Annotated in this window: 44 protein-coding genes and 1 pseudogene; 17 read left to right on the top strand and 28 right to left on the bottom strand. The window is 71.6% G+C overall.

What is annotated here, in order from left to right:
• The 3 genes and pseudogenes from ABD54_RS06975 to ABD54_RS06965 all read right to left on the bottom strand — a co-directional run.
• Positions 1 to 234: pseudogene (locus ABD54_RS06975) on the bottom strand (hypothetical protein); the annotation flags it as partial.
• A 181-nt stretch (positions 235 to 415) separates the two neighbouring features.
• Positions 416 to 1561, bottom strand: a complete 1146-nt coding sequence (locus tag ABD54_RS06970; RefSeq protein WP_047868587.1) for an RNA polymerase sigma factor — start codon at positions 1559 to 1561, stop codon at positions 416 to 418.
• A 6-nt stretch (positions 1562 to 1567) separates the two neighbouring features.
• Positions 1568 to 1975: a YciI family protein gene (locus tag ABD54_RS06965; protein WP_047868586.1), complete on the bottom strand. Its 408-nt coding sequence runs from the start codon at positions 1973 to 1975 to the stop codon at positions 1568 to 1570.
• A 1823-nt stretch (positions 1976 to 3798) separates the two neighbouring features.
• On the opposite strand from ABD54_RS06965, the gene ABD54_RS06960 reads away from it, so the two are divergent.
• Positions 3799 to 5841, top strand: coding sequence for a BCCT family transporter (locus ABD54_RS06960; protein WP_047868594.1), 2043 nt, complete (start codon positions 3799 to 3801; stop codon positions 5839 to 5841).
• Between the two features lie 58 nt (positions 5842 to 5899).
• Here the strand turns inward: ABD54_RS06960 and ABD54_RS06955 are convergent, their stop codons facing one another.
• Entirely contained in the window at positions 5900 to 6700 is an 801-nt protein-coding gene (locus ABD54_RS06955) for an SDR family NAD(P)-dependent oxidoreductase (protein ID WP_047868585.1), read from the bottom strand.
• 377 nt (positions 6701 to 7077) lie between these two features.
• On the opposite strand from ABD54_RS06955, the gene ABD54_RS06950 reads away from it, so the two are divergent.
• The 4 genes from ABD54_RS06950 to ABD54_RS06935 all read left to right on the top strand — a co-directional run bounded on the left by ABD54_RS06950 (position 7078) and on the right by ABD54_RS06935 (position 10299).
• Positions 7078 to 7272 (top strand): hypothetical protein, encoded by a 195-nt coding sequence (locus tag ABD54_RS06950; protein WP_047868584.1) that lies wholly within the window; start codon positions 7078 to 7080, stop codon positions 7270 to 7272.
• 98 nt (positions 7273 to 7370) lie between these two features.
• Positions 7371 to 8261: a dihydrodipicolinate synthase family protein gene (locus tag ABD54_RS06945; RefSeq protein ID WP_047868583.1), complete on the top strand. Its 891-nt coding sequence runs from the start codon at positions 7371 to 7373 to the stop codon at positions 8259 to 8261.
• A gap of 234 nt (positions 8262 to 8495) precedes the next feature.
• The gene (locus ABD54_RS06940) at positions 8496 to 9386 is read left to right on the top strand and encodes an alpha/beta fold hydrolase (protein ID WP_047868582.1); all 891 of its coding nucleotides are present in this window, start codon (positions 8496 to 8498) and stop codon (positions 9384 to 9386) included.
• Between the two features lie 13 nt (positions 9387 to 9399).
• A complete protein-coding gene (locus tag ABD54_RS06935) occupies positions 9400 to 10299 on the top strand; it encodes a virginiamycin B lyase (protein ID WP_047868581.1) in 900 nt (299 codons plus the stop codon).
• Positions 10300 to 10317: 18 nt separating this feature from the next.
• On the opposite strand, the gene ABD54_RS06930 is transcribed toward ABD54_RS06935, so the two are convergent.
• From ABD54_RS06930 to ABD54_RS06900, 7 genes are all read right to left on the bottom strand, one after another.
• Entirely contained in the window at positions 10318 to 11277 is a 960-nt protein-coding gene (locus tag ABD54_RS06930; protein WP_047868580.1) for an EamA family transporter, read from the bottom strand.
• A complete protein-coding gene (locus ABD54_RS06925; RefSeq protein WP_047868579.1) occupies positions 11274 to 11864 on the bottom strand; it encodes a TetR/AcrR family transcriptional regulator in 591 nt (196 codons plus the stop codon). Before ABD54_RS06925 ends, ABD54_RS06930 begins: the two co-directional genes overlap by 4 nt.
• Positions 11865 to 11992: 128 nt before the next feature.
• Complete coding sequence (locus tag ABD54_RS06920; protein ID WP_047868578.1) at positions 11993 to 13264, bottom strand: MFS transporter; 1272 nt, start codon at positions 13262 to 13264, stop codon at positions 11993 to 11995.
• 4 nt (positions 13265 to 13268) lie between these two features.
• Positions 13269 to 14216 (bottom strand): SagB/ThcOx family dehydrogenase, encoded by a 948-nt coding sequence (locus ABD54_RS06915; protein ID WP_235431999.1) that lies wholly within the window; start codon positions 14214 to 14216, stop codon positions 13269 to 13271.
• Between the two features lie 344 nt (positions 14217 to 14560).
• Positions 14561 to 15265, bottom strand: a complete 705-nt coding sequence (locus ABD54_RS26685; RefSeq protein ID WP_082166719.1) for a bifunctional 2-polyprenyl-6-hydroxyphenol methylase/3-demethylubiquinol 3-O-methyltransferase UbiG — start codon at positions 15263 to 15265, stop codon at positions 14561 to 14563.
• A gap of 455 nt (positions 15266 to 15720) precedes the next feature.
• The gene (locus ABD54_RS06905) at positions 15721 to 17439 is read right to left on the bottom strand and encodes a SpoIIE family protein phosphatase (RefSeq protein WP_047868576.1); all 1719 of its coding nucleotides are present in this window, start codon (positions 17437 to 17439) and stop codon (positions 15721 to 15723) included.
• A 297-nt stretch (positions 17440 to 17736) separates the two neighbouring features.
• Entirely contained in the window at positions 17737 to 18567 is an 831-nt protein-coding gene (locus ABD54_RS06900) for an oxidoreductase (protein ID WP_047868575.1), read from the bottom strand.
• A gap of 175 nt (positions 18568 to 18742) precedes the next feature.
• On the opposite strand from ABD54_RS06900, the gene ABD54_RS06895 reads away from it, so the two are divergent.
• Positions 18743 to 19600, top strand: coding sequence for a helix-turn-helix transcriptional regulator (locus ABD54_RS06895; RefSeq protein WP_047868574.1), 858 nt, complete (start codon positions 18743 to 18745; stop codon positions 19598 to 19600).
• 720 nt (positions 19601 to 20320) lie between these two features.
• Here the strand turns inward: ABD54_RS06895 and ABD54_RS06890 are convergent.
• Positions 20321 to 20602, bottom strand: coding sequence for a hypothetical protein (locus ABD54_RS06890; protein WP_235431998.1), 282 nt, complete (start codon positions 20600 to 20602; stop codon positions 20321 to 20323).
• A gap of 235 nt (positions 20603 to 20837) precedes the next feature.
• On the opposite strand from ABD54_RS06890, the gene ABD54_RS06885 reads away from it, so the two are divergent.
• Positions 20838 to 21866: a helix-turn-helix transcriptional regulator gene (locus ABD54_RS06885; protein ID WP_047868572.1), complete on the top strand. Its 1029-nt coding sequence runs from the start codon at positions 20838 to 20840 to the stop codon at positions 21864 to 21866.
• A gap of 25 nt (positions 21867 to 21891) precedes the next feature.
• On the opposite strand, the gene ABD54_RS06880 is transcribed toward ABD54_RS06885, so the two are convergent.
• Together ABD54_RS06880 and ABD54_RS28295 are read right to left on the bottom strand one after the other, a co-directional pair.
• Positions 21892 to 22716 (bottom strand): AfsR/SARP family transcriptional regulator, encoded by an 825-nt coding sequence (locus ABD54_RS06880; protein WP_047868571.1) that lies wholly within the window; start codon positions 22714 to 22716, stop codon positions 21892 to 21894.
• A 77-nt stretch (positions 22717 to 22793) separates the two neighbouring features.
• Entirely contained in the window at positions 22794 to 22943 is a 150-nt protein-coding gene (locus ABD54_RS28295; protein WP_160313077.1) for a hypothetical protein, read from the bottom strand.
• A gap of 797 nt (positions 22944 to 23740) precedes the next feature.
• Between ABD54_RS28295 and ABD54_RS06875 the strand changes: the two genes are divergently transcribed.
• The 9 genes from ABD54_RS06875 to ABD54_RS06835 are packed head-to-tail and all read left to right on the top strand — an operon-like array spanning position 23741 to position 31340.
• The gene (locus tag ABD54_RS06875; protein ID WP_082166718.1) at positions 23741 to 25000 is read left to right on the top strand and encodes an AMP-binding protein; all 1260 of its coding nucleotides are present in this window, start codon (positions 23741 to 23743) and stop codon (positions 24998 to 25000) included.
• Entirely contained in the window at positions 24997 to 25257 is a 261-nt protein-coding gene (locus ABD54_RS06870; RefSeq protein ID WP_047868569.1) for a phosphopantetheine-binding protein, read from the top strand. Before ABD54_RS06875 ends, ABD54_RS06870 begins: the two co-directional genes overlap by 4 nt.
• Positions 25258 to 25301: 44 nt before the next feature.
• A complete protein-coding gene (locus tag ABD54_RS06865; RefSeq protein WP_047868568.1) occupies positions 25302 to 25679 on the top strand; it encodes an ectoine synthase in 378 nt (125 codons plus the stop codon).
• Positions 25680 to 25694: 15 nt separating this feature from the next.
• Positions 25695 to 26858 carry an acyl-CoA dehydrogenase family protein gene (locus ABD54_RS06860; RefSeq protein WP_047868567.1) on the top strand — a complete coding sequence of 388 codons (1164 nt, stop codon included), beginning with the start codon at positions 25695 to 25697 and terminating at the stop codon, positions 26856 to 26858.
• 13 nt (positions 26859 to 26871) lie between these two features.
• A complete protein-coding gene (locus ABD54_RS06855; RefSeq protein WP_047868566.1) occupies positions 26872 to 27552 on the top strand; it encodes a transglutaminase family protein in 681 nt (226 codons plus the stop codon).
• Positions 27553 to 27563: 11 nt separating this feature from the next.
• Positions 27564 to 28520, top strand: coding sequence for a pseudouridine-5'-phosphate glycosidase (locus tag ABD54_RS06850; RefSeq protein WP_235431997.1), 957 nt, complete (start codon positions 27564 to 27566; stop codon positions 28518 to 28520).
• Positions 28517 to 29206 carry an HAD family hydrolase gene (locus tag ABD54_RS06845; protein ID WP_047868564.1) on the top strand — a complete coding sequence of 230 codons (690 nt, stop codon included), beginning with the start codon at positions 28517 to 28519 and terminating at the stop codon, positions 29204 to 29206. The genes ABD54_RS06850 and ABD54_RS06845 overlap by 4 nt, the downstream gene beginning before the upstream one ends.
• Positions 29203 to 30600 carry an MFS transporter gene (locus ABD54_RS06840; protein ID WP_047868563.1) on the top strand — a complete coding sequence of 466 codons (1398 nt, stop codon included), beginning with the start codon at positions 29203 to 29205 and terminating at the stop codon, positions 30598 to 30600. The genes ABD54_RS06845 and ABD54_RS06840 overlap by 4 nt, the downstream gene beginning before the upstream one ends.
• A complete protein-coding gene (locus ABD54_RS06835; protein ID WP_047868562.1) occupies positions 30597 to 31340 on the top strand; it encodes a hypothetical protein in 744 nt (247 codons plus the stop codon). Before ABD54_RS06840 ends, ABD54_RS06835 begins: the two co-directional genes overlap by 4 nt.
• A 233-nt stretch (positions 31341 to 31573) precedes the next feature.
• Here the strand turns inward: ABD54_RS06835 and hydA are convergent, their stop codons facing one another.
• The 14 genes from hydA to ABD54_RS06765 all read right to left on the bottom strand — a co-directional run bounded on the left by hydA (position 31574) and on the right by ABD54_RS06765 (position 47895).
• Entirely contained in the window at positions 31574 to 32968 is a 1395-nt protein-coding gene (hydA, locus tag ABD54_RS06830; RefSeq protein ID WP_082166717.1) for a dihydropyrimidinase, read from the bottom strand.
• Positions 32965 to 33357 carry a gamma-glutamylcyclotransferase gene (locus ABD54_RS06825; RefSeq protein WP_047868561.1) on the bottom strand — a complete coding sequence of 131 codons (393 nt, stop codon included), beginning with the start codon at positions 33355 to 33357 and terminating at the stop codon, positions 32965 to 32967. The genes hydA and ABD54_RS06825 overlap by 4 nt, the downstream gene beginning before the upstream one ends.
• Entirely contained in the window at positions 33354 to 34208 is an 855-nt protein-coding gene (locus ABD54_RS27785) for an ATP-binding cassette domain-containing protein (RefSeq protein ID WP_047868560.1), read from the bottom strand. The genes ABD54_RS06825 and ABD54_RS27785 overlap by 4 nt, the downstream gene beginning before the upstream one ends.
• Positions 34205 to 35086: an ABC transporter ATP-binding protein gene (locus ABD54_RS27780; RefSeq protein WP_047868559.1), complete on the bottom strand. Its 882-nt coding sequence runs from the start codon at positions 35084 to 35086 to the stop codon at positions 34205 to 34207. Before ABD54_RS27780 ends, ABD54_RS27785 begins: the two co-directional genes overlap by 4 nt.
• Complete coding sequence (locus ABD54_RS06810) at positions 35083 to 35982, bottom strand: ABC transporter permease (RefSeq protein ID WP_047868558.1); 900 nt, start codon at positions 35980 to 35982, stop codon at positions 35083 to 35085. Before ABD54_RS06810 ends, ABD54_RS27780 begins: the two co-directional genes overlap by 4 nt.
• Positions 35979 to 37052: an ABC transporter permease gene (locus tag ABD54_RS06805; protein ID WP_053063550.1), complete on the bottom strand. Its 1074-nt coding sequence runs from the start codon at positions 37050 to 37052 to the stop codon at positions 35979 to 35981. The genes ABD54_RS06810 and ABD54_RS06805 overlap by 4 nt, the downstream gene beginning before the upstream one ends.
• 76 nt (positions 37053 to 37128) lie before the next feature.
• The gene (locus tag ABD54_RS06800) at positions 37129 to 38742 is read right to left on the bottom strand and encodes an ABC transporter substrate-binding protein (protein ID WP_047868557.1); all 1614 of its coding nucleotides are present in this window, start codon (positions 38740 to 38742) and stop codon (positions 37129 to 37131) included.
• A gap of 222 nt (positions 38743 to 38964) precedes the next feature.
• Positions 38965 to 40704: a hydantoinase B/oxoprolinase family protein gene (locus ABD54_RS06795; RefSeq protein ID WP_047868556.1), complete on the bottom strand. Its 1740-nt coding sequence runs from the start codon at positions 40702 to 40704 to the stop codon at positions 38965 to 38967.
• Positions 40701 to 42785, bottom strand: a complete 2085-nt coding sequence (locus tag ABD54_RS06790) for a hydantoinase/oxoprolinase family protein (protein ID WP_047868555.1) — start codon at positions 42783 to 42785, stop codon at positions 40701 to 40703. Before ABD54_RS06790 ends, ABD54_RS06795 begins: the two co-directional genes overlap by 4 nt.
• Positions 42782 to 44077, bottom strand: coding sequence for an amidohydrolase family protein (locus tag ABD54_RS06785; RefSeq protein ID WP_160313076.1), 1296 nt, complete (start codon positions 44075 to 44077; stop codon positions 42782 to 42784). Before ABD54_RS06785 ends, ABD54_RS06790 begins: the two co-directional genes overlap by 4 nt.
• Positions 44071 to 45267, bottom strand: a complete 1197-nt coding sequence (locus tag ABD54_RS06780; RefSeq protein WP_082166715.1) for an FAD-binding oxidoreductase — start codon at positions 45265 to 45267, stop codon at positions 44071 to 44073. The genes ABD54_RS06785 and ABD54_RS06780 overlap by 7 nt, the downstream gene beginning before the upstream one ends.
• Positions 45264 to 46676, bottom strand: a complete 1413-nt coding sequence (locus tag ABD54_RS06775) for an NAD(P)/FAD-dependent oxidoreductase (RefSeq protein WP_047868554.1) — start codon at positions 46674 to 46676, stop codon at positions 45264 to 45266. The genes ABD54_RS06780 and ABD54_RS06775 overlap by 4 nt, the downstream gene beginning before the upstream one ends.
• Complete coding sequence (locus ABD54_RS06770) at positions 46673 to 46954, bottom strand: (2Fe-2S)-binding protein (protein WP_047868553.1); 282 nt, start codon at positions 46952 to 46954, stop codon at positions 46673 to 46675. The genes ABD54_RS06775 and ABD54_RS06770 overlap by 4 nt, the downstream gene beginning before the upstream one ends.
• Positions 46951 to 47895 (bottom strand): dihydrodipicolinate synthase family protein, encoded by a 945-nt coding sequence (locus tag ABD54_RS06765; protein WP_047868552.1) that lies wholly within the window; start codon positions 47893 to 47895, stop codon positions 46951 to 46953. Before ABD54_RS06765 ends, ABD54_RS06770 begins: the two co-directional genes overlap by 4 nt.
• 217 nt (positions 47896 to 48112) lie before the next feature.
• Here ABD54_RS06765 and ABD54_RS06760 point away from each other — a divergent pair.
• The coding region (locus ABD54_RS06760; protein ID WP_047868551.1) for a LacI family DNA-binding transcriptional regulator at positions 48113 to 49141 on the top strand (1029 nt) is incomplete at its 3' end.

Below are 49141 nucleotides of genomic sequence, written 5' to 3'. Positions count from 1 at the left end.
GCCTCCACCGCCGCCCCCTCCCCCGGACTCGCCACCGCCGCCCTTGGGCGAGTCCAGCCAGGCGTTGAGGACGATCACCGCCACGGCGGTTCCCGCCACGAACAGGACGAGGGGAGTGGCCGCGGAGTCGTCTCCGTCCATCACCCGCCTCAGGAGTCCCATTCCGACGAAGGCCACGAGGAACATGCCCGCCACGAGGCCCACAAGCAGTACGAGCACACCTTTGCCGTCCATCGGCGCCTCCAGGGGGCATGGGGGCCATCACGGTAGGCCACCGCGGGACCGCCGCGAAGGGGGATGGCCCCATCCGGCCACGGGTGCGGCCAAACCGAAGCCCACTGCGAGAGCGGACCGGTGACCCGTGGGCCGCTTCAACAACCGCGACCTCGGCGTCCTTCCGAAGCGGGAGGCAGACTCAACCGCGCAGCCGGGCGTTGAGCCGTGCGGCCTGCCGCGTGAGGTGGTCGCGTTCGGGCAGGTTGGGCGCCGACCGGGCGGCCTCGGCGTAGAGCCGCGCCGCGGTGGCCGGGTCGCCGTCGCGCTCACGCAGGTACGCGGCGGCGGCGCTGTGCCGGGGCACGGAGGGGTCCACCTCCGCCAGGGCGGCCAGCCCCGCCCGCGGGCCGTCGGCCTCACCGACCGCGACGGCCCGGTTGAGTCGGGCCACGGGGCTGTCGGTGAGGCGCACCAGTTCGTCGTACCACTCGACGATCTGCGCCCAGTCGGTCTCCTCGGCCGTGCGCGCGTCGGCGTGGAGGGCGGCGATCGCGGCCTGGGCCTGGTACTCGCCCAGGCGGTCGCGGGCCAGGGCCGACTGGAGCACGCCGACGCCCTCGTCGATCATGCGGGTGTCCCACAGGCCGCGGTCCTGCTCGGCGAGGGGCACCAGCCCGCCGTCGGGTCCGGTCCGCGCCGGGCGCCGGGCGTGGTGCAAGAGCATGAGCGCGAGCAGCCCCGCGACCTCCTCGTGGTCGGTTCCGGCCGCCAGTTGGCGGGTGAGCCGGATCGCCTCACCGGCGAGGTCGACGTCTCCGGAGTAGCCCTCGTTGAAGACCAGGTAGAGCACCCGCAGCACTGTGGCGACGTCGCCGGTCCGGTCGAACCGGACGCCCGAGACGGTCCGCTTGGCCCTGCTGATGCGCTGGGCCATGGTCGCCTCCGGCACGAGGTAGGCCCGCGCGATCTGGCGCGTGGTCAGGCCGCCGACCGCGCGCAGCGTGAGCGCCACGGCCGAGGCCGGTGTCAGGGACGGGTGCGCGCACAGGAAGTACAGCCGGAGCGTGTCGTCCACCGCCCCGCCCGGACCGGGCGCGGGTTCGGCCTCGACGCGTACCTCGCGGTGCCGCCGGGAGGTGTCGGCGCGGGCGGCGTCGAGGAACTTGCGCCAGGCCACCGTGACCAGCCAGCCCCGGGGATCGTGCGGCGGGTGGCCCGGCCACACGCGCACGGCCTCGACCAGGGCTTCCTGTACGGCGTCCTCGGCCGAGGCGAAGTCCGCTCCGCGGCGGCCGAGGACGGCGATCACGGTGGGGGTGAGGGTCCGCAGAAGGGCCTCATCCATGGTGTGTCACTCCGTGATGGTCGGGGGCGCGGTCAGGAACGGGCGCACCTCCAGCCACTCGTGGATCGGTTTCCCGCCCGCCCCGGGCGCGGCCGACAGCTCCCCGGCCAGTTCGACCGCCCGCTCGTAGTTCTCGACGTCGATCACCATCCAGCCGGCGATCAGGTCCTTGGTCTCGGCGAACGGGCCGTCGGTGACCGGCGGCCGTCCCTCTCCGTCGTAGCGGACGAACGCGCCCTGCGGTGAGAGCGCCTGGCCGTCGACGAACTCGCCGGTGCCCTCCAGCCGGTCGGCGAAGTCCCGCATGTAGCGCATGTGGGCAGAGACCTCCTCCGGCGTCCACTGGTCCATGGGCACGTCGTTGACGGGTGCCGGTGCGCCTCGGTAGTGCTTGAGCAGCAGGTACTTGGCCATGATCTCCTCCGTGGGTCGCTCTCGTGGCCCGCGCGGGCCGGGTGCGGTGCGGCCCGTCGCGGGCCGTGTTCACTCCGGGGACGGAGCCGCGCACGGGTTCTCGACATCCCGCGGCGACTTTCTCCGACGGATTTCTCGGTGTCCGCTTCCTCCACTGTGCCGCAGGACCGCGGACGGGTGCGGGAAGCCGCTTCGCGTCGTGTGCGTCCGACGGCGTGGGCCTCGCCTTCGGAGGAGCCGGCCGCGCCCGCCGCTCCCCCGCACAGACGGCAGAAGGGAGAGGACTGTGGGTCGGGGCGTCAGAACGAACACCCGAAATCGGCCCTGACCTGCCCTGTCAGCGCCACCTGCCCTGTTCGCACGCTTGGCCGGACACCCCGGCGAACACCCCGGACCGCGCTGACAGCCCTCCCCTCCCGGCTGACACGGGCCTTCCCGGACAACGCGCCGTGGCTGTCAGCACCGCGTCGACCGTGCCGCCAGCCGCGGTAGGAAGCGCTTCGGAAGTGCCGCCGCCTCGGGCGCCATCGTTCGGCCGGGCCGGTCGCGGACGGGGCACCGCCTAGTGACGGACCCTGTGGTGGTTCGTTGAACGCTTCGGCCGCACTCGTGCGGTCGGTGGAAGGCCTGGTGTGTGAGTGAACAGCCATAACCTGTTCTCAGGGACGGTTTGGGGACGCTCTACAACGGCTGCGACCGGGGATCGCCCTGTGCTCGGACGCTGTCGGCTGCTGGCCTGTGGAGTATATGAACAACCCGCCAGCGGCTCCTTTCGAGCCTGCAGTACTCGAAGTCGGAGGAGTCGTTCCGGCACGCTGCCGATCCGAACCCTGTCCGCTTGTGGACGTTACCGGCACAGGGGGGGCGGCGGCTATTACCGCGTCCTGTCGGCGCGGGCTTCAAACGGGTTTCCGGGTAACGGCGATCAGCGCCGGCGTCTCGCGAACCCGGTTTCGAAACGATCCGGCCCTGGACCGGGCCAGCAAACCGGCACCGGCACTCCGCATCGGAGCGCGACACGGTCGCCCAGACTCATGAGGCGCGCCAGGCGATGCGCACGGCCGCAGGAAACAGCCGGTCCGAAGCCCGCCCGGAAACGGCAGGGCCCCTCGTTCCAAGGACCGACCGCGGCCGTGGGGCAACGAGCGCCGTCATGCCGAAGCAATGGTGCGCCGGACAACGGACCTGCGGGAGCGGCTGACGGTGTTCCGGTTCCTGACTTGCGCTCGGGAGACGCATTCGGAGGAGGGCGCGGACCGCCTCATCGAGGCCCTGGAAATATAAAAGAAAGCGAGGGGAAACAATCCCCGGCCGCGGTTGCGCAATCCGAATTCCACACCAAATCTCCACCCTTCCGGTTGACAACTTCCCGCGCCACAGTTATTGTCGTCGCTCATGTCGAAATTCGCATCGTCGGCGCAAGGCCGATCCGGGCGCGGGCTCACAAGAGGACCTACGGCCCGAACCGCGCCCGGCGGCCCGGCCACCCCGCTGGTCCGACCGGCGCGGTGGGGCCCGGGAACGACCGGCGAGCGGGCACGCTGACCGGTCGGCGGAACGGTGAGCCGCGGCCGGGAGCCGTCCAGGACATCCGACCGGTACCGCGACGAACGGTGACCGGAGCTCCCCGACATCGGCGCGCGCCAGCAGGGACACACGTACTGTGCGGCGGCGCACCCGACGGCGGCGGCTGCTAGTTCCGCCGGGTCCGGGCGACGTGGCCGCCGGTCCTCCCGCCCTTTTCGTCAACCTTTCCGGCGTGCGTTCGTGCCCCCGGGCACGGTTCGCGCCCCTGCTCCATTACTCGTGAGGCTGTGTTCGCCATGCCCGAAGAACCGTACAAAGACAAAGAGCAGACGAGCCGCCACGGCAAGGATTCCGAGGATGGAAAAGGCGGTGAGCGGGTTCCGGGCTCGCGGGGCCGGACGGGCCACGCCGCGCTCGGAAGCCTGGACTACCAGCACCCCGCTTACCCCCACGACACACACCCGGTCCTCGTCCCGGGCATCTCGATCGACGACCAGCGCCGCAGCTACCGGGTCGACCGGCTCGTCTTCGCGATCGCCGGATCGCTGACGGTCGCCTTCGTCGTCTGGGGCATCTGGTCGCCGGGGAGCGTCGCCGCGGTCGCCGAGACGGCGTTCTACTGGTCGACCGACAACCTCGGCTGGATGTTCAACGTCGTGGCCATCGTCGTTCTCGTCGCCACCTTGGGCATAGCGTTCTCGCCCTACGGGAGGATCCCGCTGGGCAAGGACGGCGAGCGGCCCGAGTTCAGCACGTTCTCCTGGACGGCCATGCTGTTCGCCGCCGGACTGGGTGTGGCGGTCCTGTTCTGGGGGCCCTCGGAGCCGCTGGGCTACTTCATCTCACCGCCTCCGCTGACAGACGAGCCGGAGTCGGTCGAGGCCCTGCACACGGCCCTGGCCCAGATGTACTACCACTGGGGCTTCCACGCGTGGGCCGTCTACGCGCTGGTCGGCGGGTCCGTCGCCTACGCCGCGTACCGCCGCGGCCGCCCCCTGCTCATGTCCTCGATCTTCCGCGCCCTGTTCGGCCGACGGCTCACGGAGGGTTTCGCCGGAAAGCTCGTCGACATCTTCGCGATCATCGCCACGCTCTTCGGCACCGCCGCAGCCCTCGGTATCGCGGCGATGCAGATCGGCTCCGGCGTCAGCATCGTGTCGGGCGCCGGGGACCTCACCAACAACACCCTGGTCGTCATCATCGCGGTCCTGACCGTCGGCTTCGTCATCTCGGCGGTCTCGGGCGTCGCGAGGGGCATCCGGCTCCTGTCGAACGTGAACATCGTGCTCACGATCGGCATCGTCGCGGTCTTCCTCTTCCTCGGCCCCACACTGTTCCTGCTGAACCTGCTCCCCTCGGCGGTCATGGAGTACCTCGGCTCACTGTTCGACATGATGGGCCGGTCGCTCTCGTGGGGCCCCGAGACGCAGGAGTTCCAGTCGCTGTGGACCGTCTACTACTGGGCGTGGTGGATCTCCTGGTCGCCCTTCGTGGGCATCTTCCTCGCGCGCATCTCCCGCGGCCGCACCATCCGCCAGTTCACCCTCGGCACGATTATCATCCCGTCCTCGCTGCTCTTCGTCGCCTACGGGGTGATGGGCGGCACCTCCATCTGGATGTACCGGGAGGGAGCCCCCGGTCTCACGGAGGGCATGCCCGCGCCCGAGGTGCTCTTCGTCCTCATCGACAACCTGCCGTACGTCGAGTGGCTGCCCTTCGTCGTGATCGTGGTGCTCGCGATCTTCTTCATCACCGCCGCCGACTCGGCGTCGGTGGTGATGGGCATGCTCACCACGCAGGGGGACCAGAACCCGCGCCTGTGGGTGGTCGTCTTCTGGGGCCTGGTCATGTCGGGGATCGCGGTCGTGATGCTGCTTCTCGGCGACGCGACGGCGTTGACGGGCCTGCAGCAACTGGTGATCGTCACCGCGGTGCCCTTCGCGCTCGTACTGGTCCTCGCCGTCGTCGCGTGGTTCAGGGAACTGCGCACCGATCCCCTCACCCTGCGCATGCACTACATCGACACGGCTATGGACAACGCCGTGACCGAGGGAGTGGACCGCTACGGCGACGACTTCTCCCTGAAGGTCGTGGAATCACGGCCCGGGGACGGGGCCGGGGCGGGTATCGACTCCACCGACGAGAGCTACACGGAGTGGTACCAGCGCACCAACGAGGAGGGCGAACCGGTCGGCTTCGACTTCGGGACCGGGGAGTGGGCCGACGGCTACGACCCGGCCGCTGGTGAGACCTCGGAGACCACCCCTGAAGGGGCCGTAGCGGCACGGGAGGACCGCGACGGGGTTCCGGAGGCCGGGGCCGTGCCCGAGGAACGCTGACTCCACCGCCCCGGCCTCCGCCGTTCAGCCGACGCCGGGTGCCGGCCCGCCCCGCCCGTCAGACGCCGGACTTCTCCAGAAGTTCGTTCGTCAGCTCGGCGAGGCGACGGCGGTACCCGGGGTCGAGGGCTGCGGGGACGGAGGGCGGTGTCTCCACGCCGTCGTCGAAGTGGCGTCCGCTGACCCGCTCCAGCTCGGGGGCGTCCACCAGACGGCGGGTGGCGGCCACCCCCTTCTCCAGGGGGTCGTGGAACTCCACGCCCGCGGCCCTGGTCAGGGAGGTCTCCATGTAGGTCCCCGGGTGCAGGGAGTTGACCGTGACCCCGCTGCCGACCAGTTCCCCGGCCAGATCCAGGGTGTGGCTGACGAGGGCCAGCTTGGACCGGCGGTAGGCAGCGGGTTCGGTGAAGCCGCGTTCGAACTGCGGATCCTCCAGGTCCAACTCCTGCTGCCCCCGGGAGGCGATGTTGACCACCCGCGAGGGAGCGGACCGGCGCAGCAGCGGCAACAGCTCCCTCGTGAGCAGCACTGGCGCCAGGTAGTTGACCGCCAGGCGCAACTCGTGGCCGTCGGCCGAGGTCGTGCGCTCGGCGCCGTCGATCCGGAAGCCCACCGCGGCGTTGTTGACGAGCACGTCGAGCCTGTCGTGGCGGGCGGCGACCTCGGCGGCGAGCCGCTCGGCTCCGGCGAGGGAGGAGAGGTCGGCCCGGTAGACCTCGCCGCCGGTGTCCGCGGCGACCTGCGCGAGCCGTCCGGCGTCGCGGCCGTGGAGCAGGAGCCGGTGCCCCGCCCCCGCGAGGTCCTCGGCCAGGGCTCGGCCGAGTCCGTCCGACGCGCCGGTGACCAGGATGGTGGCCATGTGGGTGCCTTTCACAGAAGGGGGCGCCGCCGGTTCGGCCGACCGCGCGCCCCTACGGTATGACGACCACCACCGGCGGTCAACAGAGGTTGACATCGGCCGATGTCCGCCGCCCTGGTGAGGGGCCCGCCCCGCAGGCTGGGGGCGGGGCGACCGCCGCCGCGCGGCCCGGACGGCGGTTCGGGTGCCGCGGTGCCGGAAGCCGCGAAGCCGTTCGGGGGCCGTACTCGTACAGGACGGGTCGGACGGGGCGTCGGAAACCGGGCGGATACGCTGCTGAGCGGGGAGGTCCGCCGCTTCAGCGGCGACGGGCTCCCCGCTCTCTCGCACTCTCGCGGCGCGCGTCCGCGATCATGGGAACGGTGAGGTGGACGGCCATGGACAAGCCGCGTGGGAAGGACTCGTTCTCGTTGCTGTACAGAACCGGGTTCCGTATCAACTACGCGCTCCTGCACGTCATGGGCCCCGCCTCCCTGACCCCCGAGACCGATCCGCAGCACCGTGCGAAGAGGGAGTACGAGCGCCGGCGTGGGCTCCACCGGGAGTGGAAGGCGCACCAGCGGTCCCGGTAGCACGACCGTGCGGGAGGTGTTCGCCGAGGCTCCCGCGACCCGCGGGGGGTCGGGGCGCCCGGCCGCCACACCCGCACCGCACACGTGAGGGAGAAGACTTGTTCACCGGCCTGAGCGCCTTTCCGCTGACCCCGTTGGATGACGACCGCTTCGACGAGCGGGCCTACGCGGGGCTGATCACCCGCCTGTCGGAGGCGGGCGTGGACTCCATCGGCGCGCTGGGCTCGACCGGCTCCTACGCCTACCTGAACCGTGAGGAGCGCCGCCGCGCGGCCCGGACGGCGGTACAGCACGCGGACGGCACACCCGTGGTCGTCGGTATCGGCGCGCTGCGCACCTCCCAGGTGCAGGCCCTGGCCCAGGACGCCCAGCAGGCCGGTGCGTCCGCCGTGCTGTTGGCCCCGGTCAGCTATCAGCCGCTCACCGACGAGGACGTGTTCGAGCTCTACGCGACCGTCGCCGCCGAACTGTCGGTGCCCCTGGTGGTCTACGACAACCCGGGCACGACGCGCTTCACCTTCTCGACCGGACTGTACGCGCGCGTCGCCTCGCTGCCCGCCGTGGCCGCGATCAAGATCCCGCCGGTTCCCGCGGACCCGGCGGCCGCCCGCGATCGTGTGTCGGCGGTCCGCGCGGCCGTGCCCGACCACGTGAGCATCGGGGTCTCCGGTGACGGCGTCGCCGCGACGGGGCTCAACGCGGGCTGCCGGGCCTGGTTCTCCGTGATGGGCGGAACCCTGCCCGCCGCCGCTCTGCCCCTGGTCCGCGCCGCCCTGAGCGGTGACGCCGAGGGGGCGGCGGCGGAGTCGGAACGGCTGCGCCCGCTGTGGGAGTTGTTCGCCTCCCACGGCAGCCTGCGCGTGATCGCCGCGATCGCCGAACGCCTGGGGCTGGTGGCCCCGCGCTGCCTGCCCCGCCCGATCCTGGGACTGCCCGCCGCCGAGCGGGAGCGGGTGGCCCGTGTGGTCGAACAGCTCGGCCTGGCCTGAACAGCGCCGGTGGGGACGCCCCCCGGGAGCGTGTGGCCGCGCCTGCGTCCCCGGCAGCCGCTCGGGCGCGGGAGAGGAGGAACGGGCTCTCGGAGCCGACTCGCACGGGCCGCTCGAAGCCGTTGCCCACGACGGTCCCCGAGTCCACCGGCTCCGGAGGCAGCCCCCAGCGGTCCGCGCCGCGACACGGGAAATACGGTTGCGGCCGGGACGCACCGTGCCCAGAATGTTCCGGTGCGGACCCGAGAGACCACACTCGACCTCGGCCACGAGGCCCTGGCCGCGCTGGACTTCGGCGGCGCGGGCGCCCCGGTCCTCCTCGTTCACGGCAGCGGGCACAACGCGGCCGCCTGGACGGACGTGGCGGCCCGTCTGACCGACCGCTGCCGGGTCGTCGCCGTCGACCTGCGCGGACACGGCCGGACCAGGGCCGACTCCCAGGACGCGGAGCAGTACTGGCGCGACCTCGCCGGTGCGGTCCGGGCCCTCGGCTGGGAGGACCCCGTCCTGGTCGGGCACTCGCCGGGCGGTTACGCCGTCACCGCCGTGGCCGCCGGCGGGCTGGTCCGCCCCGCCGCGGTGTGCGTCGTCGACGGGCTCGTCCTGGACACCCGGGAGGAGGCCGTGGCCGACCAGGAGCGCTGGACCACGCCCGAGGCGATGGAGCGGTTGCGCGCCCGGTTCGGCTACGGATGGTCCGCCACCCCCGAACAGGCGCGCGAGTACATCGAGCGCGGTGCGCGGGAGGCCCCCGGGGACGAACTCGACAGGGACTGCCGCCCCGGCCTGGTGCGCGGCGTGCTGGAGCGCTCCTTCAGCGAAGACCAGCACGCGCGGCTGCGGCGTCCGACCGCCGAGCAGATCGCGGTGATCAGCGCCCCCGCGCCGGACGCGGCCGTCTACCCCAGCGTGGACGTCTACGAGCGCCTCACCCGCCCGCTCACGGTCGTCCTTCCCGACCGGGGCTTGTACGCCGCGCGCCGCGACGAGGTACGGGCCGTCGTCGCCGCACGCCCGGAACGCGCACTCGTGGAGATGCGCGCGCACCACAACGTGCCCATGGCCCGCCCGGAGGAACTCGCCCGCGTCGTCTGGGACGCCGTGCGCGCCCGACCCACCGCATAACCGGAGAACACCTGTGACACACCGCCTCCAGCAGCGTTCCGTACGCGAGTACCCCGTGGCCGCGCAGGGCTCCGGCCCGTACGGCATCACCGCCGGGACCGACGGTTCGCTGTGGATCACGCTCGTCCACCACGGCAGGATCGCCCGTATGGCACCGGACGGCTCCGCGACCGTGTACCCGCTGGACTCCACCGCGTGCGCGCCCTCGCTCATCACCACGGGCCCCGACCGCGCGATCTGGTTCACCCGTGCCGAGGACGACAGGATCGGCCGCGTCACCGCGGACGGGAAGGCCGACTCCTTCGCGCTGCCGACCCCTGGCGCCCGGCCCTTCGGCATCACGGCCGGGCCCGACGGGGCGCTGTGGTTCACCGAGATGAACGCCGACCGCATCGGCCGTATCACCACCGACGGGGAGGTCACCGAGTTCCCCCTGCCGACGAGGGGAGGGTTCCCGTCGTTCATCGCCTCCGGGCCCGACGGAGCCCTGTACTTCACCCTCAACCAGGCCGACGCCGTCGGCCGCGTCACCGTCGGCGGGGACGTGACCCTTCATCCCCTCCCGACCGGCCAGGCGGGGCCCGTGGGTATCACCGCGGGTCCGGACGGCGCCCTGTGGTTCGTGGAGATCGGCGCGGGTCAGATCGGCCGCCTCACCACGGACGGACACATCCGGGAGTTCCCCCTCCCCCGGCGCGACTCACGCCCCCACGCCATCACCGCGGACCCCGAAGGGGGCTGCTGGTTCACCGAGTGGGGCGCGAACCGCGTCGGGCACATCACGGCGGAGGGCGGCATCGACCTGTTCGACCTGCCCGCGCCCTCCCGCGAACCCCACGGCGTCGCGGTCACCGCGGACGGAACGGTCTGGGTGGCCCTGGAGACCGGCGGTATCGCCTCCCTGGCGCCGTGAGGCCCCGCGACCCGGCGCTCACGCCGGTTCGCGGTCCGCGTTCGCGGGTGTGCCCGCCGCACGGGCCGGTTCCACGGGCGGCGTTCCCGGGCCGGAGGACGGTGCCAGGGCGAGCACGACCGGGACCAGGGCGATGAGCCCCAGCCCGAACCACCCCGCGCCGGTCAGCGTCTCCCCGACGACCAGGACCGCCAGGAGCGCCGCGACCGCGGGTTCGCTCAGCGTGACCGTGGTGGCCGTGCTCGCCGGGACCCGGGTCAGGCCGAAGCCGAAGAAGAGGTAGCCCAGGAACATGGGCACCAGCGCCATGTAGGCGGCCACCGTGAAGGCCTGCGCGGAGGCCAGGAGGGGGGCGCCGGTGAGCACGAGCACCGGCATCAGCAGCACTCCGCCGCAGCCGAAGACCGCCCCCATGGACGCAGCCCGGTCGACGCCGCGCCCCATGAGCGTGTGCGCCGCCCAGGAGAACGCGGCGTAGGTGAGGCCCGCCACCAGCCCGAGCGCGACACCGGCCGCGGTCCCGCCGGGCGAGGCGGCGGATGCGGGCGTGTTCGACGCGCACAGCAGCACTCCGCCGACGATGCCCACCGCCGCGGCCAGCGTCCACCACCGGCTCAGCGGCGTGCGCTGGACCACCAGCTCCAACAGGCCGGAGGCCAGCGGTGCCGAAGCCAGGGACACCACGGTGCCCACCGCCACCCCGGCCAGGTGCATCGAGCCGTAGAACGCCAGGGGGTAGACGCCCACGGCCAGGGCCCCCACCGCCACCAGGGGCAGGTTCTCCCTCAGCCGGGATCGGGCCGCCGCCAGCGCGGGCAGGGCGATGAGCGCCTGGAGCAGGCCGCCGATCCCCAGGGCGGCCGAGCCGATCGCCAGGGGCCCGGCCTGCGGGGCGAAGGTGGCGGCGGTGCCGGTCGTGCCCCACAGGACGGAGGTGACCGTGATGGCCGCGATGCCCAGCGTCCGGTGGCGGTTCACAGCGCGTCCACCAGGGCCGCGGCGATCGCGCGTGCCTCCAGGAGCCGGTCCGGCGCGCCCTCCAGTCCGGCCCGGGCCATGGAACCCTCCAGCAGGAACGAGCAGTGCCGGGCGGTGCTCGCCGCCGTGTCGGGGTCGGTGATCCGCTCCAGGTGCCCGGCCACGAGCGCCTCGACCTGCTCCTTGTGCTCGCGCACCCGCTCCCTGCCCGGCGCGCCCGCGGGGAGTTCGGCCGCGGCGTTGAGCAGCCCGCAGCCGCGGAACCCGTGCTCGTAGGCGGCCGAGGCGTGGTCGACGTAGGCGTCGAAAACCGCCAGGACCCCCTCCCGGGGGGTGTGGGCCTCCTCCAGTCGGCGCCGGTACAGGTCGAGCCACTCCCGGTGCCGCTCCTGGAGGTAGGCCAGTGTCAGCTCCTCCTTGGAGGAGAAGTTGTTGTACAGGCTCATCTTGGCCACACCGGCCTCGGCGGTGACCGCGTCGATGCCGGTGGCGGTCATTCCGTGGGCGTAGAAGAGCCGCGCCGCCGCCGCGAGCAGCTTCTCCCGGGCCGAGCCCGCGCGCGGCCGAACCTCCTCGGCGTTCGCCATGGAGCACCTCCCGTGCCGTAGTAGGTAGACCAGTCTACCTATAGCCGGTGAGAGGCGCCTCCCGCGCCCCCCGGCGGGCAGGCCCGCCGGGGGGCGCGGGACACGGAGGGGACCCGGCCCGGGGCCGCTCACACCCCGGCGCGCTCCGCCCCCTCCCGGAACACGCGGCCGAACACCAGGGGTGCCGCCAGGAGGAGGGCTCCTGCGACGACGAACGGTGCGGGGAGTCCGAGCCCGCCCAGGAGGCCGCCGGTGAGGACACCCAGGAGAACGGAGGACTGGGCCAGGAGCATGCGGGCCATGGACGCGCGCCCCAGGATCGGCTCCGGCGTCACCGCCTGGAGGATGGAGCCCGCGCTCACGGCGATCGTCGTCGCCGCCAGGCCGAACACGCCCAGCGCGAGGGCTCCCACGACGACGCCGGGGAAGAGTCCCATGGTCAGCAGGGCCCCTCCCCCGAGGAGGTGGGCGGCGACGAGCAGGGGGCCGTGGCCGCGCCACCGCCCCAACGGAGCGCACAGGAACGAGGCCGCCAGCGCCCCCACGGGGGACAGCATGGTGTAGACCCCGAACAGCGCCTCCGGGACGCCGAGGGTCCGGGTGATGTAGAGGACGAGGACGGCCGACACCCCGCCGGTGGCGAACCCGCAGACGGCGGCGGCCGCGGCGAACCCCCGTTGGACGCGGTCGTCCCTGACGAGCCGGAGCCCCTCCAGCGCCTCGCGGGTCAGTGAGGGACGCTCCGCGACCGGCGCCCGCCCGCCTTCGTCCTCCCCCCGCCCGCCGAGGGAGCGCACCGCACCGGGCACGGCGAGCAGGAACAGGGCCCCCACCAGGTACACCCCCGAGTTGAACAGCAGCGCCGTCCCAGCGGAGAGGGAGAACAGCAGTCCCGCGAGCGGGCCGCCGAGGAAGTCCGAGGCCACCACGCGCGTCCCCTGCAGGCGGCTGTTGGCCGTGACCAGGAGGCCGCGCGCCACCAGCGCGGGCAGCAGCGCCCGGGCCGAGCCGTCGTGGAAGACCTCGCAGACCGCCAGCGCGAGGACGAAGAGGCAAAGCCCCCAGACGGGGACCGGGCCGAACCAGGAGAGCAGCGCCAGCACACCGAGCAGCACGCAGCGCACGATGTTGCCGACGACCATGGCGCGGCGCTTGTCGATCCGGTCGATCAGCGCCCCGGCGTGGAGGCCGAACAGCAGCCAGGGCGTGTAGGCCGCCGCGGTCAGCATCGAGACCGCGAGGGGGTCGGAGGTCAGCGCGGCGGCCATGAGCGGGAAGAGGGTCAGGAGGACGCCGTCGCCGAGGTTGGCCGACGTGTGTCCGGCCCAGAAGCGGTGGAAGGCTCCCCCAAGCCCAACCGCCGACGGGTCGCCCCTGGTCTGTGAGGAGTCGGTGTCCATGCGGCTACTCGAACCTGGCCCTGCGGTATCCCTCCACGCTCATCGGCGGGTGGGCGAGGACCGCTTCCCCGTCGGCGTCCACGGCGGGGACGCCGGCGGAGAGGACGTACAGCGCGGTCTCCCGGACCCCGTCGACGCCCAGCAGCGCCTCGACGGCCGAGTCGTTGAAGGCGGCGGTCTGGAAGGGGCCCAGCCCCAGCGCTGTCGCCGTCAGGACGAAGGTCTGGCCCAGGTGCCCGGCGTTCATCAGCATGACCCGGTAGGCGCGTGGGTGGCGGTACTTGAAGCTCAGGCGTGAGACGACCGAGGTCACCACCACGGAGAAGGGCGCCTCACCCACCCCTGACTGCGAGTCGCACGCCCGGGTCAGGCGGTCCCGGAACCCGCCCTCCTGGAGCAGTTCGAGGGAGTGCTCCCGGACGTTGTAGTGGTACGCCCCCGGAGCGATCCCGGCCACGTCGGTGACGACCGCGTACGCCTCCAACTCGTGCCGGGCGCCGCCGGAGGGGCTGGTGCGCAGCATGAGGGCGCCGAACTGCTCGGCGTCGATGAAGTCCTTCGCTCCGAAGGTCATCGCCATCAGGGTCGAGAAGACCTCGCGCCCGACGGGCGCGCCGACGAAGTCCCGATGGGTCCTCCTCCGGTAGAGGACCTCGTGGAAGGAGCGTCCGGGGTCATTCTGGTGACGGGGGAGGAAGATCCTGTCCGCGTCCCTGTACTCCTTGAACACGGGAGGCGAGGGGTCTTTCGTGAGCTTCTCCCGGACCTCGTCGGTGCTCTTCGTGAAAGGAGCGTCCCTGGTGGAGAAGTGGAATGAGATACCCTCCTTCCCCCAAGGCGCCCAGGCGTCGAACCCCTCCGACCCGCTTCCGGCGCCCCCCTGCTCCTCGGATTCGAGGAAACCGAGGGAGGAGAGGGAGGAAACCGCGCTTTCCAGAACGTCCTCGTCCAATCCCAGGTCCCGCGCGACATCGGATACCGACCGAAAATCGGAAAAAGCGTGGAGAACGCTCGCCGTGATCGGTTCGGTGCTGATCTTCGCCTTCGTAAGAGGGTTCTTGACGAAAAACCCGGACGCGTCCCAGAAGCATTCGAGGTGCTTCGCTGACCTGTACTTCACAGTACCGCTCCCTGGAAAACGAGGAGGTCGGCCCCGATGAGGGGCCGACCTCCTCAGGCCGCGTGCTAGCTGGCGCTGAACTGGATGATGATGGTCAGCTCTTCGACGGACTCGATCTTGATCATGGCCTTCTCCTTAGCTGTCGGATCCATGATCCGACGGGGGGATTTCCGCAGTCAGTCCGCGGAATCTGCACGTCTGGCGACGTACAGAGCCTTGGGGTGCTTCGCGTCGTCCAGGCCCTCCTCCAGGGCTCCCGCGTGGAAGCCGCGGACGCAGACGAACTCCAGGCCGGCGGAGGCGATGCCTTGGAGGAGGCGCTCGTGCGTCAGGTGACGCAGCCGGTGCCGCGTGACGGAGCGTTCCCACAGTTCATCCCGCACCCGAGCGAAGGAGTGCGCCTCCAGGTCGATGGATGCGCCGGGGACGAAACCGGTCGGGGCCAGCGGCAAGAAGGCGATGAACCCGTCGTCGGAACGGCGGATGTTGGGAGCCTGGGAGAGCGCGCGGAAGGACAGTTCGGTGTTCACTTCCACGATCAGGAGTCCGGCGGGTACCAGTACCCGGGCGGCCTCGGCGAAGGCCGCGTCCAACTCCTGGTCCCCCGAGAGGTAGTGGAACGCCTCGCCCGCGGAGACCGCGGCGTCGAATCGCCCGGACGGCAGGGGTAGATCCGCCAGCCCTCCGACGAGGAGATCGATCCCCCGCGTCTCCTCCTTGCCCTCCGCCACCGAGACCATCGCGGGGGAGAGGTCGACCCCGGTGACCCTGTATCCGTTCCTGTGGAGTTCCACAGAACTGTTCCCGGTGCCGCAGCCGAGATCGACCAGCCGTTCTCCGGGGACCCTGAATTCCTTCAGGAGGTCACTGAAAAGATTCATCCAGCGGTAGTAGTCAGGAGTTCTCGATGTCGCGTCGTATTGGCTGGCAAGCCCTTCATAGGCTTCCAGGGGAGACGCCGAGGGGGGATGATCGTAAATCTCCGGCCTCCAAATTCAGCTCTCAGGCGATTGAGTAGAAATTATGGTAGACACCGTGCCCCGTCAAGGGTCTGGCCAGATACGGACACCAGTGGTGGGACAGCACGCCCGAACCGGGTGGATTCTTCGGGGGAAAGCCAGGTCACCGAAGTTTTCGCAGAGAAATAACGGGTTCACGCGGACGGGCACGAGGGTACCGGAAGAGCGTGTGGGGACCTTGCGGGGAGCCGGTCGGCGTGGTCTCGGGGACGCCGTCCCCGCCCGGCCCGCCGAGGAACGGGGCGTCCGGGTGGAGCGGTCGGGGGGCCTGTGCGTGCGGGGCCCGGGTCCGGCCCCCTCTCCGGACGGCCGTCGCCTCAGCCGTCGGCCGGGTCCGCCGGAACGCGGATCGCGAGCAGGGCAGCGTCGTCGTCGTTGCTGCTCGGCCGCGCGCGCTCCAGCAACTGGTCGGCGAACGAGTTCAGGGGCCGGTGGGCGAGGGACGCCGCGTGCTGGCGCATACGTGTGAGGCCCGTGTCCAGTGACTGCCCCCGGGCTTCGATCAGGCCGTCCGTGTAGAACACGAGCGTCGACCCGGGCGGCAGGGCGACGCGCGCGTCGGCGCGCGGCCGAGGCATCCCCGTGCCGAGCAGGACCCCGCTCCCCTCCTGGAGGTAGTGGGTGATGCCGTCGTGGTGGACGAGCAGGGGCGGGGGGTGCCCGGCGCTCGCCCACAGCAGTTCCCACCGTCCGGCCTCGTCGACCGTCAGGTGCGCCAGGACGAGGGTGGCCATGTGGACGTCGCTGATGTGCTCCAGTGCCCGGTCCAGGCGTTCGAGCGTGCGGTGGGGGGACTGCTCCCGGGCCCAGGTGTAGGCCCGGAGCATGTTGCGGAGCTGGGCCATCCCGGCCGCCGCGTCCAGGTCGTGACCGACGACGTCACCGATGACCAGGGCCGTGTCGCCGCTGGGCAGGGGGAAGGCGTCGTACCAGTCACCGCCGACGTGCGAGACGTCTGGTGCGGGCAGGTACCGGGCGGTCATCTCCACACCCGACAGGCGGGGGAGCTGGGGCAGCAGGTAGCGCTGCATGGTCTCGGCTACCTGGCGCTGGCGCTGGTGGTGGCGCGCGTTCTCCAGGGCCAGGCCGACGCGCCGGGCGATGTCCTCCAGAAGGGCGAGGTCGTCGCGGGCGAAGGGGTGCTGCGGGTCCGTGCGCCCCAGGGTCAAGGCGCCGAGTACCTCCCGGGGCCCGCGGACGGGAGCGATGGCCGCGGTGTTGATGCCCGTCACCTCGAACAGCCTGCGCTGCTCCACCGCGATACCCGTGTCGGGCGGACCGGCGTAGACCTCACGGTCGACGAGGGTGGAGGCGGCGCCTCGCAGGGCCTTGGACAGGGGCATGCCGGAGGTTTCGGGCACCGGAGGCATCGGACCCTGCAGGTCCTCGCGCACCGTGGTCCTGCCCCGGTCCGCTTGGACGACCAGGGAGCGGAAGACCTCGTCGCCTTCGGTGATCAGGTCGATGATCGCCCAGTCCGCGAGTCGTGGGAGCATCAGCTCCACCACACGGAGCAGGGACTTCCCCACGTCGACGTTGTTGATCAGGTGTGCGGTGGTGTCGGCCAGCAGGGCCAGCCGCTCCGTTTCCGACAGTGTCCGGAAGGCGGTTGCCTCGGGATTCCCCCCGTCCTGTTCGACGGCCCGGAAGAAGACCAGTTCCGCGATCCGGGAACCGTCGGGCTCACAGGGGACGGCGGACCACGACACGGGGAGGAGCGTGCCGTCACCGCGCTCGAACCAGGACTCCCCCGCGCGGGGGAAAGGGCCGGAGGGCCTCCCGCGGGAGGCACCGTCCGCCTCCTCGACGGCCTTCCGGCCCCGGGCGTCCCGGTGCAGCGACCGGGCGTCGTGCCCGAGCATCTCGTCCGCCGAACGGGCCAGCAGGCGCAGGGCGGTGGCGTTGACCGCGACCAGGCGCTCCCCCTCGTCGACCGCGTACACGCCCGCGTTCACTCGGTCCAGCGCCTCCGCGGGGAACCGGTGCCGATCCGACGGACCGGCCGAATCGCTGTAAGTACCAGAACCATCGCTCACAGCGGCTCCTTGTCTCGTAGGCCCGCCCGCACGCTCCCCGGCTGGGGGGTCGGGCGCACCCGGCGCGTGTCCGCCACGCCCCCGAAGGGCCGTCAGGCCGGAAACGCTCGTGTCCGTTCGACGGGCGGGACGAGTCCCGCGGCGGCCGGTGCCGGCGGGGCGCCGGCGCCGGGGGCTCGTGGCCTCCACCGGCCTGCGGCGGCCGCGACCACCTCGGACAACGTACACCAGGGCGCCCGTGCGCGACGGCCTCGCCTCACCCCGGTGTACGGGGCCCCGGGGACACCGGTCCGCCGCTCACGCCGCGGACCACTCCCGGGGGCGGGCCCGGACGAAGTCGGCGAAGGCGCGGGGCGGGCGGCCGGTCAGGCGGTGGACCGTGTCCGTGACGAGGTCCTCGCTGCCCCCGGCGATGTCGGCGTCCACCCGGACCAGCGCCGAGGCGAAGGGCTCGGGCATGCCCGCGTCCCGGTTGCGCCGGACCAGTTCGGCCGCCGGGGAGGGTGTGTGGCGCACCGGCCGACCGGCGGCCTCGGCGATGACCGCCGCCGCCCGCGCGTAGCCGAACGACTCCGGGCCGGTGAGCACGTGCTCGTCGGCCACCGGTCCTGGCGCCAGGAGCAACTGCGCCGCGACGGCCGCGATGTCGGCGGCGTCGATCCACCCCAGCCTCCCCCCGCCGGTCGCCGAGCGGATCTCGCCGCGCTCGCGGATGCCCACCGCCACCGGGTGCGACCCGGTGAAGTTCTGCATGAAGCCCGACGGACGCAGCACCGCCCACTCCGGGAAGGAGCGCACGGCCTCGCCCAGCTCCGCGACGCCTGAGGCCTCGGACAGCCGCGCCAGCGAGCCGAGCAGCACCACGCGCCGCACCCCGGCGGCCCGGGCCGCCTCCAGGAACGGCCCGGCCGCCGGCATGGGGTCCAGCGTCATCGGCGGCGGCACCAGGTACAGGGCCCGCGCGCCGTCGAGCGCCCGGGCGTGCGTTTCGGGGGCGGCCCAGTCGAAGGGCACGCCGCCGGGGCCCGGTCCGCGGCTGGCCACGCGCACGTGCGCGCCGCGGGCCCGCAGCGCCTCGGTGAGGGGGCGGCCGGTGTTGCCCGTGCCGCCGGTGACGAGGATGCCCATGTCTTCGGTCCCTTCGGATGTTCGGTCCGTCTGCGCCTGATTCGATTCGTCCGGCCCGTGTCTTTCGGTCCGTCCTCCGCCACACTGGCGGGGCTCACCGCGCGGGGGAACGGCCGCGTCGTCCCCGGACCAGTGGTCCGTGGTCGGCCGGGCGCGGGCGTGACAGGCTGGAGGCGTGGACAAGCGAGAACTCGGCGGATTCCTGCGCGCCCGCCGCGAGGCCCTGCGCCCAGGCGACGTCGGCCTGCCCGAGACCGCGGGCGGGCGCGCGCGGCGCACACCCGGACTGCGGCGCGAGGAGGTCGCCGACCTGGCCGGGGTCTCGGCGAACTACTACGAGCGGCTGGAGCAGGCCCGGGCTCCGCGCCCGTCACCGCAGGTGATCGACGCGATCGGGCGTGCCCTGGAGCTGTCCGAGGCGGAGCGGGCGCACCTGTCCCGGCTCGCCGGGCACGCGCCGACCGCACGGCCGGGCCCGGCCGAACAGGTCCCCGCGGGGGTGCTCGCCCTGCTGGAACGGCTCGGCCCGGTCGCCGCATACGTCTGCGACGGCCGCCACGACGTCCTGGCCTGGAACGGCCTGGCGTCCGCGCTGATCACGGACTTCGCCGCGCTGGCCCCGGCCGAGCGCAACGTGCTGCGGCTGTCCGTGCGCCTGGGCGGAACAGTGTGCTCGGCGCCGCCGGGGACGGCGGGCGGGTTCGAGGCGCAGGCGGCGGCCCAGACGCGTGAGGCGCTGGCCCGCCGCCCGCACGACTCCGCTCTGCGGCGGCTGGTCGGCGAGTTCGCCGAGCGCGATCCCGGGTTCGCGGCGCAGTGGCGGCGGCACGACGTGCGGCCGCGCGCGACGCTGCGCAAGCGCGTGGACCACGGCGAACTCGGCGTGCTCGACCTCGACTGCCAGACCCTGGCCGTGCCGGGCACGGAGCTGCGCGTGGTCGTGTTCAGCGCGGAGCCGGGCACCCTGGACCACGACAAGCTCACCCGCCTCCAGCTCCGAATCGCGGTCCCCGAGCCCTCACGGCGCCCGTAGCGGGGCCGAGGCCCGCGGTGTCGCCCCGCTCCCGTCCTCCCCGGCGCGCTGGTGCGGGCCCGACCGGGGCGGCACCGGAATTCCCTCAACTCGGAATCCCCTTTCCCCGCCGGAGGAGGAACGGCACCGGGCTGTCACCGGCCGATCGCACCACGAGGCGGCGGCGAACGGGTCGGCGCGCCCCCTTCGCGGGCATGCGACGGCGCCCTCGTCCCTCGGACAGCGCCGACCGTCGGCGAATAACCTGTCCACACGAAACCCCGCCGACGCCTCCGAAGACATGGACCTTCGGCGGCACGGCAGCCCTGAATTCCTCTTCGCGGCCTCGGGAAATCCGCACTCGCCCGCGGCCCCATGGAATCCGCGAATTCCCGGAGACTGCTCTGCGCCCGGAAGACGGTCCTGGCAGCGAAGCGCCGGCGCCGTCGACGCCCCGGGTTCGCCGGGCTTTTCCCATTCTGTTGGACGGGGCGCGGCGTAGCAGTTCTCCTTCCGCGCTCCCCTTCGTGCGAGGTCCCGAGGCTGGCGGGAAACGGTCCCGACGAGCGGCGGAGTCCCCGCTCGTGTTTCGGCCCGGCGGCCCGCCGCGTCCACGTGGTGGGTCCCTTCAGGGGATGATCCCGTCTCTCCGGGGAGTCCTGTGCGCGGTCCTTCCGGACGAACCGGTCCAGGACAGGAGCGTCGTGGCCGCCGCGTCGCGCTCACGGCGGGCGGAACAGGTCAGGACAGACCCGGGTCGGCGGGGTGGACGGGGCCGGCCTCCAGCACGGTCCACTCCTCCAGCGAGGGGATGCCGCGCACGGCGTTCCTCCACAGCCGCAGGACGGTTGCCGTCGCGCGGTCCCCGACGTCCTCGTGCAGGAAAAAGACGAGTTCTGCCTGGTCGTCACACATTTCGACATAGAGGTGTTCCAACATGTCATCGGGCCCGGAGCAGGCGTACACCGCTTCCTGAATCTCTCGGAGGGGAAACGGATCCCGGACTGCCAACCGCAGGCACATGATTCTCATGTTATTCGCCGCCTGTTCATTGGGGCACCGTTAGCACACCTGGAACGCGCAAGGGTTCGGCCCTTTTTCGAAGGGACCCTGAAGTACTCTTGCGGGCACGCCCCGCGGACTCCATAATTTCCAAGGAAGTTCCGCGAAGACCGCGTCTTCGCTCCGATACGCCGTTGTGCTCGTCGTGCCTTGCGCTCCAAGAGCTCGGCGGACGGGCAACGGCTGGAGGAGGGTCGTGTTCAGATCGATCGGAATCGGTCAAGACGCGGTGAGTGTCTATCGCGCGATGTTCGCCGAGCCCCGGGCCGGAGTGAGCGACCTCGGGCTCCTCCTGGACTGGCCGGTGGAACGCGTGCGGTCGGCGCTCGACGAACTGGCCCGGCTGTCCCTGGTCAGGCGTTCGTGGGAGCAGTCCGAGAAGCTGATCCCGGTGCGGCCCGAGTTCGGTCTGCAATCGCTGCTGTGGCAGCAGGAGGCCGACCTGCTGGAACGCCAGCAGCAACTGGCCACCGCCCGCTCGGCCATCACCCAACTGGTCTCCGAGTTCGAGGAGAGCCACCGCATCCGCGCGGCCACGGACATCGAGCAGCTCCACGGGATCGACGCGATCCGTCTGCGGATCGAGGAGTTCGCGCACGAATGCCGCCACTCGTTCTGGACGTTCGCGGACGGGGGCGCGCAGACGCAGGACAACCTGGAGGCGAGCCTTCCACTGGACCGGATGCTGCTCGAACGGGGTGTCGAACTGCGGGACGTCTACCTCGACAGCGTGATGAACGACCCCAGGACGGTCCGGCACATCTCCCACCTGTCCGAGCTCGGCGCTCGGATCCGCACGGTACCCACCCTGCCCACCAGGATGATCCTCTTCGACCGCACCACCGCGCTGATTCCCGCCGATCCCGACGACTCCTCCGCCAGTGCCCTGGTCCTGCGCGGTTCCGGCGCCGTCACGGCCCTGCTGGCCCTGTACGAGTACGTGTGGGACGCGGCCAGCCCCCTGGGCTCCAGCGCCCCGCGCGGCCGTCACGGCCTGAGCACCCAGGAGCAGGCGGTGGTGAACCTGCTAGCGGAGGGCAACACCGACGAGACCATCGCCCGCAGGCTCGGGGTGTCGGTGCGCACGGCACGCCGGATCACCGCGGACCTGAGCGGGCGGCTGGGCGCCCGGAGCCGTTTCCAGGCCGGTGTCCTGGCGACCGCGCTGGGCTGGGTCGACACCTCCTCCCTCGACGGAGCCGCGGAGGGGGAGAAGGCGGGCTGAGCACCGACCGACCCGGCGGCGGATCTCACTTCACCGCGAGGGGGACGGGCGCCTCCCGCCGGGCGTGCGGCCGCCGCCGACGGGCCGGGGGCGCCGGACTCGCGCCGAGCACCTCCTGGTGCAGGCTCTGCAGTTCGCGGGAGGGCTCCAGGCCGAGTTCCTCGGCGAGGGCCAACCGCAGCCAGCGATAGGCCGTCAGCGCCTCGTCGCGGCGCCCGGCCCGGCTCAACGCGCGGATGAGCTGGCTGTGGAACCACTCGTTCAGCGGATACTCCATCACCAGGGACCGCAGTTCACCGATCGACTCCCGGTCACGGCCCAGCAGGGCGTCGGCCCGGACGCGCAGTTCCTGTGCGTGCAGCCGCTGCTCCTCCAACCGGACCACGTGGGAGCCGATCAGCGGTCCGCGGGAGACGTGGGACAGGCACGGCCCGGACCACAGGTCCAATGCCCGGCCCAGGCGCTCGGATGCCTCGCCGGGCCGGCCCTCCTCCAGGAGGCGGCGCCCCTCACCGAGCAGCCGCTGGAACACCAGCGCGTCCAAGCGCTCGGGGTCGACCCGTAACAGGTATCCGGAGGAGCGGGTGAGGAGGACCTCGGGTTCGTGCTCGGGGGGCTGCGCCCGCTCGATGACCTTGCGGAGCTGGTAGATGTACGTCTGCACGGTCGTCACCGCGCTCTTGGGCGGGCGGTCCCGCCACAGTTCCCTGATCAGGGCGCCCATGGGCAGCGGATGGTTCGCCCGCACCAGCAGCAGCGCCAGGACCTGGAGCACCTTCGGCGCCTTGGGTGTGCACGCCCGGTTCTCCCTCAGGATCTCCAGCCCGCCGAGAACCGTGAAGTCCACCATGTCATCTCTCCCTACGACCGACGTTCCGACTACGGGAGCCGGGCTCCCCCTCGATGGCGCCCCTCGGCCGCCCGGATTCACTGCCAGCCGGCGCCGCTCTCACTGGAGGCGTCCCCGGGGCCCTCCAGGGGGTTCGCGGTGTCCTGGGCGAGGGCGGAACCGCCGCCAGCGAGCGCGATGACGATCGCGACGCCGACCGCCCAGAGGAAACGCGTGGTCCTGTCCATGAAGGTCACTTCCCTTTTTTCTGTGTGCCGGGTGTTTCCGCAGCAACGACAGTGATCTGTATGACTTATGGAATTCGCTTCGAGACCAGGCGGACCGGGAAATCAGCGTTCCCGGTCCGCCTGCCCGAGTTCCATGATCGGCACTGGGCCGGGGAATGTCAGCACGATCGACTGGCATGCTCCTGCAATGGCACCAAGCTGCCAGAGCCGCGCTTCCGCCCGCGACCCCCGCCCGCTCCGGGGCCGCGCACCCGACGCTGGAAGGCGACGCTCCCGGCCGGGGTCCCGACCCGTCCCCGGCCGCGCCGCGCGGAGCGTTCGCGTCGAGGGCGCCGGCGTCCCGGCCCGCCGCGCCAGGAGCAGCGCTGAGACTGCCTCCGGGGGCGGAACGGGAGCCGGAACGGCGCTCGAGGACCGCTCGATTCCCAGTCCACGCGTGGTCGGACGACGGTCCCGGGAAATGAGAAACCCCCTGTCCGGGGTTCGCGGTTCTTCGTGCGCGGATACGGTTGACGGGATTTTCTCCGGAGAGCATTGCCAAGCCTTGGCGGCGTTGCCTATGTTCTGCTCTGGACGACCGAGAAATCTTCGTGTCAGCCACCCGAATCAGGCAGAACCCCCACCCGGACCGGCCTGAACACGCCGTTCCACGCGTCCCATGCATTTGTTGACGCACATCCCCTGGACCCGCAATTGAGGAGCCGAGAACCGTGGCTACTCCTGCCGTATGGGCATCGATCCAAGACCACGCCCGCCATCGGCCCGAATCCGTCGCCTTGCGTTTCACCGATGGCAGCATGACCTATGAGGAACTGGTCGCGGCGGTGAACGCGGCCGTGCCCGGGGCCTCCCCCGACGACGTCCACGTCGTGCGGGCCGACCGTGGCGGACGAGCCGTGGTCGAGGTCCTGGCCGCCCAGACCTTCCCGCGTCCCGCGCTCCTGGTCCCGCACGACGCGGGCGCCGGGTACACCGCCCGGATCGGCCGGGAACTGCGCTCCTTCGCCGACGGCCCCCTGCGGTCGCGCGACGCACACGGACTGTGGACCACCACCTCCGGCTCGACGGGCAGGCCCAAGATCGTCGCCCACGACCCCGGCGGCATCGACCGCTTCGTCCGCTGGGCGCGCTCCCGATTCGCGCTGGGGGCCGACACGGTCTCCCTCAGCCTCTCGCCGATCAACTTCGACATCGCCACCCTGGACGTGTGGGCGGTCCTGGCCGCGGGCGGGCGGGTCGTCTTCGCTCCCCAGGAGGACCTCACCAACGGCGCCGCCCTGGCCGCGGCGGCCCGAAGGCACGGTGTCAGCCTCCTCCAGGCCGTGCCGGTCGTCCTCACCCTCATCGCCGGTGCCCGAGTCCCCGCGCCGGGGGTCCGCACGGTGGTCTCCACCGGTGACTTCTATCCCCTGGAGACCCTGTCCGACCTGGAATCGGCCTTCCCCCGCGCCGACCTGTGGAGCGTCTACGGCAGCACCGAGACCAACGACAGCTTCATGGTGGACCTGCGCCGGGCGACGGCCGGGGAGCTGGGCGAGCCCCTCGACGGAGTCCGCTACGGCATCGACGGGGTCGGCACCGGTGAACTGGTCGTATCCACGCCCTTCCAGGCACTGGGGTACGTCAACGCCCCGAACGACGCCTGGCGCACCGTCGAGGGGCGGCGCGAGTTCCGCACGGGCGACCTGGTCACCACGGACGCCGACGGCACACTGCGTCTGACCGGGCGGAGCGACCGCCAGGTCAAGGTGCGCGGTGTGCGCCTGTCCCTGGACGCGGTCGAAGCCGTGCTGCGCCACCAGAACGGTGTGGCCGACGCCGTGGTAACGGCACGGGGCAAGGAATCCGGGGACAGGGAACTCCTCGCGGCCGTGCTCGTCGAGCCGGGGGCCGCCGTGACCAACCTCGCCCTGCGCTCGGCCGTCTCCTCGGCCCTGAGCCCGACAGCGGTACCCAGCCGGACGTTCCTCACCACGGAACCCTTCCCCGTCACCGGCACGGGAAAGACCGACCGGAACAGCGCCATCCGAAGACTCCTAGAAAGGCAGCCGACATGACCATCGACCTCCGAGACCGGATCCAGGACCGCATCGTGACCGCCCACGCCCCGGACCTGGCGGGAGAGGGCATCCCCGGCGACTACGACCTGCTCGCCAACGGTGTCGTCGACAGCCTCTCCCTCCTCGAACTCGTGGAGTGGATCCAGTCCTCCTTCGACATCCCCGTCACCGACATCGAGATCTCCCCCTCGGACTTTCGCACCATCGACGCGATCGCGGACTTCGTCGGGTCCAACACCAGACAGCGGGTCTGACACGCTCCGCGGGCCTTCCAGCAGACCAGGAAAGAGGAAACGACATGCTCAAACGCTCCCGTGAGAAGACCGAGACCGTCGACTGGGGCAACGGGACCAGCGACCGGCTGCTGGTGGAGGACGACAACCTGGGGTTCACCGTCGCGCACACCGTGGTGCGGGCGGGGACCGTCTCCAGGCTCCAGTACGCGAACCACCTGGAGGCCTGCTACTGCATCGCGGGCAGCGGGTTCGTCGAGAGCGCGGACGGCGGTGTGCGCATCGACCTCTCCCCGGGGGTCCTCTACGCACTGGACCAGCACGACCCGCATCTGCTGATCGCCAGCGAACACGAGGACCTGGAACTCGTCAGCGTGTTCAACCCCCCGCTCCGCGGCGATGAGCGGCACGACCTCGATTCACTCGAGTTCTCCTCCTACTGACCGGACGTGGACAGCATGGTGATCACCACAGAGGCACCGCCGCAGAGCGGGGACACCGCGGCCGCCCGCATACGCGAACGCGTCGAACGCGTCGCGCCCGCCGTCAACCGGGGCCACCTCGAACGGGACCGCGGCGCGGTCTTCTCCCGAGAGGGGTGGAAGGAGCTGGCGGGCACGGGCCTGTTCGGTTCGTGCCTGCCCGAGGACGTCGGCGGCCACGCCTGCTCCCTCACCGACCTCATGCGCACGGTCGAGGTCCTCGGTTACACCGTCCGCGACTCCGGACTGAACTTCAGCGCGGCCACCCACCTCGCCAGTACCGGGTTCGCGCTCAGCGCCTTCGCCAGTCCCGAACTGCGCCTTCGCCACCTGCCTTCGGTCGCCGCCGGGACCTCCGTCGGCTGCCACGCCATCACCGAGCCCGAGACCGGATCGGACGTGCTGGCCATGTCCGCCACCGGCCGCATCGACGGCGACCACGTCGAACTGGACGGTCTGAAGACCTACGTCACCAACGGCCCGGTAGCCGACCTGGCGGTCGTCTACGTCCGCACCTCCGACACCCCCGGTCCGCTCGGCCTGAGCGCCGTACTCGTCCCGAGGGGGACGCCCGGCGCGGACTTCGGTCCGCCCCTGGACAAGACGACCCTGCGGACCTCCCCCTTCGGACGACTGCGCATGACGGGGTGCCGTGTCCCCAGGGCCAACGTCATCGGTGGCGTGGGTACCGGCTTCCTGATCCTGGACCGCGTGATGACCTGGGAGATCCTCATCGCGTTCGTCATCAACGCGGGCGAGATGCGCCACCGTCTGGACCGGGTCGTGGAACGGGTCGGCGCCCGGCGCCAGTTCGGTCGGCCGCTGGCCGACTTCCAGGGGGTGCGCAACACCGTCGTGGAGATGCACATAGCGATACAGAGCGCCCGCCAGGCCCTGTACTCCGCGGGCGCGGCGGTCTCCGCCGGGCACAGGGCGACCGCGGAGACGGCGATGGCGAAGATCCTCACGAGCGAGGCCAACATCCGTACCGCCCAGGCGGCGGTGGAACTGTTCGGCGGCGAGGGCGTACTCACCGAAACCGGACTGGAGACCGGGGTCCGCGACGCCCTCAGCGGCCCCATCTACTCCGGCTCCAACGCCGTGCAACGGCAGAAGATCGCCAAGGCCCTGGGCCTGTGACAGGAGGACCGCCGTGACCGAGACCCACACACTGACCGAACCGACCTACTTCCTCGACCACCAGAGCCCCGAAGTGCGGGAGTTCGTCGACCGGGCGCTGCCGGACCGTGACGCCTCCCCACGGGAGATGGCCGTACGCCTGCACGACGCCGTACGCGACGGTGTCCGCTACGAGGTCTACGACGCCGACCTCACCCGGGAGGGCGTCCGCGCCTCCAGCGTGCTCAGACGCGGGCAGGGGTTCTGCGTCCACAAGTCCATCGTCTACGCGGCCGCCGCCCGCTCGGTTGGCATCCCCACACGTCTGGTGTACGGGGACGTGCGCAACCACCTGGCCTCCGCCCGCCTCCTCGACCTCATGGGCGACGACCTCTTCACCTTCCACGCCCTGGTGTCGGTGCGGATCGACGGCGGCTGGATCCGTGCGACCCCCGTCTTCAACACCCTGCTGTGCCGCCTCTACGGCATCCGGCCGCTGGAGTTCAACGGCCGCGACGACAGCTACTACCACCCCTTCGACACCCGGGGCCGACGCCACATGGAGTTCGTCCGATGGCGCGGCGAGTACGACGACTTCCCCTACGACACCGTGGTCGGCGGTATCGCCGCCAACCATCCCAAGCTCGTCGGCCCGGACCTGGTGACCGCCGGAGGGTCGCTGACCGACGACGCCCGCCGTGAGCGCGGAGAGTGAGAGGAGTGGACATGAACGGAACCGACCAGTCGGGCGTCATCGTCTCCGACGAGGTGCGTACCGCCGTCGAGGACCGGGAACCGATCGTCTCCATGGAGACCTCCGTGGTCGCAGGCGGCTCCTACCCGAACAACCTGGAGACCGCGCTGGCGGTGGACCGGTGCGCGCGTGAGGAGGGGGCCGTCCCCGCCCGTGTCGCTGTGATCGACGGCGTTCTGCGCGTCGGGGTCTCGGACACGGAGCTGGAACGCCTGGCCAAGGCCCCGGACGACAAGAAGATCAGTACCCGCGACCTGGCCGTGGCCCTGCACGGCGGCCGCACCGGCGGCACCACGGTCTCCTCCAGTCTCATCGGCGCGGTCGCCGCGGGGATCAGGGTGTTCGCGGTCGCGGGGATCGGAGGCGTGCACCGGGGCGCCGAGGTCTCCTTCGACGTCTCCGCCGACCTCACCGAGTTCGCGCGCTCACCCGTGGCGGTCGTCTGCGCGGGGGCGAAGTCCCTGCTCGACCCCGCCCTGACCCTGGAGTACCTGGAAACCGCGGGTGTTCCCGTCATCGGGTACCGGTCCGACGACTTCCCCGGCTACTACACGCGCAGCACGGGACAGCCCGTCCCCTGCCGGATCGACGACCTGGGTCACCTGGCCGCGGTCATGCACCGGCACTGGGGGACGGTCTCCGACTCCTCCGTACTGGTCACCCACCCCATCGAGGAGGAGTGGAGCATCGACGCCGATCTGCTCAACGCGATGGTGGAGGACGCGCTGGACGAGGCCCGTACGGCCGGTGCGACGGGTCCCGCGCTCACTCCGTTCGTGCTGTCGGCCATCACCAGGGCGACCGACGGGCGCAGCTCCCTGGTCAACCGCGCGGTCCTGGAGTCCACGACACGTCTGGCCGCCGGGCTCGCGGTCGCGGAGGCCGCCGCCCGCTCCGCCGGGCCCGCGGGCCCGGTGGTGCGGTCATGAGCCCCGTACGCGGCGTGCTCCTGGACCTGGACGGCACTCTGGCGGACTCGCCCTCGGTGATCCTGTCCGCCTTCCACGACGCGTGCGCCCCCTACGGCGCGGTGCCGCTGCCCGGCGACGCCCGCGCGCTGATCGGCAAACCGCTCGACGCGATCCTGCCCCGGCTCATCCCGGGGGGAGACGAGACGGTGTGGGCGGAGGCCAAGGCGCTCTTCCGGGAGTCCTTCGCCCGCCGCAGCCGGACCGCCGCCTCGTCCCTGGTGTTCCCGGGGATCCGGGACCTGTTGGCGGAGCTGTCCTCGGAGGGGATCGGGATCGCGGTGGTCACCAGCAAGATCACCCGGAGCGCCCACGAGCTGCTGGAGGCCACCGGGCTGGACGGCTACCCGGACGTGGTGGTCGGGCACGATCAGACCCCCAGGGGCAAGCCCGCCCCGGACCCGGCGCTGCTGGCCGCGGAGTCCCTCGGGCTGGCGCCCCAGGAGTGCGTGGTCGTGGGCGACTCCCCCGACGACGTCGTCATGGCGGTCTGCGCCGACATGGCGGCGGTCGGGGTCGGCTGGGGGGTCTCCGACGCCGAAGCCCTACTCTCGGCGGGTGCGGACTGCGTCGCCACCACCGTCACCGAACTCGCCGGTCGCCTGCACGGTCCGGTCATGGAAACTGCCAGGAAAGTGACTCGATGAACACGGTTCTCAGATCCACGGGGAGTCCCCAGGCGATCGGCGCTCTCGCCGTCCTCTGCCTGGCGCAGTTCCTCATCGCACTGGACTACTCGATCATCTACGTCGCCATGCCCAGCGTCGGCGTCGACCTGGGCCTGTCGTCATCCGTCCTCCAGTGGATCGTCAGCGCCTACGCCCTCCTGTTCGCCGGCCTCCTGCTGGTGGGAGGACGCGTCTGCGACCGCGTCGGGGCCAAGCGCGTCTTCCTCGTCTCGGTCGTCGTCTTCGGCGCGGCCAGCGCCCTGGGCGGGTTCGCCCAGGAGGGCGTCGCGCTCCTGGTCAGCCGAGGTGTGCAGGGGCTGTCGGCCGCCTTCCTGCAACCGGCGACCATCGGCCTCATCAGCGCGACCTTCGCGGCCGGTCCGGCCCGGTCCCGGGCCCTGTCGGTCTGGGGCGCGATCGGCGCCTCGGGCCTCGCCGTCGGCGCCATCCTGGGCGGGGTCCTCACCGAGGTCTCATGGCGCTGGACGTTCCTCATCAACATCCCCCTGACCCTGCTGGCCGCGCTGGGCGGGCTGCTGTGGCTGGCCGCGTCGTCCCAGAGGGAGAGGGGCGCCCGGGTTCCCCTCTCCGCCTCGATGATGGGCACCGGCGCGCTCCTCGCACTGGTCGTCGGCCTGACCCTGGTGGCGGACACGGGGGCCTCGGGCCTGCACGTCGGGGGCGCGTGCCTGGTGGCGGTGGTCCTGGGCCTGGCCTTCATCGCCAACGAGATGAAGTCCGACAACGTGATGGTGGACCGGTCGCTGCGCCGTACCCGGTCCCTCGGAGCCGGCGTGGTGGCCACCTATCTGTACATGGCCAGTGTGGGATCGGAGTTCTACCTGGTCACGCTGCTCCTGCAGGAGCTGGAGGGCTTCACGCCGCTGCAGGCGGGGCTGGGCTTCCTGCCGCTGGCCGTCATGGTGACCCTGGGGAACATGGCGGCGGGCCGCGCCGTGGAGCGCGTCGGCGCGGGAACGACGATGACGGCGGGCTTCCTGATCAGCTTCATCGGCCTGGCGCTGCTGGCCGCCATGCTGGGATCGGGCACGTACACCACCCACCTGGTGCCCGGTCTGCTGCTGAGCGGGTTCGGCCACGGCGTCATCTACACCTCCATGTTCGTCATCGGCACCCGCGACGTGCCCGACCGGCACCAGAGCACCGCCGGAGCGCTCATGACCACGTCCCAGTACCTGTCGGCGGCGGTCACGGTGGCCCTGCTGACGATCATCCTGGGCACAGACCCGACGGCCGCGGAGTTCCGGTGGGCGTTCCTCCTCACCGCCGTCTTCGCCGTCGCGGGCATGCTCATCTCTCCGCTGCTCCTGCGCCGCACGGAGGGTAAACGAGCAGCGGAGGCCCACCGATGAGGACGAGGCTCGGCATACTCGTCATCCACAACGATCCCGTCCCCGAGTCGGAGATCTGGCGTTCGGCCGGGCCCGACACGAGTGTGCACACCGCGCGGTTCTGGACCCCGCGCCCCTTCGGCACCGAGTTCACCGGCCTGGAGTTGGAGGAACTGTTCTCCGGAACCGGGCTGGACACCGCCGTGCGCCAACTGGGCGACCTGGGCGTGCACGCGCTGGGCTACTGCTTCACCAGCAGCAGCGTGTTCGGGGGGACTGCGTTCGACGCCGCCTTCACCGAACACGTCGAGGGCCTGTCCGGCGGGATTCCCACCGTCACGGCGGGCCGGGCCATCCGGGAGGAGCTGTCCGGGATCGGCGGCGGGGGAATCGCCGTGGTGGCCCCGCCGTGGTTCAGTGACGGCACGGTGGAGGCCGTCCGCGCCTACGTGCCGGTGCGGGTGCGGCAGGTCATCCGTTTCGAGCTGCCGTCCGAGTGGAACGGCATCGAACGCCCCGACCTCTTCGACCGGGGGGCGCGCTTCGCCGTGGACCAGGCCGAGCTGGAGGACCAGGTCCTGCGGCGGCTGGAACCGGGGATAGGGACCGTGCTCGTTCCCGGCGGCGGTTTCGCCAGCCTCACCGCCGCGCAACGGCTGCGCCGGTCGCGGGGTCTGAGGGTCGTCTCCTCGAACTCGGCCCTTCTGAGGGCCATGGAGAGACGGGCGGCCAGCACCGTGCGGTCGGTCCCGGCGCCCTGACCGGGCCGGGCACCGGCAGGACCGGGCCGGGCGGGGGCGGCGTGCCCAGAGCCGCCCCCGCCCCGTCCGGCGGTCACGGGTGCGCGTCCCGGCCCGCACAGGGCAGGCGGGCGGGAGCGGGGCGGCGGAACCGGAGCGTCACGGCACCGTCCAGGCCCGCCGCTGCGCGCTCCGGGGGGGCGTCGACCCGGAACCCACTCGGTGTCGATGCGGCCCCGATCGCGACCAGGGCCTCAGCAGAGGTTCTCCACCAGGCCGGAGGCGATAGTCCGCCCCCCGGGCCGGGCGTCGACCAGTTCACCGTCCCGGACCACGACACGGCCTCCCACCAGGACCGTGCGGGGCCGACCGGTCATCTCCATCCCCTCGTAGGGGGTGTAGTCGGTGGCCATGTGCAGGTCCCGAGAGCGCACCGTCCATCGTGCGGCCGGATCCCACAGGACGATGTCGGCGTCCGACCCCGGCGACAACGCGCCCTTGCGGGGGTAGATCCCGTTGAGACGCGCGGGGTTGGCGGCGACCAGCTCCACGAAGCGGGTGACCGGCAGCCCCCGCCCCGCCACGTAGGACGAGTACACCACCGGAAGGCGGGTCTCGACCCCCGGCAGCCCGTTGGGCATGGCGCGTACGTCGTGGCGGTGCTCCTCCTTCTGCGCGGTGTCGTAGCAGCAGTGGTCGCTGCCCACCGTGGTGATCTCTCCGGTGAACAGGTGTCTGCCCAGGCCGTCGACGGCTTCTCGGGAGCGCAGCGGCGGACAGCAGACGAACCGCTCGGGGTGCTCGCCCGTGTAGGCGCCCTCGTCCAGCACGAGGTGGTGGGCGACCGCCTCGCTGTAGGCGCTCTGGCCCCGCCGCCGGGCCGCCGCCACCAGTTCGACGGCTTCGGCCGTCGACTGGTGGACGAAGTACACGGGCGCGCCGACAGCCTCGGCGATCGCCAGGACCTCGGCCACCGAGGCCGTCTCGGCGAGTTCCGGGCGGTTGGCCGCCATGTGTTCGGCCCCTGTCTCACCCCGTGCACCGCACACCTGCTGGGCCTCGCCGATGATGTGGTCGGCCTCGCAGTGGATCACCACCATGCCGCCGGTGCTGCGCATGGCCTTCATCGTTTTCAGGACCGTGTACTCGTCGGCCATGGTCTCGCCGCGGTAGGTGGTGAACATCTTGACCGTGTTGACCCCGAGTGCGGCCATCTCGTGTAGTTGGTCGGCCGTGGTCTCGTCCCACTCCACGACGCATCCGTGCAGCGCGCTGTCACACAGGCCCTCTACAGCGGCGGCCCGGCGCTCTCGCACCGCTTCCAGAGGGCCCTGCCCGGGACGGGGGATGGCGAAGTCCACGATGGTGGTGGTGCCGCCGAAGACCGCCGCGGTGGTGCACCGCGCGTAGTCGTCCAGTGAGGTGAACTCGCCCGAGGTGAACCCGACGTGGCAGTGCGGGTCGACTCCTCCCGGCATGACGAGGAGGCCGGTGGCGTCGACCTCCTCGGGACGGGACCCGTCCGGCACGGGGGTGCCGGGCGTGACGAGCCCTGCGATCCTGCCCTCGGCGACGAACACGTCGGCGTCGCCCCGCCAGTCGGCGTTGACGACCGTGCCTCCCCGAACCACCAGGTCGACGGCGCTCAAACCGCCCCCCTCCCGACCAGGTAGGCGCGCCAGCCGCCCTGCTCGCTGATGTCGCAGACCTCCGGCAGCGTCAGTGCGCTGGCCCGCATCCGCATCGCCAGCGAACCCGACCCGTCGGCCATCTCGATGACGCCCAACTCCAGTTCCTCGGGCTCCTCGGGAAGCAGCCGCTCACGCAGCTGGGCGTACTCCACCTCGTACAGCTCCCCCGGGACGGAGCGGCCGTCGCGCTCCACCGGGTGCAGACCGGGGAACTCGTCGCGTACCGAGTAGAAGCGGTAGTGCGGCGCGGTCCGCGCCGGCCCCAGGAAGCGGGCTCCCTCCAGGGCGTGGCTGATATCCCCGCCCGACATGGCCTGGCCGTTGACGAACATGCGGACTGTGGTCATCGCTTCTCCTCGTGGTGCTTCGGTGTGTGTACGGCGCCGCGACCGGCGGCCCGGGCGCGCTCCGCGGCCGGGTCGGGGACCGGCACGGCGTCGAGCAGGGCCCGGGTGTAGTGGTGGCGGGGCGAGGTGTAGACCTGTTGCCGGTCGCCCTGTTCGACCACGCGACCGGAGTTCATCACCGCCACACGCCCGCACAGGTGGTGGACCACGGCCAGGTCGTGGGCGATGAAGAGCAGGGACAGGCCGAGTTTCTCCCTCAGGTCGCCGAACAGGTTGAGGACCTGGGCCTGCACGGAGACGTCCAGCGACGCGACGGGCTCGTCACAGACGAGAAGGTCGGGGCCGACCGCCAGGGCCCTGGCGATGGCGATGCGTTGGCGCTGCCCCCCGGAGAAGGAGCGCGGGTAGCGGTCCAGGTGTTCGGATCCCATGCCCACCGTTTCCAGGAGCTCGACGGTCCGGTCCCTGCGGCGCGCCCGGTCGGGTTCGATGCCGTGCACGTGCATGCCCTCGCCGACCAGACCGGCCACGGTCATGCGCGGGTTGAGGGAGGAGTAGGGGTCCTGGAAGACCATCTGGACCCGGCGGCGGGTGGCGCGAAGCGCCCTCCCACGTGCCCGTGTGACGTCCTGACCCGCGATGAGGACCCGCCCGGAGTCGGGGCGCAGCAGGCCGGCCACGCAGCGCGCGGTCGTGGACTTGCCCGAGCCCGACTCGCCGACCAGCCCCAGCGCCTCTCCCCTGCGCACGGTGAAGGACACGTCGTCCACGGCGCGCGTGCCCGACCTTCCGGAGAAGGTCTTGACCAGGTTGCGGGCCTCCAGGAGAGGAGCCTCCTCAGCGGTGTTCACAGTTGTCCTCCCTCGGTTGACACGGCGACGGGGGCGGCCGCCGGGTCCGTGGCCGTGCCCAGCCTCCTGCCGGGCTGGTCGCCGATGCGTGGGACCGCGTCGAGCAGGGCCCGGGTGTAGGGGTGGCGGGGCGAGGTGTAGACCCCGTCCACGTCTCCCTCCTCCACCAGCCCGCCGTCGCGCATGACGGCGACACGCTGGGCGAATCCGGCGACGATGCCGAGGTCGTGGGTGATGAGCAGGACCGCCATGTCCCTCTCCCGGGCCAGTTCGCCCAGGAGACCGAGCACCTGGGCCTGGACGCGTACGTCCAGTGCCGTGGTGGGCTCGTCCGCGACCAGGACCTGCGGTTCGGCGATGACCGCGATGGCGATCACCACGCGTTGGCGCATGCCCCCGGAGAACTGGTGGGGGTAGTCGTCGAAGCGCCGCGCGGCGTCGGCCACACCGAGCCGTCCCAGGAGGTCGACGGCGCGCCGCCGGGCCTCGCGGCGCCCCACGCCCCGGATCCGCAGCGGCTGGGTGATCTGCCAGCCCACGGTCTTGACCGGGTTGAGCGAGGCGAGCGGGTCCTGGAAGACGAGTCCGGCGCGTGCGCCGCGTACGCGGCGCACCTCCCGGGCGCTCATCTCCAGGACGTCCTCGCCGTCGAGGAGGATGCGGCCGCTGGTCCTGGCCTCGGGGTCAAGGCGCAGAACCGCTCGGGCGGTGACGGACTTGCCGGAGCCGGACTCCCCGACCAGTGCGACCCTCTCGCCTCGGGAGACCGAGAGGTCGACCCCGCGTACCACCTCCTTGAGGCCGTCCGGTGTCGGGTAGGACACGGACAGGTCCTGGATCCGAAGCAGCGGCGTTGTCTGCGTGGGCTGTGCGCTCATCGGCGCCCTCCCGTTCTCAGGGTGGGGTCGGTGCGCACGCGCAGCCAGTCACCGACCAGGTTGAAGGCGATCGCGGTCAGCGCGATGGCCAGTCCGGGGAAGAGGACCGTCCACCACGCGGTGGTGGCCGTGTCGCGTGAGGCCGCGATCATCGCGCCCCATTCGGAGGCGGGGACCTGGGCTCCCACACCGACGAAGGACAGGCCGGAGACGACGAGCATGACGGCCGACACGTCGAGGGTGGTCTGGACGTAGAGCGCGCTCAGGGAGTTGGGCAGCACGTGGCGAAGGACCAGCCTGGTGCGTGAGACCCCCAGGACTCGCGCGGATTCGACGAACTCGGCGTCGCGTACCTCACGGACCAGTGTTCGCACCAGCCGGGCGTAGCCCGGCCACCAGGTGGCCGCCAGGGCGATCACCGCGGACTGGAGGCTGGGTCCCATCGCCGCGGCCAGCCCCAGGGCCACCACGATCGCGGGCAGGGACAGGCCCACGTCGCAGATTCGCATGAGGACCTCGTCGACGACCCGGCCTCCCAGCGCGGCCGCCGTACCTATCAGTGTGCCGATCACGGTGGCCGCGGCGATCACGGCGACGGTGGCCAGGAGCGTGGTCCGCCCGCCCGCGAGGATCCGGCTGAGGATGTCCCGGCCGTTGGCGTCGGTCCCCAACCAGTGTTCCGGGCCCGGTGGGGTGAGGGACTTGGACAGGTCCACGGCGTAGGGGTCCATGGGGGTCAGGTAGGGGCCCAGCAGGGCGAGGAGGACCATCAGACCGGCGACGCCCAGGGCGAGCCTGTCGACGACGGTGGTGTGCCCCTGCCTGTTCCCGCCCCTGCGGTTGAGGAGGTCGCGCAGTCCCGCGGAACGGACGGGGGCTGATGTCGTGGTGCTCATGTGCGCTCCCCTGCGAGGTCGAAGGTCTGCGCGGCGGGTTTCTCGGTGCCTGGCCGTTCGCGTCGCTTCCCCTTGCGCAGGCGGGGGTTGAGCCACAGTTGGAGCAGGTCGACGACGAAGTTGGCGAGGATGAAGACGACGCCGATGACCAGGACGGCGCCGATCACGGCGTACAGGTCGTTTTGCAGTACGGCGGTGACGGAGTAGGCGCCCACGCCCACGCGGCCGAAGATGGACTCCACCAGCACGGTGGATCCCAGCATCCAGCCGAGCTGCATGCCCAGGATGGTGCTGGTGGGCACCAGGGCGTTGCGCAGGCCGTGGGAGACGACCACGCGCCATTCCGAGGCGCCGGTCGCCCGTGCCAGGGTGATGTAGTCGGCGTCCAGGGCTCCGATCATGGTCGAGCGCAGCGTGCGTGTGACCACCGCGACGTAGGCGGCGGCGAGTGTGACCGCGGGCAGGACCAGGTGGCGGACCGCCTCGCCGAAGGTGGCCGGGTCCCCGGCCAGCAGTGCGTCGACGGTGGTCATCCCCGTCACCCGGGGAACTTCGCTGCCGAAACCCAGGTGCCCGGTGAGCGGGAACAGGCCCCAGCGCGCGGACAGGAAGGCCTGGAGGATCAGCCCCAGCCAGAAGACCGGGACGGCGGCGCCGAGCAGCGCGACCAGGCGTGCGGAGAGGTCGGCCCCCCTGCCCCTGCGGTAGGCGGAGATCACACCGAGCGGGAGCGCGACGACGACGTTGATCAGCATCGCGGCCAGGACGAGTTCCACCGACGAGGGGAGGACCTGGGCGATGTCGTCGATGACGGGGCGCTGGGTGAAGACCGAGGTCCCCAGGTCGCCCTGGGCCACACGGCCGACGTAGGAGACGTACTGCTCGTGGACCGGCTGGTCGAGGCCGAGGCGCTCGCGTGCGGCGTCGACCTGTTCCACGGTGGCGTTGCGGCCGGCCGCCGCACGCGCCGGGTCACCGGGCAGGACCTGGGTCATGAGGAACGTGACGGTGATGAGGCCGGCCAGGACCAGGATCATCATGCCCAGCCTCTGGGCGATGAACGAGAACACCGCGCCTCCCCTTCCGGGTGGTGGTTCTGTGGGGGTGGGGCGGCGACGGACCTGCCGACGCCGCCCTTGGCGGGCGTCAGCCCTTGGTGATGCCGTAGACGTCCACCGTCTGGTGGTGGGCCGGGTCGTAGGCGTAGCCCGAGACCCCCTCACCGATCACGGTGACGTACTGCGGGTTGGACAGGATCATGGCCGCGTAGTCCTCGGCGATGATGTTCTGGGCCTGGGTGTAGGCCTCGCACCTCTCATCGGGGTCGGTGCCGCTCTGGCCCGCCTCGACGAGTTCGTCGACCTCCCCGTCGGAGTAGCCGCCGAAGTTGAGCCCTCCGCCGATGTTGGCCGAGTGGAAGCTCTGGTAGAGCACGGCGTCGGCGTCCGGGAAGGCGGGGAAGGTGTAGATCATGCCCAGATCCGGGATGTCCTCCGGGTTCGAGGTGGTCTCGATGTACTGCGGATAGGTGATGGCCTGCAGGGTCAGGTCGATGCCCACGTCGGCGAGGTTGGACTGCAGGAGTGTGGCGGCCTGCTCCATCTCGGCCGTGGCCTCGAGGTAGGTCATGGTGAGCGACGTGCCCTCGAGCCCCTCCTCCTCGAGGATGGTCCGCGCGTGGTCGGGGTCGTAGGAGGGCTGCGGGACCCCGGCGTCGTGGCAGGGCATCCCGCTGGGAACGACCCCGCGGGCGAGCTCCCCGGAACCCTTCAGGATGCTTTCCAGGTGCTGTTCGTAGTCGTAGGAGTGGGCGACGGCCTCGCGCAGCGCCCTCTCCTCGGTCTCCCCCTTGCCGGTCATGTCGAAGAGGGCGTAGAGCTGGACGTTGGTGTCGGCCCGGTCGACGGTGAAGCCCTCGGTCTCCATGGCCTCCCAGTCCTGCGGGGAGATGTCCATCGCGATGTCGATCTCGCCCTGCCGGAGGGCGGTGGCCTGTGTGGAGGCCTCGGCGAGGTAGCGGAAGACGACGTTCCGCGCCTGCCCGTCGACCCCGCCCCAGTAGTCGGCGAAGAGCTCGTAGGTGGCCTCCTGGTTGGGGGTGTACCCGGTGAGGCTGTAGGGACCGGAGCCGGCGTCGTTGGAGGACAGCCACTCCTGTCCGTCGTCCTCGCCGGCGTTCTCCTCCACCAGGTCGGCGTTGAGCAGGTACACGCGGCTCAGCGCCGACATGAAGGGCGCGTAGGGCTCCGAGAGGGTGATGGTGAGGCCGGTCTCGCCGGACGCCTCGGCCGTCTCGTAGGAGGCCAGGAACGAGGCGACACCGATCTGCAGGCGCTTGATGCGGTCGAGGGTGTAGACGACGTCGTCGGCGGTGAGCGTGGAACCGTCGTGGAAGACCACGTCGTCGCGCAGGGTCATGTCGATGGTGGTGCCGTCCTCGGACACCGTCCACTCGGTGGCCACGGCGGGGGCGAGCTCGTTTCCGTCGAAGCGCACCAGGGTGTCGTAGGCCGGGCGCGCGACCTCGTTGACGGTGGAGTTGTCGGCCTGGACCGGGTCGAAGGTCGCCGGCGGCTCGTTCTCGGCGATGATCAGGGAGTCCGCCCTGGCCTCGGAGCCCGCTCCCTGGTCGCCCGTGCCGCAGGCGGCCAGCAGGAGAGAGGACGCGAGTACGATCGCACCGGCGGTGACGGTGTACGCGGTGGAACCTTCCGGGCGGTGTGTCAGCCGCCGGTCGGGCCTGCTGTGGATGAGTCGCACTGGGGTTTGCCTACCCTTCGTCTCGTGGCGGTCCTCCCGGACCGCCACGCGCCCCGGTGGTGCGCGCCTCGCGGGCGCGGCGTTCCGTTCGTGGGGCTTGGGCGATGATCGCGGTACAGCGCGGGGCGGGGCTCCCGCGTCCGTTCCACTGTGGGTTCGCCCGTGTGGAGGCGGCGGTCGTCCCCACACGGATGACTCATGGATCGGTCCGGACCGGGGTGGTCAGTGCCCGGGACCGGATCTGGCGTGCGCGGTCCGCTCGGCCGTGGGCTGCCATGTCCCGTCCCCGGCGACCAGCAGCCCGTAGTGTTCGCGTGCGGCCCGGGCCGTGACGTAACCGTTGAGCACGTCGGCGGCCACCGCCTCGGGGGCGCGTTCGAGGGGGTGCCCGTATCCGCCGCCTCCGGCGGTGCGGTTGGCGAAACGCTCGCCGCGCGCCATCCCCGCCCGGTACATGCCGACCCTCTTCTCCCGGTCCGTGCCGGGCCACAGGTCCATGTGGCTGGGCTCGGGCTCGTGGCCCCCGTACAGGGCCCAGGGCCGGGTCTTGCTCTTCTTCTTCATGGACAGGACCTCGCCGGGGGCCGTGTAGCGCACCACCCGCTCCACGCCCAGCCCGCCGCGGTGGCGTCCGGGCCCGCCGGAGTCGGGGATGAGTTCCACCTTCTCGTGGAAGAGCGCGGCCTTGTGTTCGAGAACCTCGACGGGTGTGTTGCGCACCGTGGTCTGCGAGGGGTGCTGCTGGGCCGTGCCCCCGTCGTGCGCGCGGGATGCTCCCCACCCGATGCCCTCGTTGTTGCTGACCACGTAGTCGCGGCCGGTGCGGGGGTCGTTGCCCAGGGCCATGAACCCCGGCTCGTCGCCGCCGCTGGAGGCGGGGAGGGTGTCGATGACCTGGGCCAGTGCCTTGTAGATCAACTCGAAGGCGACGATGGCGCTCCACTGGGTGAAGGTCGCCGACGGGTAGAGGGCGTGGAAGAAGTTGCCGGGGTCGGCGACGACCCTCAGCGGGCGGAAGTGGCCCGCGTTGGTCGCCTCCTCCTTGGTGGTCAGCCCCTTGAAGGCGGCCTTGGCCAGACCCAGGGTCGAGCCGATGGGCAGGTTCACGGGACCGGCGACGGTGCCGGAGGAGCCGTTGAAGTCGACCGTCATCTCGTCGCCGTCGATGGTGACCTCGACGGCGATGCGGATCAGGTCGTCGGTGACGTAGTCGTCGTCGACGTAGTCGACCGCGCTCCACGTCCCGTCCGGAAGTGCCGCGACGGCACGGCGGGCGACGCGTTCCCCGTGCTCGATGACCTGGTCGATGGCCTGCTCGACGGTCGGACCGCCGAACTTGTCCCATACCTGGCGCAGGCGCTCCTCACCCGTGCGCAGCGCGGCGAGCTGGGCGTGGAAGTCCCCGATGGTGGCGTCGGGCAACCGGGAGTTGAAGCGGATCAGCTCCAGGACATCCCGGATCACCTCTCCCCCGGAGACGATCTTGGTCCCCGGGAAGATGATGCCCTCCTGGTGCATGTCCGTGGAGTCCAGGACGTACCCGGCCTCCTTGGCGCCCAGGTCCATCCAGTGCGCCCGCACGGCGAGGTAGGCGGCCGGAGCCTCCCTTCCGTCCCGGAAGACGGGGGCGCACAGCATGGCGTCGTAGGAGTGGGCGCCGCTCCAGTAGGGATAGTTCATGAGGTAGACGTCGCCTGGCGCCATGCCTTCCTCACCCACGTACTCCACCAGCTTGACCAGGGCGTGGTCGTTGGCGCCCAGGAAGTGGGTGATGCCGGCCGCCTCGGCCATGAGCTGGCGCTTGGAGTCGTACAGGGAGATACCGAAGTCCAGGACGTCGTAGATGACCGGGTTGAAGGCCGACCGAACGAGGGTGCGGCGCATCTGCTCGGCGACGGAGTGGACGTAGTTGCGGATGACCTCGACTGTCGCACCGTCCAGCGGTGCTCTGGTGGCACTCACGAGTGCTCCTCCCGGGTGGATTCCTCCGCGCCGCCTGGGGCTGCGGTGACCAGCAGGTGGCCGTAGGTGTCGATGGTGAGGACCTGGTCCCCGAACAGCACGGTGGTGGCGGTCCCCTCCTCGACGATGGCCGGCCCGTCGACGCGTTGGCCGGGGGCCAGGTCCTCCCGCCGGTGGACGGAGAACTCCCTCATGGCCCCGGCCGCCAGGTCGAAGGCCTTGCGCGCACCGCAGGCCCTGGCCGGACCGTCGGCCGCCTCCTCGCGGGCGAGGGCGGGTTTGGGCAGCCGTCCCACCGCGCGCACCCGCAGGGTCATGACCTCGCAGGGCTCGTCCATGGCGTGCCCGTAGCGGGAACGGTGGAGTTCGTGGAAGCGGTCCCGCACGGCGGGGGCCCCGTCACTCGGTTCCAGGTCGATGCCCAGGGTGTGCTCCTGGCCCCGGTAGCGCACGTCCACCCTGCGCACCAGCCGGCCCTGTTCCTCGCGGATGCCCTGTTCGCGCAGCACCGAACGCGCCTGCTCCTCCAGGTCGGCGAAGGACGGCTCCAGCCCCGCCAGGTTCTCCTCGTCGAGGGGGCGCAGGACCGTGCTGGAGAACTCGTACTCCAGGTCCGACATCAACATGCCGAAGGCGGAGAAGGCCGCCGGTACGCGCGGCACGACCGTCGTGGCGATGCCCATCTCGCGGGCCAGCATGGGGCCGAGCATGGGCCCGGCCCCGCCGAAGGCGAGCAGGGTGAACTCGCGCGGGTCCAGACCGCGTTCCACCGTGATCTCCCGCAGCGCCCCGACCGAACGGGCCATCATGACCCGGAAGACACTCGCGGCCGCCTCCGCGGTGTCCACGCCCAGGGGCCCGGCGATCCGGTCGCGGACGGCGTCGGCAGCCGCCGCGCCGTCGACGTTCATCCTGCCGCCCAGGAACTCGCGGGCGTCGAGGTAGCCCAGGGTCAGGGCCGCGTCGGTGACGGTGGGTTCGGTTCCGCCCTGACCGTAGGCGACCGGTCCGGGCACGGCCCCCGCACTGTGCGGGCCCACCCGGAGCAGTCCGTCGTCGACCCAGGCTATGGAGCCGCCGCCGGCCCCGATGGTGCGCAGATCGAAGATGGGGATGAGCAGGGGGAAACCGTCGATGCTCGCCTCGTGGACCTCGCTGGGCTCGCCGTCGACGATCACGCACGAGTCGATGCTGGTACCGCCCACGTCGAAGGACAGCAGGTGCTCGATTCCCAGCTCCGAGGCGAGGTAGCCGGCCCCCACCACGCCCCCGGCCGGCCCTGACAGGACCGTGGTCAGGGGCGCGGTCCGGGCGAGGTCGGCGGTCATCGCCCCGCCTCCCGAACGCATGATGTGCAGCGGGTCGGCCAGTCCCTTCTCCCGCAGACGCGACTCCAGCACACTGATGTAGTCGTTGAGGACGGGGCGGATGTAGGCGTCCATGACCGCGGTGCTGGTGCGCTCGTACTCCCGGTACTCGCGAGTGATGTCCGTGGACAGCGACACCGACACGTGCGGGAATGCCTCCCTGAGGACGGCGCCCGCCCTCTGCTCGTGCTCGGGGTTGGCGTAGGAGTGGAGGAAGCACACGGCGATGGAGCCCAGTCCGTGCTCCTCGACCAGGATCCTTCCCGCCTCGCGCACCGCTTCGTCGTCGAACTCGGCGACCACCCGCCCCTGGGCGTCGACGCGGCCGGGGACCCCGAGGCGGTGCCGCCGGGGCACCAGGACCGGCGGTGGAGCGTAGGAGAAGTCGTACATGTGCTCAGTCGGGATGGCCGCCCGGGCGATCTCGAACAGGTCCCGGAAACCCTCGTTGGTGATGATGCCGACGTCGGCCCCCCGCCTTTGGAGGATGGCGTTCAGCCCGAGGGTGGTCCCGTGCACGAAGGCGGACACCCGGGCCAGGTCACCGGCCAGCCCCGAGACGGCCTCCAACACGCCGGCCGCGGGTTCGGAGGGGGTGGTGGAGGACTTGTTGAGGCTGACCACCCCCGTGGTCTCGTCGTAGGCGAGGGCGTCGACGAATGTGCCGCCGATGTCCACCGCCAGGCGCAACGGGCGCTTGTCGCTCTCGGTCACTTGCTGCCTCCTGCGGACGTTCGGGGAAGGTCGTCGCGCACGATCCCGCCGCCCTGGACGACCAGGGGGATGTCGTGGAGCGCGGCGACGTCGGAGGTGGGGTCGGCGTCGACCGCGATGAGGTCGGCGGCGTACCCCTGCTCGACCCGGCCGATCCGGTCGTCGAGGTTGACCAGGCGGGCGGCGTTGACGGTCGCGGCCTGGAGGGCCTCCAGCGGGGAGAGGCCGGCGTCGGTGAGGAACTGCATCTCCCGCACCTGCGTGACCGTGCCGTCCATGGGTTCGCCCGGAGGGTAGTCGGTGCCGGTCACGATGGTGATGCCCGGGGACTCGGGGTCGGCGGGGTCGGTGCGCCGCGCCTTGGCCGCCCGCCGGATGCTCTCCAGGTGCTGGGGGCCCACCCGCGTGGCGAGTTCGATCTGCCACTCGGTGAAGTCGTGCGCCCGCATCCAGTCCGGGCACCGTGTCACCGTGAGGGTGGGGGTGAGGAAGGACCGGCGCCGGGCCATCTCCGCCACCGTGGCGTCGTCGAGGTCGTATCCGTGCTCGAACCCGCGGACACCGCACGAGAGGGCCTCCCTGATGGCACCGGACCCCCCTGCGTGGGCCACGACGTAGGTACCGTTCTCCTGGGCGGCGCGCACCGCCGCGCGCATCTCCTCCTTGGAGGTCTGGGAGCTGTTGAAGGTCTCCCCCAGGTGGGCGATGCCGCCCGTGATGAAGATCTTGATGTGGTCGGCGCCGGCGTCCAGTTCGAGGCGGGCGGCCTTGAGGAACTCGTCGTGTCCGTCGGCGAAGACGCTCAGGCCGCCCTTGCCGTGTCCTCCGGTGGTGGAGATCGCCTGGCCGCCGCCCACGATGCGCGGAGCGGGGGCCCACCCCTTGGCGGCCGCGTCCCTCAGGAGGAGGTCGGCGCGGTTCTGCTCACCGAGGGTCCGCACGGTGGTGACACCGGCGTGGAGGGCGTCCTTGGCCCGTGCCGCGGCGCGCATGACGGTCGTCGCGGGGTTCTCCCCGTAGTCGGCCGCGTCGAAGGGGTACAGGACCGACAGGTGGGTGTGCACCGAGATCAGGCCCGGCACCAGGTAGCGGCCGTCCAGGCCGAGGGCCTCGGCGCCCGTGGGCGGCGGGTCCGCGGTGACCCGCGCGATCCGGCCGTCGCGGAGTTCGACGCTGCGGTCACGGGCGACGGAGCCGGTGATGACGTCGACCACGTGGGCCCCGGTCAGCCACAGTGACTGTTCTGTTCCTGCCTGTCCTGGACCTGGGCGGGGACGGTTGTGGTTCAACACGGTGCGGTTCCCTTCTCTGTGTGCACGGAGGTCGTGCGGTGGGTGCTGCCGCCGGTGGCCGTCAGCCGGTCGGGGGCGAAGGACGAGACGTCGATCCGGGTGGGCTCTCCCCGGACCATGCGGCTCAGCGTCTCCCCCCACAGGGGGGCGAAGGTGAAGGCGTAGGTGCCGCCCGCCACGTAGAGGCCGTCCTGTCCGGGCACCGGCCCGATCACCGGCATCTCGTCGGGAGTGGCGGCGAGCGGGCCGGCCCACATGCGCAACAGGCGCGTCCCGGACAGGAAGGGGAGGATGCGGGTCGCCTGGGCCAGGTTGCCCGCGAGGCTCTCCACACTGGAGGTGCTGCGTCCCCGGAGGTTCATGCCGAGAGCGGGCCAGCCTCCTCCGACGAGGAGGTTTCCGGCGGTGACCTGCTTGACGGACATGCCCTCGCCGATGTGCTGCACGAGGTGGTGCAGCACGGGCCGTTCCCGGGCTGTGACGTGCATCTGGATGGCGACGGGGGCCATCCGCATGTCCACACCCGCCAGGGCGCACACCTCGCTGATCCATGGGCCGGCGGTGTTGACGACCACCGGGGTGTCGTGGTGGCCGTCGGGGGTGTGCACCCTCCACCCGGGACCCCGGCGTTCCAGGCCGGTGACGGGGGCGAAGGCCCTGATCCGCGTTCCCAGGCGAACGGCGGCGGCCAGGTAGGCGGGCGCGGCCTTGAGCGGGTTGGCGTAGCCGTCGTGGGGGCACCACGTCGCGGCCGTGACCGTCGGACCGAGAAGCGGGAGCGCGGCGCGGGCCGCGTCGCCGTCCAGGAGTTCCGTGTCCAGGCCGGCACGCTGTTCCCAGACGTGCTTGGTGCGCAGTTCCTCTCGCTGTTCGGGTGTCTCGGCCACCATGAAACCGCCGTTCCTGCGCACCTCCAGATCCGCTTCGAGGCGGTGCTCCGCCTCGGCCCAGAGGGTGTCCGCGGCCTTCTGGGCGGGGAGCAGGCCCTCGCTGTCCAGGGGGACCTCCTGACCGGGACGGCGCGTGTGGACAGCCTGGATGTGGAGGTTGCCGGCGGTGGTGCCCGATCCCTCACGGTTGGGGGCTCCCCGTTCCAGGACGAGCACGGACATCCCTGTCTGCGCGAGTTCGAATGCTGTGGCGGCGCCGAGGACCCCGGCACCGACGACCACCGCGTCGAAGGTGCTCACAGGTCCTCCCGGGGGGAGTCGGCGGCCCCCAGGACCGCGGTGACGGGAAGGGGGCGCAGCGGCGTCCTGGCCGGAACCGTTCCGGTCCCCGGCCCGCCCGGGTGCAGCGCCTCCAGGGCCGGTCCGCACTCGCGCGCCTGGCACAGCCCCATCCCAGCCCGGGTGCCGCCCTTGATCGCGGGCACGTCGGACCCGCCGGGTGCGGAGGCCGCCTCGCGCAGGGTGCGGGCGGTGACGCACTCGCACCGGCACACGAGCGTGTGCCCGGGTAGCCCGCGGGTGAGGGCGGGGACCAGATCCGCCGGTGACGGGTACAGGGCCGAGGTCAGCCTGGTGAAGCGCGTCAGCGACGCCATCCGCACGGCCACCGTCCTGCGGGTTCGGTGGTCGATGACGCGGCCGCACCCAGCGAGGATGTCCAGCGCCGCGGCCCGGCCCCGGGCCCCGGCGGCGGGCGCCCCCGCAATGCCCGCCGCCTCACCGACGACGTACACGTGGGGAACGGAACTGCGCCCCACCGGGGTGAGCCTGGGGAGGGTGTCCCCCGTCGCCGGGTCGCGTCGCATGGAGCACCCGAAGAGCTGTGGCAGATCGGCCTGGGGGCGGAACCCGTAGCCGACGCAGAGGACGTCGACCTCGTGCCGGGCGACCACACGGCCGGGGTCGGAGAACCTGACCAGGGTCGCCGACCGCACGCGGTCGTCGCCGTGCGCCTCCGCGACGACGGTGTCCTGGTGCACCCGCACGCCGTGGCGTGCCAGCCGCGCGAAGTAGGAGGCCAGTTCGACCAGGCGGGAGGGGAAGCGCAGGGCGCCCAGGGCGGCGACGGCGGGCGCGTAGGGCCGACCGGCCTCCGCGACGGCGGCGACACGCACCCCCCGTTCGATGAGGGCGCAGGCCACCGGCAGGAGGAAGGGGCCCGAGCCCGCGACGACGGCGCGCCTCCCCAGCCGGACGCCCTCGGCGGACATGTGCTGGGCCAGGCCCGGGGTGACGACACCAGGAAGCTGCCACCCGGGGAAGGGGACGGATCTTTCGTAGGCCCCGGTCGCCGCGACGATCCAGTCCGCCCGCACCCGCACTGGGGTGCCGTCGGGTCCGGCCGCCAGAAGGGTACGGCGGTCGTCGCCCACCCCCCAGACCGTGTGCCCGGCGAGCAGGCGCACGCCCGAGTCGAGCACACGGGAGATGAGGTCCGTCCCTTCGGGCCGGTGGTCGCCCACCGCGCGCAGGACCTCTGCGCCGGGGCGGCGGTAGTACTGCCCTCCCGGTTCGGGCTGCTCGTCCAGCAGCAGGACGTCGAGCCCTCCACGGGCGAGTTCGAGCGCCGCCGCGAGCCCGGCGGGGCCCGCTCCGACCACGGCGGCCTGGGCCGTGTGGACGGACCGCGGTCCGGTCCTCGCGCTCATGCCTCCTCCTTTCCGGCGGTTTCGGTGTCGATGCGCATGCCCGCACGCACCCGTTCCAGGCACGCCCTGACGTGGGTGCGCTCGTCCACGGTCACCTCGCACTCCAGGCACACGCCCATACCGCAGTAGGGACCGCGGCCCTGGCCGGAGACCTGGTTGACGCGGAAGTTCCAGTGCCCCTGTTCCAGGAGCGCCGCGGCCACGCTGGTCCCGGAGCGGACCAGGACCGTGTGCCCGTCCAGCGTCACCGGCACCCTCGGTGCCGCGTCGGCCGTCACCGGGCACCGCCGGGCGAGAGGAGTCCCGCACCGACGAGCGCGTCGCGCACGCGCTCCAGATCCTCGGTGGAGGTCACCGGCAGGAGGGGTGGCCGCACGGTGCCGCCGGGCTGGCCGAGCATGGCCATGGCCGCCTTGAGCTGGGAGATCGGGGAGGCGATCCGCCCGCTGTACTCCGGCGTGATCAGCGCGGAGGACAGGGTGGCGTAGCGGTCGGTCCACTCGGCCGCCCTGTCCATGTCCCCGTCGAACACCGCTTCGTAGGCGGGCACGGCGTAGGGCGCGCCGAGACCGCCGCCGTCGATGTTGCCGTCGCCCCCCAGCCCGCCGAGGATCGCCAGCCCCCTCCGGTGGAGGAAGCTGCCGAAGACACGCACCCGGTCGCCGACGGACTCGACCGTGGCGAGCATGCGCATCCAGTCACCGGTGCTGTCCTTGAAGGCGACGACGTTCTCCAGGTCGCAGAGACGGCGTACCAGGCCCTGGTCGGCTGCCATGTCGACGGAGACGCCGCGGGGCCAGTTGTAGACCATGAACGGCAGGCCGGTGGCCCCGGAGACCTCCGTGTAGAAGGCGAGGAGCTCGTCGGCGGTGGGATGCGCGTAGGGCGGAGGGGTGGCTAGTACGCCGTCCGCTCCGATGTCGGAGGCGTGCCGGGCCAGGGACGCCGCCTCTCCCGGCGTGTAGGCGCTGACACCCACGACGACGGGAAAGCGTCCGGCGACCGCGGCGACCGCGGTCGCCGCGACGCGTTCGCGTTCCTGCCGGCTCTGGCTGAACCACTCACCGGTGCTTCCGTTGACCAGGACCCCGTGGACTCCTTGGTCGGCGTAGTGCCCGAGCAGGCTCGTCCAGCATCGCTCGTCGAAGGCGCCGTCGGCGTCGAAGGGCGTGGGCGCCGCGGGCCAGTACCCCCGCCAGTTCACATCCGTGCGGTCCATGCATGCCTCTTCCGGCCTGAGGATGCCGAAGCATCCCAGGTCATCCGTTTGGGATCGGTTGCATTATGATTCGCACCACACCCCGGGAAAGTCAAGAGATCCCCAGGAAGTTCACCTGCAGTAACGCCGCAGACCCACGCCTGTAGCTTTGCCCTCGCTAGACCCTGGGCTAGGATGAACGCAACCGATCCCATCAACGTGCACGGCGAGGGAGAAGATGGCGGTCACACTCAAGGACGTGGCCTCGGCCGCGGGGGTGTCGCGAAGCACCGCGTCCCGAGCCCTGAGCGGGTCGGAGCTGATCTCGGAGGAGACGCGCTCCATGGTGGAGAGCGCGGCACGCAGGCTGGGTTACCGCCCCAACCGGGCTGCCAGCGCGCTGCGCTCCCGCCAGTCGCGCCTGATCGGCCTGGTGATGAACAACCTCATCAACGCCTCGTTCCACACGATCGCCGACGTGGTGCAGCACAGGGCCTCGGCCGAGGGTTACCAGGTCCTCCTGTGCATCACCGACGCCGATCCGGACAAGGAGCGTTCGGTGCTGCGCATGCTCTCCGAACACAACGTGGACGGCGTCGTGATCATCGGCACCGGCCAGAACTCCGACCTGCGCGACGACCTGATGGACGCGGGGACGGGAGTGGTCAACGTGATCCGCGGCGCGGAGGGGGGCAGGGCCCCTTCGGTCCTCGCCTCCGACCGGGAGGGTGCCTACGCGGCCACGCGCCACCTGCTGGAACTGGGGCACACCAGCATCGGTTACGTGGGCGGCCTGGCCTCGGCCAACTCCGGCCGTGAGCGCTTCGCCGGCTACGAGCAGGCGCTGCGCGACCACGGCCGCGGAGTGGATCCGCAGATGGTCGAGCGCGGCCCCTTCTCACCGGCCTTCGGCGCCGAGGGGACGCGTGCGCTCCTGGACCGCAGACCGGACATGACCGCCCTGTTCGCCGCCAACCACGAGGCCGTCTTCGGAGTCCTGCCGACCCTCGTCAGCCGGGGTGTACGTCTTCCGGAGGACCTCTCCCTGGTCTGCCACGAGGACATCAGCTGGCTGCGCAGTTGGCAGCCAGCCGTGACAGTGGTCGACAACGGAGCGGACGAACTCGGGCACCTGTGCTTCGATCTCCTCCTCCGCCAGATGCGCGAATCCCCCGATTCAGGACAGGGGCCGGGCCGGGTCTACCGTGTCGAAGCCGCTCTGATCGAGCGCGCCTCCTGTGCTCCGCCCCGGACCTCCCCCGCCTCC

Origin of the sequence: Nocardiopsis sp. RV163 (assembly GCF_001029525.1) — a bacterium.
In the GTDB taxonomy this organism is placed as follows: Bacteria; Actinomycetota; Actinomycetes; order Streptosporangiales; family Streptosporangiaceae; genus Nocardiopsis; species Nocardiopsis dassonvillei.
Note: the sequence above shows the minus strand (reverse complement) of the source record. Positions and strands in the feature narration are given on the sequence as shown.

Coding starts and splice junctions, on each gene's coding strand:
- ABD54_RS06970 (WP_047868587.1), bottom strand. CDS start 1,561: ATGGATGAGGCCCTTCTGCGGACCCTCACCCCCACCGTGATCGCCGTC.
- ABD54_RS06965 (WP_047868586.1), bottom strand. CDS start 1,975: ATGGCCAAGTACCTGCTGCTCAAGCACTACCGAGGCGCACCGGCACCC.
- ABD54_RS06960 (WP_047868594.1), top strand. CDS start 3,799: ATGCCCGAAGAACCGTACAAAGACAAAGAGCAGACGAGCCGCCACGGC.
- ABD54_RS06955 (WP_047868585.1), bottom strand. CDS start 6,700: ATGGCCACCATCCTGGTCACCGGCGCGTCGGACGGACTCGGCCGAGCC.
- ABD54_RS06950 (WP_047868584.1), top strand. CDS start 7,078: ATGGACAAGCCGCGTGGGAAGGACTCGTTCTCGTTGCTGTACAGAACC.
- ABD54_RS06925 (WP_047868579.1), bottom strand. CDS start 11,864: ATGGCGAACGCCGAGGAGGTTCGGCCGCGCGCGGGCTCGGCCCGGGAG.
- ABD54_RS06920 (WP_047868578.1), bottom strand. CDS start 13,264: ATGGACACCGACTCCTCACAGACCAGGGGCGACCCGTCGGCGGTTGGG.
- ABD54_RS26685 (WP_082166719.1), bottom strand. CDS start 15,265: ATGAATCTTTTCAGTGACCTCCTGAAGGAATTCAGGGTCCCCGGAGAA.
- ABD54_RS06900 (WP_047868575.1), bottom strand. CDS start 18,567: ATGGGCATCCTCGTCACCGGCGGCACGGGCAACACCGGCCGCCCCCTC.
- ABD54_RS06890 (WP_235431998.1), bottom strand. CDS start 20,602: ATGTGCCTGCGGTTGGCAGTCCGGGATCCGTTTCCCCTCCGAGAGATT.
- ABD54_RS06880 (WP_047868571.1), bottom strand. CDS start 22,716: ATGGTGGACTTCACGGTTCTCGGCGGGCTGGAGATCCTGAGGGAGAAC.
- ABD54_RS28295 (WP_160313077.1), bottom strand. CDS start 22,943: ATGGACAGGACCACGCGTTTCCTCTGGGCGGTCGGCGTCGCGATCGTC.
- ABD54_RS06875 (WP_082166718.1), top strand. CDS start 23,741: ATGACCTATGAGGAACTGGTCGCGGCGGTGAACGCGGCCGTGCCCGGG.
- ABD54_RS06870 (WP_047868569.1), top strand. CDS start 24,997: ATGACCATCGACCTCCGAGACCGGATCCAGGACCGCATCGTGACCGCC.
- ABD54_RS06865 (WP_047868568.1), top strand. CDS start 25,302: ATGCTCAAACGCTCCCGTGAGAAGACCGAGACCGTCGACTGGGGCAAC.
- ABD54_RS06860 (WP_047868567.1), top strand. CDS start 25,695: ATGGTGATCACCACAGAGGCACCGCCGCAGAGCGGGGACACCGCGGCC.
- ABD54_RS06850 (WP_235431997.1), top strand. CDS start 27,564: ATGAACGGAACCGACCAGTCGGGCGTCATCGTCTCCGACGAGGTGCGT.
- ABD54_RS06845 (WP_047868564.1), top strand. CDS start 28,517: ATGAGCCCCGTACGCGGCGTGCTCCTGGACCTGGACGGCACTCTGGCG.
- ABD54_RS06840 (WP_047868563.1), top strand. CDS start 29,203: ATGAACACGGTTCTCAGATCCACGGGGAGTCCCCAGGCGATCGGCGCT.
- ABD54_RS06835 (WP_047868562.1), top strand. CDS start 30,597: ATGAGGACGAGGCTCGGCATACTCGTCATCCACAACGATCCCGTCCCC.
- ABD54_RS06825 (WP_047868561.1), bottom strand. CDS start 33,357: ATGACCACAGTCCGCATGTTCGTCAACGGCCAGGCCATGTCGGGCGGG.
- ABD54_RS27780 (WP_047868559.1), bottom strand. CDS start 35,086: ATGAGCGCACAGCCCACGCAGACAACGCCGCTGCTTCGGATCCAGGAC.
- ABD54_RS06810 (WP_047868558.1), bottom strand. CDS start 35,982: ATGAGCACCACGACATCAGCCCCCGTCCGTTCCGCGGGACTGCGCGAC.
- ABD54_RS06775 (WP_047868554.1), bottom strand. CDS start 46,676: ATGAGCGCGAGGACCGGACCGCGGTCCGTCCACACGGCCCAGGCCGCC.
- ABD54_RS06765 (WP_047868552.1), bottom strand. CDS start 47,895: ATGGACCGCACGGATGTGAACTGGCGGGGGTACTGGCCCGCGGCGCCC.